At 58.1% G+C, this 57,671-nt stretch carries 54 protein-coding genes (1 of these 54 running past the window's edge); 21 read left to right on the top strand and 33 right to left on the bottom strand.

The features are described from left to right. The 6 genes from CQ018_RS11660 to hpaD form a co-directional block, all read left to right on the top strand. On the top strand, positions 1-225 hold the 3' end of the coding sequence (locus CQ018_RS11660; protein ID WP_105550187.1) for a M64 family metallopeptidase. The gene continues 1,686 nt to the left of window position 1, outside the view; the window shows 225 of its 1,911 coding nt (coding positions 1,687-1,911); its start codon lies off the left edge, out of view; it ends in the stop codon at positions 223-225. 86 nt (positions 226-311) lie between these two features. Further along, positions 312-1,124, top strand: coding sequence for an alpha/beta fold hydrolase (locus CQ018_RS11655; RefSeq protein ID WP_105550186.1), 813 nt, complete (start codon positions 312-314; stop codon positions 1,122-1,124). Positions 1,125-1,623: 499 nt separating this feature from the next. Continuing rightward, positions 1,624-3,129 (top strand): fumarylacetoacetate hydrolase family protein, encoded by a 1,506-nt coding sequence (locus CQ018_RS11650; protein WP_258142572.1) that lies wholly within the window; start codon positions 1,624-1,626, stop codon positions 3,127-3,129. A gap of 6 nt (positions 3,130-3,135) precedes the next feature. After that, the gene (locus CQ018_RS11645; protein ID WP_105550185.1) at positions 3,136-3,795 is read left to right on the top strand and encodes a GntR family transcriptional regulator; all 660 of its coding nucleotides are present in this window, start codon (positions 3,136-3,138) and stop codon (positions 3,793-3,795) included. Between the two features lie 58 nt (positions 3,796-3,853). Next, positions 3,854-5,359 carry a 5-carboxymethyl-2-hydroxymuconate semialdehyde dehydrogenase gene (gene hpaE / locus CQ018_RS11640; RefSeq protein ID WP_105550184.1) on the top strand — a complete coding sequence of 502 codons (1,506 nt, stop codon included), beginning with the start codon at positions 3,854-3,856 and terminating at the stop codon, positions 5,357-5,359. A gap of 49 nt (positions 5,360-5,408) precedes the next feature. Beyond that, complete coding sequence (gene hpaD, locus CQ018_RS11635) at positions 5,409-6,503, top strand: 3,4-dihydroxyphenylacetate 2,3-dioxygenase (RefSeq protein ID WP_105550183.1); 1,095 nt, start codon at positions 5,409-5,411, stop codon at positions 6,501-6,503. A gap of 110 nt (positions 6,504-6,613) precedes the next feature. Here the strand turns inward: hpaD and CQ018_RS11630 are convergent, their stop codons facing one another. Next, positions 6,614-7,150: a hypothetical protein gene (locus tag CQ018_RS11630; protein ID WP_146111883.1), complete on the bottom strand. Its 537-nt coding sequence runs from the start codon at positions 7,148-7,150 to the stop codon at positions 6,614-6,616. 283 nt (positions 7,151-7,433) lie between these two features. Continuing rightward, positions 7,434-8,966, bottom strand: a complete 1,533-nt coding sequence (locus CQ018_RS11625; protein WP_105550181.1) for an MFS transporter — start codon at positions 8,964-8,966, stop codon at positions 7,434-7,436. Between the two features lie 468 nt (positions 8,967-9,434). On the opposite strand from CQ018_RS11625, the gene CQ018_RS11620 reads away from it, so the two are divergent. Continuing rightward, a complete protein-coding gene (locus CQ018_RS11620; RefSeq protein WP_105550180.1) occupies positions 9,435-10,115 on the top strand; it encodes a hypothetical protein in 681 nt (226 codons plus the stop codon). A 188-nt stretch (positions 10,116-10,303) separates the two neighbouring features. Here the strand turns inward: CQ018_RS11620 and CQ018_RS11615 are convergent, their stop codons facing one another. The 6 genes from CQ018_RS11615 to CQ018_RS11590 form a co-directional block, all read right to left on the bottom strand. Beyond that, positions 10,304-11,068: an isocitrate lyase/phosphoenolpyruvate mutase family protein gene (locus CQ018_RS11615; protein WP_105550179.1), complete on the bottom strand. Its 765-nt coding sequence runs from the start codon at positions 11,066-11,068 to the stop codon at positions 10,304-10,306. A gap of 439 nt (positions 11,069-11,507) precedes the next feature. After that, complete coding sequence (locus tag CQ018_RS11610) at positions 11,508-11,894, bottom strand: SHOCT domain-containing protein (protein WP_105550178.1); 387 nt, start codon at positions 11,892-11,894, stop codon at positions 11,508-11,510. 181 nt (positions 11,895-12,075) lie between these two features. Continuing rightward, complete coding sequence (locus CQ018_RS11605) at positions 12,076-13,335, bottom strand: arginine deiminase (RefSeq protein WP_105550177.1); 1,260 nt, start codon at positions 13,333-13,335, stop codon at positions 12,076-12,078. A gap of 49 nt (positions 13,336-13,384) precedes the next feature. Continuing rightward, complete coding sequence (locus CQ018_RS11600; RefSeq protein ID WP_105550176.1) at positions 13,385-14,827, bottom strand: basic amino acid/polyamine antiporter; 1,443 nt, start codon at positions 14,825-14,827, stop codon at positions 13,385-13,387. Positions 14,828-14,861: 34 nt separating this feature from the next. Next, complete coding sequence (nhaC, locus tag CQ018_RS11595; RefSeq protein WP_219844052.1) at positions 14,862-16,334, bottom strand: Na+/H+ antiporter NhaC; 1,473 nt, start codon at positions 16,332-16,334, stop codon at positions 14,862-14,864. Positions 16,335-16,787: 453 nt separating this feature from the next. After that, positions 16,788-17,657, bottom strand: coding sequence for a helix-turn-helix domain-containing protein (locus tag CQ018_RS11590; RefSeq protein WP_181149855.1), 870 nt, complete (start codon positions 17,655-17,657; stop codon positions 16,788-16,790). A gap of 332 nt (positions 17,658-17,989) precedes the next feature. Between CQ018_RS11590 and CQ018_RS11585 the strand changes: the two genes are divergently transcribed. Continuing rightward, the gene (locus tag CQ018_RS11585; RefSeq protein ID WP_105550173.1) at positions 17,990-18,658 is read left to right on the top strand and encodes a phosphoribosyltransferase; all 669 of its coding nucleotides are present in this window, start codon (positions 17,990-17,992) and stop codon (positions 18,656-18,658) included. Between the two features lie 171 nt (positions 18,659-18,829). Beyond that, a complete protein-coding gene (locus CQ018_RS11580; RefSeq protein ID WP_105550172.1) occupies positions 18,830-19,102 on the top strand; it encodes a GlsB/YeaQ/YmgE family stress response membrane protein in 273 nt (90 codons plus the stop codon). Positions 19,103-19,220: 118 nt separating this feature from the next. On the opposite strand, the gene CQ018_RS11575 is transcribed toward CQ018_RS11580, so the two are convergent. Next, entirely contained in the window at positions 19,221-19,598 is a 378-nt protein-coding gene (locus CQ018_RS11575; RefSeq protein ID WP_146111882.1) for an META domain-containing protein, read from the bottom strand. Positions 19,599-19,643: 45 nt separating this feature from the next. Then, the gene (locus CQ018_RS11570) at positions 19,644-20,006 is read right to left on the bottom strand and encodes a hypothetical protein (protein ID WP_105550170.1); all 363 of its coding nucleotides are present in this window, start codon (positions 20,004-20,006) and stop codon (positions 19,644-19,646) included. 144 nt (positions 20,007-20,150) lie between these two features. Here CQ018_RS11570 and CQ018_RS11565 point away from each other — a divergent pair, with 144 nt between their 5' ends. Continuing rightward, a complete protein-coding gene (locus tag CQ018_RS11565; protein WP_105550169.1) occupies positions 20,151-20,819 on the top strand; it encodes a phosphoribosyltransferase in 669 nt (222 codons plus the stop codon). Between the two features lie 168 nt (positions 20,820-20,987). Here the strand turns inward: CQ018_RS11565 and CQ018_RS11560 are convergent, their stop codons facing one another. Next, on the bottom strand, positions 20,988-22,358 hold the full coding sequence (locus CQ018_RS11560; protein WP_105550168.1) for an MFS transporter: 1,371 nt from the start codon (positions 22,356-22,358) through the stop codon (positions 20,988-20,990). Positions 22,359-22,691: 333 nt separating this feature from the next. On the opposite strand from CQ018_RS11560, the gene CQ018_RS11555 reads away from it, so the two are divergent. Next, positions 22,692-23,411: an IclR family transcriptional regulator gene (locus CQ018_RS11555; protein ID WP_105550167.1), complete on the top strand. Its 720-nt coding sequence runs from the start codon at positions 22,692-22,694 to the stop codon at positions 23,409-23,411. Positions 23,412-23,438: 27 nt separating this feature from the next. Here the strand turns inward: CQ018_RS11555 and CQ018_RS11550 are convergent, their stop codons facing one another. From CQ018_RS11550 to CQ018_RS11530, 5 genes are all read right to left on the bottom strand, one after another. Beyond that, a complete protein-coding gene (locus tag CQ018_RS11550) occupies positions 23,439-23,822 on the bottom strand; it encodes an Ltp family lipoprotein (RefSeq protein WP_105550166.1) in 384 nt (127 codons plus the stop codon). Further along, on the bottom strand, positions 23,819-24,211 hold the full coding sequence (locus CQ018_RS11545; protein ID WP_105550165.1) for a hypothetical protein: 393 nt from the start codon (positions 24,209-24,211) through the stop codon (positions 23,819-23,821). Before CQ018_RS11545 ends, CQ018_RS11550 begins: the two co-directional genes overlap by 4 nt. A 424-nt stretch (positions 24,212-24,635) precedes the next feature. Further along, complete coding sequence (locus tag CQ018_RS11540) at positions 24,636-25,895, bottom strand: MFS transporter (RefSeq protein ID WP_105550164.1); 1,260 nt, start codon at positions 25,893-25,895, stop codon at positions 24,636-24,638. A 100-nt stretch (positions 25,896-25,995) separates the two neighbouring features. Further along, positions 25,996-29,100, bottom strand: coding sequence for an AAA family ATPase (locus CQ018_RS11535; RefSeq protein ID WP_105550163.1), 3,105 nt, complete (start codon positions 29,098-29,100; stop codon positions 25,996-25,998). After that, the gene (locus CQ018_RS11530) at positions 29,097-30,263 is read right to left on the bottom strand and encodes an exonuclease SbcCD subunit D (protein ID WP_105550162.1); all 1,167 of its coding nucleotides are present in this window, start codon (positions 30,261-30,263) and stop codon (positions 29,097-29,099) included. The genes CQ018_RS11535 and CQ018_RS11530 overlap by 4 nt, the downstream gene beginning before the upstream one ends. Positions 30,264-30,341: 78 nt before the next feature. Here CQ018_RS11530 and CQ018_RS11525 point away from each other — a divergent pair, with 78 nt between their 5' ends. Together CQ018_RS11525 and CQ018_RS11520 are read left to right on the top strand one after the other, a co-directional pair. Continuing rightward, the gene (locus tag CQ018_RS11525; protein ID WP_105550161.1) at positions 30,342-31,244 is read left to right on the top strand and encodes an ADP-ribosylglycohydrolase family protein; all 903 of its coding nucleotides are present in this window, start codon (positions 30,342-30,344) and stop codon (positions 31,242-31,244) included. Positions 31,245-31,446: 202 nt separating this feature from the next. Then, on the top strand, positions 31,447-33,618 hold the full coding sequence (locus tag CQ018_RS11520) for a bifunctional lysylphosphatidylglycerol flippase/synthetase MprF (RefSeq protein WP_105550160.1): 2,172 nt from the start codon (positions 31,447-31,449) through the stop codon (positions 33,616-33,618). A 45-nt stretch (positions 33,619-33,663) separates the two neighbouring features. On the opposite strand, the gene CQ018_RS11515 is transcribed toward CQ018_RS11520, so the two are convergent. From CQ018_RS11515 to CQ018_RS11500, 4 genes are all read right to left on the bottom strand, one after another. Then, positions 33,664-34,662, bottom strand: coding sequence for an exonuclease domain-containing protein (locus CQ018_RS11515; protein WP_105550393.1), 999 nt, complete (start codon positions 34,660-34,662; stop codon positions 33,664-33,666). A gap of 159 nt (positions 34,663-34,821) precedes the next feature. Next, complete coding sequence (locus CQ018_RS11510; protein WP_181149854.1) at positions 34,822-35,517, bottom strand: hypothetical protein; 696 nt, start codon at positions 35,515-35,517, stop codon at positions 34,822-34,824. Then, positions 35,514-36,437, bottom strand: coding sequence for an ABC transporter ATP-binding protein (locus tag CQ018_RS11505; RefSeq protein ID WP_105550159.1), 924 nt, complete (start codon positions 36,435-36,437; stop codon positions 35,514-35,516). The genes CQ018_RS11510 and CQ018_RS11505 overlap by 4 nt, the downstream gene beginning before the upstream one ends. Further along, positions 36,434-36,826, bottom strand: a complete 393-nt coding sequence (locus tag CQ018_RS11500; RefSeq protein WP_105550158.1) for a GntR family transcriptional regulator — start codon at positions 36,824-36,826, stop codon at positions 36,434-36,436. The genes CQ018_RS11505 and CQ018_RS11500 overlap by 4 nt, the downstream gene beginning before the upstream one ends. A gap of 197 nt (positions 36,827-37,023) precedes the next feature. On the opposite strand from CQ018_RS11500, the gene CQ018_RS11495 reads away from it, so the two are divergent. Continuing rightward, a complete protein-coding gene (locus CQ018_RS11495; protein ID WP_105550157.1) occupies positions 37,024-37,341 on the top strand; it encodes a YrhK family protein in 318 nt (105 codons plus the stop codon). Between the two features lie 155 nt (positions 37,342-37,496). Here the strand turns inward: CQ018_RS11495 and CQ018_RS11490 are convergent, their stop codons facing one another. The 3 genes from CQ018_RS11490 to CQ018_RS11480 form a co-directional block, all read right to left on the bottom strand. After that, positions 37,497-38,795 carry a glutathionylspermidine synthase family protein gene (locus tag CQ018_RS11490; protein ID WP_105550156.1) on the bottom strand — a complete coding sequence of 433 codons (1,299 nt, stop codon included), beginning with the start codon at positions 38,793-38,795 and terminating at the stop codon, positions 37,497-37,499. Positions 38,796-38,800: 5 nt separating this feature from the next. Next, positions 38,801-39,271 (bottom strand): hypothetical protein, encoded by a 471-nt coding sequence (locus tag CQ018_RS11485; protein WP_105550155.1) that lies wholly within the window; start codon positions 39,269-39,271, stop codon positions 38,801-38,803. A gap of 273 nt (positions 39,272-39,544) precedes the next feature. After that, complete coding sequence (locus CQ018_RS11480) at positions 39,545-40,249, bottom strand: DedA family protein (protein WP_105550391.1); 705 nt, start codon at positions 40,247-40,249, stop codon at positions 39,545-39,547. Between the two features lie 103 nt (positions 40,250-40,352). Between CQ018_RS11480 and CQ018_RS11475 the strand changes: the two genes are divergently transcribed. Continuing rightward, a complete protein-coding gene (locus tag CQ018_RS11475) occupies positions 40,353-40,913 on the top strand; it encodes a hypothetical protein (protein WP_105550154.1) in 561 nt (186 codons plus the stop codon). Between the two features lie 51 nt (positions 40,914-40,964). Here the strand turns inward: CQ018_RS11475 and CQ018_RS11470 are convergent, their stop codons facing one another. Then, positions 40,965-41,321 (bottom strand): cupin domain-containing protein, encoded by a 357-nt coding sequence (locus CQ018_RS11470; RefSeq protein WP_105550153.1) that lies wholly within the window; start codon positions 41,319-41,321, stop codon positions 40,965-40,967. A 403-nt stretch (positions 41,322-41,724) separates the two neighbouring features. Between CQ018_RS11470 and CQ018_RS11465 the strand changes: the two genes are divergently transcribed. The 4 genes from CQ018_RS11465 (at position 41,725) to CQ018_RS11450 (ending at position 48,333) form a co-directional block, all read left to right on the top strand. Further along, positions 41,725-44,550 (top strand): aconitate hydratase, encoded by a 2,826-nt coding sequence (locus tag CQ018_RS11465; protein WP_105550152.1) that lies wholly within the window; start codon positions 41,725-41,727, stop codon positions 44,548-44,550. A 216-nt stretch (positions 44,551-44,766) separates the two neighbouring features. Next, positions 44,767-45,258, top strand: coding sequence for a DUF6176 family protein (locus CQ018_RS11460; RefSeq protein ID WP_105550151.1), 492 nt, complete (start codon positions 44,767-44,769; stop codon positions 45,256-45,258). Continuing rightward, a complete protein-coding gene (locus CQ018_RS11455; RefSeq protein ID WP_105550150.1) occupies positions 45,255-46,319 on the top strand; it encodes an NAD-dependent epimerase/dehydratase family protein in 1,065 nt (354 codons plus the stop codon). The genes CQ018_RS11460 and CQ018_RS11455 overlap by 4 nt, the downstream gene beginning before the upstream one ends. Positions 46,320-46,452: 133 nt before the next feature. Further along, positions 46,453-48,333 (top strand): HNH endonuclease signature motif containing protein, encoded by a 1,881-nt coding sequence (locus CQ018_RS11450; protein ID WP_181149853.1) that lies wholly within the window; start codon positions 46,453-46,455, stop codon positions 48,331-48,333. Positions 48,334-48,504: 171 nt separating this feature from the next. Here CQ018_RS11450 and CQ018_RS11445 read toward each other — a convergent pair whose 3' ends face one another. The 7 genes from CQ018_RS11445 to clpS all read right to left on the bottom strand — a co-directional run bounded on the left by CQ018_RS11445 (position 48,505) and on the right by clpS (position 53,609). Next, positions 48,505-49,062: a hypothetical protein gene (locus CQ018_RS11445; protein WP_105550149.1), complete on the bottom strand. Its 558-nt coding sequence runs from the start codon at positions 49,060-49,062 to the stop codon at positions 48,505-48,507. 164 nt (positions 49,063-49,226) lie between these two features. Beyond that, the gene (gene rdgB / locus CQ018_RS11440; RefSeq protein ID WP_105550148.1) at positions 49,227-49,853 is read right to left on the bottom strand and encodes an RdgB/HAM1 family non-canonical purine NTP pyrophosphatase; all 627 of its coding nucleotides are present in this window, start codon (positions 49,851-49,853) and stop codon (positions 49,227-49,229) included. A gap of 2 nt (positions 49,854-49,855) precedes the next feature. Beyond that, positions 49,856-50,602 carry a ribonuclease PH gene (gene rph / locus CQ018_RS11435; RefSeq protein ID WP_105550147.1) on the bottom strand — a complete coding sequence of 249 codons (747 nt, stop codon included), beginning with the start codon at positions 50,600-50,602 and terminating at the stop codon, positions 49,856-49,858. A gap of 229 nt (positions 50,603-50,831) precedes the next feature. Continuing rightward, complete coding sequence (locus CQ018_RS11430; protein ID WP_105550146.1) at positions 50,832-51,749, bottom strand: MBL fold metallo-hydrolase; 918 nt, start codon at positions 51,747-51,749, stop codon at positions 50,832-50,834. Further along, positions 51,746-52,675, bottom strand: coding sequence for a glutamate racemase (murI, locus tag CQ018_RS11425; RefSeq protein ID WP_374954197.1), 930 nt, complete (start codon positions 52,673-52,675; stop codon positions 51,746-51,748). Before murI ends, CQ018_RS11430 begins: the two co-directional genes overlap by 4 nt. A 65-nt stretch (positions 52,676-52,740) precedes the next feature. Further along, complete coding sequence (locus CQ018_RS11420; RefSeq protein ID WP_105550144.1) at positions 52,741-53,310, bottom strand: DUF2017 domain-containing protein; 570 nt, start codon at positions 53,308-53,310, stop codon at positions 52,741-52,743. Between the two features lie 2 nt (positions 53,311-53,312). Continuing rightward, positions 53,313-53,609 carry an ATP-dependent Clp protease adapter ClpS gene (clpS, locus tag CQ018_RS11415; RefSeq protein ID WP_105550390.1) on the bottom strand — a complete coding sequence of 99 codons (297 nt, stop codon included), beginning with the start codon at positions 53,607-53,609 and terminating at the stop codon, positions 53,313-53,315. A 463-nt stretch (positions 53,610-54,072) separates the two neighbouring features. Between clpS and CQ018_RS11410 the strand changes: the two genes are divergently transcribed. Next, the gene (locus tag CQ018_RS11410) at positions 54,073-55,380 is read left to right on the top strand and encodes a nicotinate phosphoribosyltransferase (protein ID WP_105550143.1); all 1,308 of its coding nucleotides are present in this window, start codon (positions 54,073-54,075) and stop codon (positions 55,378-55,380) included. A gap of 41 nt (positions 55,381-55,421) precedes the next feature. Beyond that, on the top strand, positions 55,422-56,102 hold the full coding sequence (locus CQ018_RS11405) for an isochorismatase family protein (RefSeq protein ID WP_105550142.1): 681 nt from the start codon (positions 55,422-55,424) through the stop codon (positions 56,100-56,102). Positions 56,103-56,270: 168 nt separating this feature from the next. On the opposite strand, the gene CQ018_RS11400 is transcribed toward CQ018_RS11405, so the two are convergent. Both CQ018_RS11400 and CQ018_RS11395 read right to left on the bottom strand, forming a co-directional pair. Then, positions 56,271-57,386: a hypothetical protein gene (locus CQ018_RS11400; RefSeq protein ID WP_105550141.1), complete on the bottom strand. Its 1,116-nt coding sequence runs from the start codon at positions 57,384-57,386 to the stop codon at positions 56,271-56,273. A 175-nt stretch (positions 57,387-57,561) separates the two neighbouring features. Next, a partial coding sequence (locus CQ018_RS11395; RefSeq protein WP_146111881.1) for an IS3 family transposase occupies positions 57,562-57,671 on the bottom strand: 110 nt, incomplete at its 5' end.

Genomic DNA, 57,671 nt, shown 5'->3' with positions numbered 1-57,671 from the left:
ACCGATAATCGGATCTATTCAACCTGGTGGCATGATCCCGGTGGCTGGGCCGGCTGGTTCAACATCTCCGGCGGCATAGCGGCTCCGGGTAGCACCGTGATCGCAATTTCAAGGATCACCGAGCACCTGGATGTCTTTGCCGTAGGTTCGGATTCCAAGACGTATAGCACGTGGTGGGACGGGCGTACCGGTTGGGCAGGCTGGTTCCAACTCTCGGTGAGCTAATCCCCCCTTTCCCCGTTTGGGCCCCGATCCATCATGGCTCGGGGCCCAAACTCGTAAAATCCATACCGATCTGCAAGGATTTGCCCATGGGAAGATCACATGAGCACCTCGTCGAAGGCACTGCCAACGCTTTAAGCCTGAGCATTTATGAGCCCGAAGGCGCAACAAGACTGCGCCCGGTAGTTCTGTTACATGGCTTTGCCTCTTCGAGCGACCTGAACTGGGTGAAGTCTGGCTGGATTCGCGCACTGACCGAAGCCGGACGAAAAGTACTTGCTGTTGACCTTCCAGGACATGGCACCTCGCCAGCCCCGGAAGATCTCGACGCCTACACCCCCAGCCGAATGCGCGCAGATTTATTGCAGCTGCTCATGGATCAGGGCATTACTCCCTGCAAGGATGGCGATCCAAACTCCGGCGTAGACGTGGTTGGTTACTCGCTCGGTGCCCGTTTGGCCTGGGAATTCGGTGGCACCCAACCTCAGTTGGTGAACCGCCTGGTCCTTGGCGGTCCAGCCAGCATCGATCCGCTTGCCGCCTTCGATCTCGAAGCGGCCCAACAGTTTTTGGCAGACGGCAGCTCAGTCGCCGATGAGTCAACGGCAGATCTATTGCGCATGGCCCAAACCGTTGAATCAAATGACATGTTTTCACTCATGAGCATGATTCAGGCAATCAAGACCGAGCCATTCGCTCCGGAACAAATGATCCCCACCATGCCGGCTCTATTGGTAGCCGGGGACGGGGATTCGCTGGCTACCACCATGCCGCGACTCACCGAACTACTCGATACCCGGAACACCAAACGCGCAATCCTCTGGCTTCCCGGGCGCGATCATGCGAACGCAGTAACTAGCCGCGAGTTCAAGAATGCGGCAGTGGAGTTTCTCGCCAGCTAGGCCCATGCCGAGCAACCAGCACTAATTTGTCTTAGACGGGCCGAAGAGCCGGGATCCCCCAAGGATCCCGGCTCTTCGCTATTCCCTAAATGCCCCTTATCGGGTCGTACGGCAAAACCATAGGTATGTTTCGAACTCCCCCAGCGAGCTCGAAACAAGGCCGTGTTACGTTCCCCAGCAACACATCACCACGGCATTCATCACCCTTACGAATCCCCCAAGGAGTCATATGGATAACTGCGTACTTTCAGGGCCAGCCAAATCAATAACTGCCCTTCATTGAGCTAAGAGTTGCACCCGACGGAATCGTGACGCGGAAAATACGAGAAACTTTGAAAAAGTTTCTTGGCGTCTAATTTCCGTCGTCCGAACCACAATTCCGATAGCCCAGCGGGCCTCAATGACGCCCGTATTACAAGCACCTGCCGAAGGTCTTGACAAACCCGGAGACGCCCATCACACTGGATCGTATACGATTTCATACACAACAGGAGGAACAGTGGGCAGCGACGCCACCGTCACCGATTTGATCACAGCCGATCAGACAATCTTCGATGCAGCCGGCAAGGTTCTTGCGGTACACCTTGCATACTCCTCACGAGCAGCCCAGCGTGGCCGCACCCCCGCGTTCCCTTCCTACTTCATGAAGGCCTCTTCTTCGCTTGCCGCAACCGGTTCAACCGTTGAGCGGCCGGCCAGCACCGAACTACTGGCCTTCGAGGGTGAAATTGCCCTGATCATTGGCACCGACGCCCGCCGTGTTTCGGTAGAGGACGCCTGGAGCCACGTAGGCTTCGTCACCGCTTCGAACGATCTTGGCGTGTACGACATGAAGTACGCGGACAAGGGCTCCAACATCCGCTCCAAGTCCGGAGACGGTTACACCCCACTGGGCCCGGTCCTGCTTCCTGCTGCCTCGCTGAACCCGGCAGCCCTGCGCATTCGCACCTGGGTCAACGGTGAAATCGCCCAGGACGCCACCACCGAAGAGCTCATCTTCTCCTTCGCACAGATCGTTGCCGATCTTTCCCAGCAGATGACGCTGAAGACCGGAGACATCATTCTCACCGGCACCCCGGCCGGTTCCTCGGTCATCGTCCCGGGCGATGTCGTTGAAGTTCAGGTCGATGACGAAGCAGCCGGTCTGTCCACCGGACGCCTTGCCACCACGGTTATCGAAGGCAACCAAGACTTTGCGACCTTCGGCAACCAGCCCAAGATCACCGATGCAGATCGCATCGATGCCTTTGGCACAGCGGCAGAGGCCGGCATCGAATTGCCCATCACCGGCAAGGCCGCCCTGACCGATGAGGTCAAGGAAAAGCTCATGTCGGTAGCCACCGCCACCATCTCCGGAGCATTGCGCAGCCGCGGACTAAACAATGTTTCGGTCGATGGCCTACAGGCCACCAAGGGCATGACAAAGGTCATCGGCACAGCCCGCACGCTGCGCTACGTACCTAACCGTGAAGATCTGTTCAAGACTCACGGCGGCGGCTACAACGCACAGAAGCGCGTCATCGATGACATTGGCCCGGGCGAAATCCTCGTCATGGAAGCCCGCGGCGAAAAGGGCTCCGGAACCTTGGGCGACATTCTTGCCATGCGCACCCAGGTCCGCGGCGCCGAAGCCATCATCACTGATGGCGGAGTCCGCGACCTCGATGCAGTTGCGGCACTGGATATCCCCACCTTCCACAATGGTGCACACCCGGCGGTGCTCGGGCGCAAGCACGTGCCGTGGGACACCGACGTAGCAGTTGGTTGCGGTGGCACCACCATCGTGCCCGGTGACATCGTGATCGCCGATGCCGACGGCATTCTGGTCATCCCGCCGCACCTGGCAGCAGAAATCGCCGACGAGGTCGTGGAGAACGAACGCCAGGATACCTTTGTGTTCCTCAACGTAAAAAACGGCAACAAGATTCAGGGCCTGTTCCCGATGAACGCCGAGTGGAAAGCCAAGTACAACCAGTGGGTCGCCAACGGCGAACCCGAGTTCTAGGCACACATGAAAACGAGTAAATCCGAGGCCGCCTACACGCTGCTGCACCAGCGCATTACCGAGGGCACCTTTACCCCCGGCTATCGCCTGGTGCTTGGCACCATCGCTACCGAGCTTGGCTGTTCGGTGGTGCCGGTGCGCGAGGCAATCCGCCGACTTGAGGCCGAAGGACTTGTCACCTTTGAACGCAATGTTGGCGCAACGGTCACCGCTGCCGATAGTGCACTGTATCTTCACACCATGCAGACACTTGCCATTATCGAGGGAGCGGCAACCGCGTTGAGCGCACCGTTCGTAGATGCGGACCAGCTCGCGGCGGCCCGGGCCATCAACCAGACCATGACGGATTTACTCACCGACTTTGACCCGCCACGCTTCACCCAACTCAACAACGAGTTCCACCAGGTGCTCTACCGCAACTGCCCCAACCCACACATTCTGGAATTGGTGCAGCGCGGCTGGAACCGACTGGCGGTCATGCGTTCTTCCTCCTTCACCCACATTCCGGGCCGCGCCCGCGAATCGGTCAAGGAACACGGGCACCTGCTCGATCTCATCGAGGCCAACGCCTCGGCCGCCGAGATCGAACAGGTGGCCCGGGCACACCGCACCAACACGCTCAACGCCTACCTCGCGGCGGCCAACCTCCCGGCCTCACCGCTCTAGACCACAGCCTTTCCCATTGCTTTGAAAACCTTCCTCACCTCCAAGGAGATATGCCCTCATGAGTAAGCACTTTGTCCCAGAAAATCTGCCCAGCAGCATCCAGCACTACATTGGCGGCAAGTTCGTCGACTCCATCGGTGGAGAAACCTTTGAGGTCCTGGACCCGGTAACCAACACCACCTATGCCACCGCCGCAGCCGGCCAAAAGGCAGACATCGACGCAGCAGTAGCAGCGGCAACCGAGGCCTTCAAGAACGGTCCATGGCCGACCATGAGCCCACGCGCCCGTGCCAAGGTGCTGTACAAGATCGCCGACGCCGTGGTCGCCCAGGAAGATCGCCTGGCGGAAATGGAAACCTTTGACACCGGGCTGCCGATCACCCAGGCCCGTGGCCAGGCACAGCGTGCCGCAGAGAACTTCCGTTTCTTCGCCGATCTGATCGTTGCCCAGCACGATACCGCGCTGAAGGTTCCGGGTTCACAGCTGAACTACGTCAACCGCAAGCCAATCGGCGTTGCCGGGCTCATCACCCCGTGGAATACCCCGTTCATGCTCGAATCCTGGAAGCTGGCCCCGGCCATCGCCTCGGGTTGTACAGTGGTGCTCAAGCCGGCGGAGTTCACTCCGCTTTCGGCTTCACTCTGGGCCACCATCTTCGAAGAAGCCGGCCTGCCGGTAGGCGTCTTCAACCTGGTCAACGGCATCGGTGAGGAAGCCGGTGACGCACTGGTCAAGCACCCGAAGGTTCCGTTGATCTCCTTCACCGGTGAATCTTCAACCGGCCAGCTGATCTTCCGCAACTGCGCGGAAAACCTCAAGGGCATGTCAATGGAGCTCGGTGGCAAGTCCCCGGCCATCGTGTTCGCTGATGCAGACTTCGACGCCGCGATCGATTCGACCCTCTTCGGAGTCTTCTCACTGAACGGCGAGCGTTGCACCGCCGGTTCGCGCATCCTCGTTGAGCGCCCCATCTACGAGAAGTTCGTCGAAGCCTACGCGGCGCGCGCCAAGACCATCAAGGTTGGCGACCCGCACGATCCAGCCACCGAGGTCGGCGCGCTGGTTCACCCTGAGCACTATGACAAGGTCATGAGCTACGTGGAACTTGGCAAGTCCGAGGGCCGTCTGGTTGCCGGTGGCGGACGCCCGGAAAACCTGCCCGAAGGTCAGGAAAACGGTTCCTACGTCGCCCCGACCGTCTTTGTTGATGTGGCACCCGATGCCCGCATCTTCCAGGAAGAAATCTTCGGCCCCGTCGTGGCCATCACCCCCTTCGATACCGATGCCGAAGCACTCGAGCTGGCGAATAACACCCGTTACGGGCTTGCGGCCTACGTGTGGACCAATGATCTGAAGCGTGCGCATAACTTCGCTCAGGATGTCGAGGCCGGCATGGTGTGGCTCAATTCCCACAACGTGCGCGATCTGCGTTCACCCTTCGGTGGCGTGAAGGCCTCCGGCCTGGGACATGAGGGCGGCTACCGCTCGATCGATTTCTACACCGATCAGCAGGCAGTGCACATCACCCTCGGTGAAGTCCACACCCCCAAGTTCGGTGCCTAATTCCTTTCCCCCCTCCCCCACAATTTTTTCGCGAAGGAGCGAAGTAATCATGACTAAAGCCCCAGCAAATCCAGTCCCCACCCCATCGGTTCCGGCCCCGGATATCCTGCGCTGCGCCTATGCCGAGCTGGTAGTTACCGACCTTGCGGCCTCCCGCAAGTTCTACGTTGACGTACTTGGCCTGCATGTTTCCTACGAAGATGACACGCAGATCTACCTGCGTTCCTTCGAAGAATTCATCCACCACAACCTGGTGCTCACCCTTGGCCCGGTGGCGGCGCTGAAGGCCATGGCCTTCCGCGTGCGTTCCACCGAGGAAGTAGATAAGGCCGAGGCCTACTACAAGGAACTCGGTTGCCGCACCGAACGCCGCAAGGACGGCTTCGTCAAGGGCATTGGCGATGCGGTACGTGTCGAAGATCCGCTGGGCTTCCCCTACGAATTCTTCTTCGAAACCGAGCACGTCGAGCGCCTACACATGCGTTATGACATTTACTCGGCCGGCGAGCTGGTCCGCCTTGACCACTTCAACCAGGTCACCCCGGATGTTCCGCGTGGACGCGCCTACCTCGAAGATCTTGGCTTCCGCGTCACCGAGGACATTCAGGATGAGGAAGGCACCACCTACGCCGCCTGGATGCACCGCAAGGGCACCGTCCATGACACCGCACTGACCGGTGGCAACGGCCCACGCCTGCACCACGTCGCTTTCTCCACCCACGAGAAGCACAACATCATCCAGATCTGCGACAAAATGGGCGCACTGCGCATGAGTGATCGCATCGAGCGCGGCCCTGGCCGCCACGGCGTCTCCAACGCGTTCTACCTCTACATCCTGGATCCGGATGATCACCGCATCGAGATTTACACCCAGGACTACTACACCGGCGACCCGGATAACCCGGTCATCACCTGGGATGTGCACGATAACCAGCGCCGCGACTGGTGGGGCAACCCGGTAGTTCCGTCCTGGTACACCGAGGCCTCCTACGTGCTTGACCTTGATGGCAATGTGCAGGAAGTCATCGAGCGCACCGATTCTTCGGAAATGGCCGTCACCATTGGTGCCGATGGATTCTCCTACACCCGCCCCGAAGAGACAGGTTCCGAGGCTAAGGGCTTCAAGCTGGGTAACCAGGTCTAGAAACTCACCCTAGAGTTTCAAAGCAATAAGGGCCCAAAGCCCGGTGTGATGGTGAAAGAAGTTTCACCATCACACCGGGCTTTGTCCTTCTGGCCATCGATTTTCGTATATCAGCAGCTCACGTTCAGCGTGGCAACCGGAAGCTTGGTTCCGTCTTGCTCCCATGCGCCACCCATAACAATGAGGCTGGTGTCGCTGGAATCGGTGATCACAATGTCGCTTCGTACATCCCCCATCGCAACGAATTTATCGGTGCTCTGCATGTTCTTCGTTGCCCCAAAGTTAATGCGCGCTTCGCCGGAGGCGCTATCTCCTAGCCCGGTGAAATCCCCACTGAGGTAACCCACCACGGCACCTGTTGCGTCGAAAGCCGGGCCATGAAAAAGGGCATCTTCGGCTTCAACCAGTGCGCAAGATTGAAGTTTTGCCGTGTACGCCACTTCCCCATAGCTGAATTTAACTTCCCCCTGTTCCTCGGATGCTCCGGAAGCAGGTTCTTTGGCCTGCGTGGTCGCGGCGGCAGCGTTCTCGCCTGACGGTGCCGAAGCTTCCTTGCCTTGATCCGAGGAGCCACACCCCGCTAGAGATAATGCTGCCAACCCGGCAATCGCGAGCGAGGTCAGGATCGTAAACGGTTTGTGCTTCATGCTGCTTTCAAAGCCAATCTTAAAATCAACCGCCGCTGTCAGCGGTTCACTGGGAACTAGACAGATCATCAATAGCAGCTCAGCCTAGCAGGGGCTCACCAAACCTGACTTGGGACGTTCAGAAAGTAGAAATGCGAGTAAAGGGGCTGTGCTGCCTTCCCTGTTATGGAATGAGAGACGACGTAGTCGGAACACTCAGAACACTCCGCCAGCAATGCCTCGACGAGGTACTAGCTCTACAATCTTGCCAATTTCAAGGAGCACTCATGGGGTAAAGCCATGCTCAAACTAGCTCTGGTTGCTCCACTTTACGGTGACCGTGGCGCCAATCCACCACGGCAACCCATAGGGTCGCAAGAACCAGAATGCTGATCGCAATAAACGAAAGCGTCATGGCGGTTGGGTACCCGGCACTCTGGTTTACCCCATAGAACACCGCGGTAATGACGGCGATGCCCACCGCGGTTCCCACGCGCTGGGAGGTCTGCATCAGCCCACCGGCACTACCGGAATTTTGTACCGGAACTTCCATCAGGGTCAATGCCTGGTTCGGAGAAATAATGAACCCCTGCGCCAACCCAATAAAGGATAGCGAAAGAAGCAACCACCAGATGCTCAAGATGCCACGTGCTTCTAATTCGATGATGGCGATCGTGCACAACAGGCCAAAGAACGCACTTAAGGTTCCGCCAATGACCAGCCGGCGGCCGGCGGTCATCACATAGCGACCAGCAACGTGGGCGCTGAGCGCGGAAAAGAGCGCTGCAGGTAACGCGATTAGACCGGCTTCCAAGGCACTAAAGCCGCGGGCCTGCTGCACGTAGATGGCAACTAGCACCCACACGCTGGAGACACCCATGAAGTAGAGCCCGGCAATCACCGTGCCATTGCTGAAGCTACGAATTTTAAACAGTGAGAGCTCCACCATGGGTTGCGCACCGCGGAGTTTGTATCGTCTTTCCCACCAGATCCACAGAGCGAGCAGGATCAGTGCCACGGCAAGCAGCGACCATAGCATCGGGTTCTCGCGAGCCTGCACAAACGGGAAGAGGAAGGCAAAAATTCCTGCCGCAAGTAACAGCGTGCCCACCGGATCTAGGTCGACCTTACTGGTCGGCCGGGTAAAGAGTGGCTTCGGGAGCCAGATGAACGCGATGAGTACCGCAATCATGCCGATGGGAACATTGATCAAGAATGTTGAACGCCACCCGGCATCGGGCCCTAGCCAGTTGATTAACACTCCACCAAGCACCGGGCCGATGGCGACCGAGAATCCGACGATGGTACCCAAGAAACCGTAGGCTCTGCCACGCGCGGCACCCTGGAAATGCTGTTGGATCATGCCCATGACCTGCGGGTTGAGCAGTCCCGATCCGATGCCCATGATGAACCGAGCAATATTTAGCTGCATCGGATCTGCGGCAAATCCGGCAAGAATCGAGGCAAGCGTAAAAATCACCACGCCGATAATGAACATCATGCCGCGGCCCAGCAAGTCACCGGCTCGTCCGGCGGCCACCAAGACCACACCGAAGGTCAGCGCATACCCCGCCAGTACCCATTGCAAATCGGATTCGCTGGCCCCCATCGTGGATTCAATGGAAGGTAAAACTACGTTGACGATGCTTACCGACACCAGCGACATGAACATCACGGCGAGTAAGACGCTGAGCAGTTTCCATCGGCCCGCCGGGGAGAGCTCCGGGGTTGCCGTGTTTTCTGCAGCTTGCGGCTGTGCTACATCTGGTGCATCAGCGACCAGCTCGGCCGACTCATCGGCGAGCGTTGAGTCGTGTGGGGGCTGGTTGGCAGGCATTGACCACTTTCAAAGAACGAATGAGCGTGTGTTGGATCCGGCTCGCTAAAGCACGGAGCGCGGCACCGGGGCTAGGCAGGTAAACGACTGCCAGCCGATTTATGGCACACATTATGTACAGCAACGGGACGTGTAGGGATATTCCCCTCGAACTTCGATGCGGTTCAGATCAGGGCGGATATCCGGAGCCAATACCGTTTGATGGGCGAGTGCGAGCGGATGTTTGTGCGGCTTTATCCATCATGACGGACCTAGGTCCACTCCTTGCGGCACATACCGGAAAACGGCTTCCTCGGACTCAAGCACAGGTACTGGCGTGGGGGTGTCAGTGATACCAAAGAATGAGTCCACACAACGCTGATGTCGTCCTGTGGAGGGCGCCTTCTGTTTCGGAGACCGCCTAGGATTATCTGTGTGTCCTGAGTGGTTTGGGCGCGTCAACGTCAAACACCAAAAGGAAAAAGCTTCATGGCATCCGTCTCCAAGGTCCGTATTCGCACCGGCATCCTACTCACCTTGGTGTTGCTCTGCACGGGGCTCGGGGTTGGTGCGGGCTTCGTCGTGGGTCCGGTCTCTGACTGGTTGAATTCCCTGTTTGGCGGCACCCCTGCCGTGTTGCGGTTGGTCCTGGAGCTGCCCTCCTGGGCGGCCATCGGTATCCTGGGCATCGTGGGGCTGCTTTTTGGACTGTGGCTAGCCGACGAAACCCAAAAAGAAACCCTGGAGGTCGAGGTATCCCTCGATGGAGTGGTCCTTAAGCAATACGAGGCAAAACAATTCGTGGCTCGCCGCGATATTGCCGTCATGTTTCTTGATGGCAAGGAGCTGGTGGCTCTCGATGTTCGCGGGCACCAATTGAGCCGGCACAAGGCCAATGATCTCTCACGCACGGCTTTGGAACGGGCATTGCTCGGCGCCGGGTACCCGTATGAAGTCTCCGGCGACCGCCGGGCCACGGACTTCATCGAGTGGGTCGATGGTCATCCGAAGCTAACGGCCGAGGAGCATGCGCTCATGCGGAGCCGTGTTGCGGCGCTGCGGGACAAGGATTCACTGGCTGCCTTTGAGGCCACCCAGGAGCTGACCTCACGTGGTGTATTGGTTAGGGAGCAACGGAAGATTCAGCAAATCCGCAGGGCACGCCCGTAGCAGTCGGTTTGGGTCATCGGCTGGCATTCGGCCTTAAGAGCCGATGTAGCGCACTTCGCCATGCGAAAACTAAAGTCGACTAGTTCCGAGAACCAAATGTCATGCTGCTTCCCCGCCTGGCTCCACCAGGGTCGTGCCGGGTGGGGAAGCAACATGGGCTGGCTACGTCATTAGATTGAGTTGCGTTACTACAACCAGCTACGCAGCGGTGCCAAGGATTGCTCGGCCAGCCACATTTGCCACAATGGCCCAAAGCTAACCCGGCGCACGCCCAGCTCACGTAGCTCGGTAACCTTCCCCGCCCCATGACCCTTGACGGGATGTGCCGTCACGTTCAGCGGCACCGACACCGCGCCGACCAAGCGTGAGACTTGTTCGGGGGTGGATAGCCCCACGGGATATACGGCCCGGGCACCTGCCTGTTCCATGAGCTTGATCCGGGTCTCGGCCTCGGCCAGCGGATCGGCAAAGACCGCAGCGCCTAGCTTCATGGCATCGGTGCGACCATTGATCACAAACTCAACTCCGGCGGCGTCCGTATGGGCACGGGCAGTTGCAATGTAATCTGCGTGCTCCTGAGCCTCACGCACTCGTTTGCCCTGCGAATGCACAACGTCTTCGATGTTCGCACCCACGGCACCGGATTCCAGCACTCGTGCCATCAATTCCGCTGGTTCCAAGCCGTAACCCGATTCCACATCGACGCTCACCGGGACATCAACGGAATCAACGATCCGCTTCACCACGGCCAGATAATCGCTCAAATCCATGGCTTCACCATCGGCGCTTCCCATGGCGTCGGCCACCGGGTGGCTTCCCACGGTGAGTCCGGCAAAACCCGCCTCGACGGCTAGGTTGGCACTGAAGGTATCCCATACGGTGGGCAAGACCAGCAGCTGCCCGGAGGCATGTAGTTCGGCAAGTTTTCTTGCGTATTCTTCGACGTTGGACATAAAGTCCCTCCTCAGTCTCGGGTCTTTCAGTCTACGTCGCCAACTACACCCACGTGTTCGACATCACTAATTCCGGTATCTCAAGGATTTTGAGCGCTCTGCCCCGACGCGCTCGATGGCACCGATAGAAAACCAAAACCGGGCACACTAGGTTCTTGTCCTGCAAAACACTATTTCTTGGACCGTGAGTGTACCGCTGCAATATAGAGATAATACTTTGACCGCCTCGTGCGGGTACGGGCACTTCATAACGATCGCTGCGCGGTGGCGAGGCCATACGCCGCTATCTCAAATTCACTGGCATGCTCCGCCCCCCGAGGGGGGACAGCGAGGTTCTGTGCTCCAGAACAAAGCAAGCGGGCACCGATCTCCAAGGCGTAATGCCTTGGTGATCGGTGCCCGCGCATGCGTTCCCTTAGCTGGATCGCGCGGCACTTAGTTAGACAAGAACACGCTTCTTCAAGGCTGCATATTCTTCGGCGGTAATTGCGCCGGAATCCAAAAGGTTCTTGGCTTTTTCAATTTCTTCGACAACGCCAACACCTGCGGCCTTGCGAATATATTGTTCGGTGGATTCACGCACTGCTCGCTGCTGGGCAATGGTTCGTTCGCCCATCCCCTTGCCACGAACTATCAAATACACGATGGCGGTGAGGAATGGCAGGAAGATCAGGAAGATCAGCCATACTGCCTTGAGCCAGCCCTTGATCTTCGGGTCACGGAACAGGTCCGAAATGATCGAGAACAGGGCCATCAGGTAGGCGATGAACACGAATGCCGTGATAAACCACCAGATGAGATCCCAAAATGAAGAGAGCAAGGACACGCTTTTCTACTTTCTATTTGAAGGTGCTCTCCGGCTACCGATACGTTGTATCGATACTAGGAGAGTCACAGCAGGCAATGCCAGCTGCAGGGTTTAGCGATAACTCGTACTGAGCCACCACCAAAATTCTTTGCATGTGGCAGCTTCCCAAGGGTTAGGGAAGCTGCCTTCACCTGTGGTTCTAGAAATCTACTGCATCACGGATGATCGGATTTGTCATGCAATGTCCGCCACCTCGTCCACGGCCTAATTCGGCACCAACGATCTCAATGACCTCAATTCCTGCCTTACGCAACAGCGAGTTGGTATGGGTATTGCGGTCGTAGGCGTAAACGACACCTGGTTCGGCACAGACAAGGTTGTTGCCGCTGTCCCATTGCTGGCGTTCATTGGCATAAATGTCTCCGCCGGTTTCCACGATGCGCAGCTTATTCAGCCCTAAGGATTCGGCCACCACGTCGGTGAATGATGCACGTTCTTCGGTCACTTCGATGCCCGAGCCCGTATCGCTGGGGCGCAGCGAGAACGTTGCAATTTGGTTGACAATATCCGGGAAAATCGTCACCAGATCTCGGTCGGCGAAGGTCATCACGGTGTCAAGATGCATGGCAGCGCGCAGCTTGGGCATACCTGCAACTATCACCCGCTGCGCGCCTTCCTGCTCGAAGAGGGCCTTGGCCAGCTGGGTGATGCCCTGGCGAGAGGTGCGCTCGGACATCCCGATCAACACATTGCCATTGCCAATTGGCATCACGTCCCCACCCTCGATGGTGGCCTGTCCCCATTCTTCTTCGGGATCACCCCACCAGATCTTGGAGCCCACAAATTCGGGGTGGAAGAGATAGATGGCCTTCATCAGCAATGTCTCGTCGTGTCGAGCCGGCCAGTACAACGGATTCAGCGTCACCCCACCATAGATCCATGCTGTGGTGTCGCGCGTATATAGGGTGTTGGGCAACGGCGGGAGCAGGTATTCACGTACTCCTGCCTGTTCGCGAGCCAGGGCCAAGTACCCGGTGCGATATTCATCGGGTAAATCCGTGGTGGCAAGCCCACCAATGAAGTGATTTGCTAGTGTGCGGTGATCAAGAGATTCAAGGTAGGCCCGGGTCTCAGCCACAAGCCCCAATCCCACCTCGTTGACTACCACGGTGCGATCCAGCAACCATTCCTTGGCACCCGGGATCGCCAACGTTTGGGCCAACACGTTATGCATTTCCAGCACCTCGGTGCCGCGATCACGCAGCTTGGCCACAAAATCGAAGTGGTCCCGTTTAGCATTCTGAACCCACAGTACGTCATCGAAGAGCAAGTCATCGCAGTTTCCTGGGGTCAGCCGCTCGTGGGCCATCCCGGGGGCGCACACAAGCACCTTACGCAGCTTGCCCACTTCTGAATGGACCCCGTGCTCGGAGACTGCGTGTTGCGGTTCATGGTTCATCGTTTATTCCTCCCGTTGCGTGTCAAAATTGGTGGCTAAATGCGGTTTTCTAGATGGTGATGGCCCCGGTGGCCAGGGCCACGATCCCGGCGACGGCGCCGACCACCACGATCATGAAGACCACCCAGCCGGGCGCGGTGAACAGCCGGACGCCTTGTTCCCGCCGCGCGAATATATAGAACAGCGTGCCGGGCGCCAGCAGGATACAGGCAAAGAGCAAGAACTCCGGGCCCGCAGCAAAGATCAGGAAGAGCGTATAGGCCACCGCCAACGCGCCGACCAGCAGCTCACGGCCACGGATCCCCGAGGAGATCTCGGCGTACCCATCCCGCTTGATCGCGATCTTCAGTGCGTACGCGGAAGCGAGCGCAAAGGGCATGAGGGCCAGAGATGCGGTGAGATCGAGCATGAAGTCTAGGGCGCCATCGGCAAACATCACCACCACAAGCAGCACCTGGACAAAAATCGTCGACAGCAACAGTGCGTTTCCGGGGACCTCCTTGGGCGTCATCTTGGCAAGGAACTTCGGTAGGTCCCGGTCCTTTGCCGCCGCGTACAGGACCTCCGCGGCCATCAGACTCCAGGCCAGGTAGGCGCCGAGAACCGCAATGATTAATCCGGCACTGATGAACCACGCGCCCCACGGCCCGACTGCGGCCTCTAAAACGCTGCCGATTGAGGGCTGACGCAATTCCGCGATCTCTTCCTGGGGCAGGATGCCGTAGGAGATGATCGACACCGTGGCGAAGAGGGCGAGGACCGAGAGGAAGCCCAGCACCGTGGCCCGGCCGACGTCCTCGCGCTTCTTGGCAAATCGCGAGTATACGCTTGCGCCCTCGATGCCGAGGAAGACGAAGACAGTCACCAGCATCGTGCCGCGCACCTGGGTGAAGAGGCTGTCCCCGCCCAGGTCGTAGCCGCCGGTAAGGTTGCCCATAAACACGTCGGGTTTGAACGCGACGATGATGACCACCACAAATAGGATCAATGGGACAATTTTCGCCACAGTGACAATCGCGTTAATGGCCGCTGCTTCCTTGACCCCACGCATGATCAGCAGGAAGAAAGCCCAGACGAAGACCGACGAGACGAGAACCGCAGGCAAGGTTCCACCGTCACCAAACGCGGGAATCAGCGGCTGCAACGTAGAGGTGATCAACACCCAGTAGAACGTGTTGCCCGCACAGGCACTGGCCCAGAACCCGAACGCTGACAGGAAGCCAGGGTAAACGCCGAACCCGGTGCGCGCATACACATACACACCGTTGTCGAGATTTGGCTTTCGAATAGCTAGGCTCTGAAACACGAAGGCAAGCATCAGCATCCCCGCCCCGGCGATCGCCCACGCGATAAGGGCCCCGTAGACACCGGTCTGGGTGGCAAAACGTTGCGGGAGCGTGAATACCCCGGCCCCGACCATCGAGCCCACCACCATCGCCGTCAGTGCCGGCACACCAAGCTTGGCCGAGGTCGTCTTCTCTTGGACGCTCATGCTGTTTCCTCCATAATTCTTGGGCATGACTGCCTCAGTGGTCGGTCGAGTCTTCCAAAACTGGCTCGACCTTCTCGATCTTGAACCCGGTGAATCCGTATAGCACGCTCAACAGCGGACTGAAAATGTTAAACAGGGCGAAGGGTAGATACACAAGTGTGGAGACACCCAGCGCCGCACTCATGAAGGCGCCACAGGAGTTCCACGGCACTAGGGCCGAAGTGACGGTTCCGCTGTCGGCAGTAAGTCGCGAAAGGTTTGTGGGCGCCAGCCCTCGCTTGGCGAATTCCGCCTTGTAAATCCGTGTTGGAAGGACTAGTGCAATGTATTGGTCACCGGCCACGATGTTGAGGCCGAATGCGGAAATAAATACCGCAATGTAGAGCTTTCCGGTGGATTGCGCCCACGCAAGTAACGGCATGATCAGCCGAGAAATCAGCCCATACTTCTCCAGTAGTGTCCCGAAGGTCACGGCTGCCATGATCAGCCACAGGGTAGGGAGCATCGATTCCATGCCTCCTCGAGAGAGCAACCTATCAATATCGCCAATCCCCGATGACTTGGAGAACCCATTGGACATCGCCATCCAGGTGCCCTTGAGTCCGGCCATAAATGCGTTTGATTCTCCGGTAAATGTTGCAACGACCCCCGGCTGCAGGAAGCTACCTAGCACACCTGCGAAAAGTGCCGAGGCCATCAGCGCCATCGAGGCAGGAACCTTGCGTGCCGAGAGCACACCGAGCAAAAGTAAGGGAAGCAAGTTCCACGGATTGATGTTGTACAGGTTGCTTAGTTCGGCCAGCTCGCTTGTGGTTTCCACATTGTCGGTAACCTGCGTGGTAAATCCCAGGATCAAAAACACCACGAAGGCCAGTCCAAAAGCGGGCAGCGAGGTCCAGGCCTGGCGTTTAATGTGTTCGCTTGGTTCAACGCCGACCATTTGGGCGGTCAATATCGTCGTTTCGGACAGTGGAGAGAGCTTATCCCCCAAGTAGGCTCCGGAGATTACGGCACCTGCGGTAATCGCCGGGCTCACCCCCAGCATCGTGCCAATGCCTACCAGGCCAACACCGATGGTTGCTGCGGTGGTCCACGAGCTTCCAATGCTCAGTGCGACAATGCCGCAAATCAATGCCGTTGCGGCGTAATACCAGCTCGGTGCCAGCACCTGCATGCCGTAATAGACAAGTGTTGGAATGGTCCCTGACATGTTCCACACGCCAATCAGCGCACCGACGGCCAACAAGATGAAAATCGCGCTGGTAACCGATGAGAGTGCTTGTTGACCAGCTTCTTGAATCGATTTCCAGCTATGCCCATTTTTCAGGATGATCAAGGCCACCACCAGGGCGCACAGCACCATTGCAGCCTGGATCGGTCCATCCAAGGCATCAAGCCCAAAGAGCGCAATGGCTCCGCCAATAAGTACTGCCAATAAAGCCAACGGGATAATCGCATCGGCCATCGTTGGTGTCTTAATACGCCGGATTTCTAAATCATTGTCCATCGTGCTTTCCCCATCACTTTTGGAAATTCAGTTGGTTTCTGCAGTCGGAACAGCATTGGAGCCCGCTCCCGAATAGGCCTGGAATCAGCACCATGTACTGGCAGCGTTATCCAGCTGCCGTCAACACAACCGATCTTCGCCTCAAAGGATTTTCGTGTTTCCCCAAAAACATCTAGGTGAAGCTTTTGCCCAGCTAAGCACGAACGGTGAGCCACAGTGCGCTTCCCCCACTCAGAGATTCTGCTTTGTCGTGAGATAGACAGTAGATGTCGCCTTAGTGCACTAGTTCGTAGCGTTGCGGCGACATAAAAGTCTTTTAAGACAACACCGGCGTCATAAAAATTCGCGGGTTGTGGCCACTACCGGGTTAGGGAATGGCCAGCTGGCCAAAGGGCGGGTGAGGATAGGCTCCGTTGCACGGCGTTTTATGCGATGCCCAAGCCACTCTTTGAATTAGCTCTCTTCGTTCCGTGCATCGAGCCATTCGGTACGGATCTGCTGCGGACATTGTCCAAAGATCTGCAAGGTTGCTCGCCGCAGAGTGCGTGAATTACTAAACCCGCTTTTTTGAGCTATCCAAGTCAGCGACATGGTGGCGGTCTGGGGTTGAGTCAACAGCTTCTGCGCATGAACCGCCCGGTGGCGCATTAACACCAGAGATAGGGGAAGATCGAGAACGAATGCACGTTGTAATTGCCGTACCGAAACGTGTAGTAGTTCGGCTATGGCCGTGACGGTAAGTTCCGGGTCAAGCCCGCGCTCCAATACCAGCTCGAGGGCGCGCTGGTTAGTGGTGAATGCCTTGTTCTCCGGAAGTTCCAGGAGATTTGCCCTCAGCACGGCCTTGAGCAAGCTTTTCGCGACCTCGGCAATTGGGCTCGGAGCCGTTGCGTTGGTACTTGCGTGGTTTGCCACAAGTTCTGCCAAGAAGCGTCCGGCAGTGTTGTTCAGCAAGGAAATACTCAACTGCAGGTTGGTGATCTGGTAGAGCGGCAAGCCCCACCGTGCAAGCGTGGTGCCGAGTCCGTCCGGGAACTTGCACAATACCAACACGGCATGACTCATCAGCAAAGTTCCACCGCGGCCGTGGCCCTTACCCACAAAGAACAGCTGGTTGGAGTCTTCGCTAAGTTTTAGCTCAAAGTCTATTTGGCTGATTGTTGCTGTGCCTTCGGCTAGGAGCAACAGATACTCCCCGTACTCGGCGGCCGGTACGTATACCGATAGATCGTGCGCTTTCAATACCGAAACTGTGAAATCTGTGCAGTTCAGTTCCACGAGTTCAACACTCGGGTACTGTGCCAGACGCTGCCTGAGGCTCACTTCGGATTCGTTTCGCGTCCCCATGTCGCGCCCCAATTCCTGCCCAGCTGGAAGGAGGGTGGCCCAAACCACCGCATGGATCCCCTGTGCCAAGCACCTTGAGTGTAAGTGGAAGGACGATGGTTTCTCGGTTCCACTGCCCGCTAGGTTTTCGTGCCCAGTGCACTAAGAAAAATGCGCAACCGAGTATACTGGCCGTCTCTCAAGGTGAATCATTCGGGCTCTTGGGCTCCTACGTGACCTCGCGGCCTCTAGTACCAGCGTGATCTTCTCTGTTCTCCGTTGGACGGGGAACACTTCCCTAGCGATGGGTGAGCTAGGAGACTTATTCCATGAGGTACTACTTTGCCAACAGGCAAGAAGCCGGAGCACGGTTAGCAGATTTACTTGCCGCTCAGGGGCTACTGCACCGCAATGCGGTAGTACTGGGCCTACTGCGTGGCGGTGTTCCGGTTGCGGCACCGCTGGCGATGGCCGCGCGCTGCCAGCTCGGTGCGCTTGCCGTACGCAAGCTCGGTTTTCCCAGCGAACCCGAACTAGCCTTTGGTGCCGTCGCTACCTATTCTCTACAATCGGCCAGATATCTCAATGAGAAACTTCATGCCTCAGCGTTGCAGCAAGCTGGCGAGCAGGCCCTGGCGCTAACCACCGCACGGGCACAGCAACAGCTTTCGACTCTTAGTGAAACCTTTGCCGAGCACATGCCATCGATTACCGGACGCACCGTCATTGTGTGTGATGACGGCCTTGCCACGGGGGCGACCATGCATGCGGCCCTACGGGTGTTGGCCCTGCAGTATCCACAAGAACTCATCATTGCGGTACCGGTGTCTCCGCAATATTTGGTTAACGAATTCCTGAGCATGGCCAATGTTGTTTTAAGTCTTTACACACCGAGTGAGTTCACAGCCGTTGGGGCCTATTATCAAGAATTTGACCAGGTTTCCGAATCCGCTGTTCTGCACATTCTTCATGCCAATGATCAACTGCACGAACAGTAGTTTTCCAGCGATTCCCGACCCACCGGGCGCAGCAACACATAGCAATATCATCCGCAAGGATGATTGCCATGCAACGCTTCCTAGCGTAAATTTTTCTGCCCGGGGACACCTAGGCTCCTCCGAAACAGAGCCGCCCACAGGCGGCCTTCACGACAGCTAAGGAAACATACCATGTGGTTACTCAGTTGGATTATCTTGGGACTCATCGTCGGCGCCCTGATCAAGAACTTCATGCCGGGCAAGGTCGAAGGTGGCTGGTTCACCTCCCTCATATTGGGAGTTGCCGGTGCCATCGTTGGCGGGTGGCTTGGATCCCTCATCTTCAATACCGGGCTTGGAGGGTTCTTTAATTTGAAAACCTGGATACTTGCCCTGATCGGTGGTGCCATAGTTGCCGGTGTCTATGGGGCAATCCGAGGACGCGGTAAGTCGGTTTCTCGCTAAACGCCCACCCATAAGCATCTACTACCTAATGGCACGGCAAGCCGGTGCGTCGGGGGCTCACTTTCACAAGTTTTCCCCGGCTCACCGGCTTGTGGTGTAGCGCTAGACAAACGAGTAGCTATTTAGCGCCCTCGCCACGGTTCAACACACCAATTTCTTGCCCCTGAGCATTATTGATCTTCAGGGTATCCCCGGTCATTTCAACGGTGTGCGCCATCGAAAGCCAGGTGTCAACACCTTGGCAGGCCATCAAGGTCATTGCTGTATTTTCGAGGGTTATCACGTGGTCACTTTTGTTCCACGTGCCAAGCAAAGAATTGCACCCATCATTGCCGGTGAACGATTTATCGGCGGCGAAATCGAGCATGGTGGTGGTATCGGTCTTTTGAATCCATTGGCCAACGATGCTCTCGTTTGCAGGTTCTTGTTGCTGGGCGCAGCCACTGGCTCCCAGTATGATAATTCCGGCCACCATCAGCGTTCCAAGAGCTCTCATACCCCACAGGCTAGCGTGCGCCACCAGGAACCCGCGATTCCTCAGCTAGCGGGTAAATTCCCCCAAAATCATTCCCTGCGAATCAAAAGCAGTAAAGCCGCTGCCGTCAAACTCAATCAGTTCGGTGTTGTAGGCCCAGGCACCTTCACCGTTGAGGCATCCTTGGGCCCCCACGACTTTTACCTCAATCTGGAAACTATTCTGTGTTTCGGGGATCGCGTGAAGCTTGCCGGCAAAGGAATTGCATCCATCAAACCCATCGAAGGATCCATCGGGTTTAACCACTAGCGAAGCCCCATCAAGTTGCTCCGAGCGCCATTCGCCAAGCAGGGGCTCGCTGACCGAGGTGCAACCAACGAGCACCATCAGCAATCCGAGTCCCGCAATCACCTTCAAAGATCCGCGCATGTAGCTCAGGATAGCGCGCCATCCTGAGATGTTCCTTGCAACATTTCCCAACGATGTACGGCTTCATGTTGAAAGGGAATCGCATAGGGTGGGCAGCGGTGTCATGGCGAGGTTCCGTGGCGGTTCTGGTGCAGACTTGGTCTTATGACATCTGCTCGTACAACTCCCATCCGCTTTTCTGACAGGGTCGAGGCCGGAGAGTTCTTGGCCGCGGCGCTGACAACCTATTCCCAAGATCCCAATGTGCTGGTTTTGGGGCTATTGCGCGGAGGAGTTCCCGTGGCTGCGGAGACCGCCCGCATTCTAGGGGTTGAGGTCGATGCGCTTGCCGTGCGCAGGCTCGTGGTGCCCGAGCGCAGTGATGTTTCTTTCGCGGCGCTTGCCTCCTATGGGCAAAACACCTCGTTGCAATACGTCAAGCGCATCTGGGGCCCGACTCAGGAGAAATTCAGTGCCGAAATTCTTGCCGCTGTTGAAGCTCAGGCCCGCGAGGAACTTGCCGAGCTCCAGGAACGGCTCATCGGAGAGATTGTGCTTCCGGTGTCCGGGCGCACCGTGATCTTGGTTGACGATGGCGCGGCCTCCGGGGCCAGCATGCTCGCGGCCATTGATGCCGTGCGTGCCGCGGGGCCCAAGCGCGTCATTGTCGCACTACCCGTGGCGCCAACCTCCGCTCGTGCCGATCTGAGCGACAGTGCCGATGAGTTCATCAGCATCATCTCCCCCAAGGTTTTCAACACCGTGAGTGCGTTCTATTCGCGTTTTGATTCGGTCAGCGACAAAGAAATCATCGCGTTGATTCCTCATCTCTGACTCACACATCTTCGGCTTCACTGCGTCCGTGATACTCACCAGAGATCATCGGCGTTGCATGGCACACAAAAGACCGGCCCGCTTCGTTTTCTCTCCCGCCTTTCGGAGGGGAAACGAATGACGAACCGGACCGGTCTTTGGGTTTTATCTCGCTAGTGAGATGCCGTTTTAGGCCTGAGCCGCCTTGTCAGCCTTCTCAGCCAGAGCAACAAGCTCCGGGTCTGCATCTTCAACGTGCAGGTTGTTGCCCTTGGTTTCGCCAACCCAGAGCACACCGGCTACGGAGATGATGGTCATGACCATGATGTAGATGGCAATCGAGATGGACTTGCCGGTCTCTTCAAGTAATACCTGAGCAATCGTCGCTGCGAACGCGCCACCAAGGATTGCACCCAGGGCGTAGCCAATCGAAATGCCGGAGTAGCGAATGTGGGCAGGGAACATTTCTGCGTACATTGCCGACTGCGGCCCGTAGGACAGGCCCAGACCAATGGTCAGGATGAAGACCGAGAGTCCATAAAGGTAGATCGATCCGGTGTCAATGAGCATGAACATCGGGATCATCCAGACAAAGATGATCGCGTAACCAATAACAAAGGTGGTGCGGCGACCGATGATATCCGAAAGCCAGCCTCCGACGAGGGTGAAGATCAGCCAACCGACCGAACCAATGGTGGTAGCCAGCAGCACCGGTGCCATTTCCATGCCCAACACCTTGGTGGTGTAGGAGATGAAGAACGCGATGACCAGGTAGCCTGCGGCGTTATTCGAGATGAAGATCAGTGCAGCCTGGATAACTTCCTTGGTGTTGGACTGGAAGAGCTGCTTGAGCGGGGTGTGCTCGGATGCCTTGCGCGTAGCCAACTGCTTGAAGACCGGTGATTCTTCAACTGCCTTACGGATGAGGTGGCCTACTACGATCAGTACCACCGAGAGGAGGAACGGAATACGCCAGCCCCAAGCCATGAACTGTTCCGGAGTCATTGCTACACGCAGGATGTAAAGCATGCCGGTTGCCAGGATCATACCGATCGGGACACCGATCTGCGGGTAGGCACCGAAGTAGCCACGCTTGTTCTCGGGTGCGTGCTCTACGGCCATCAGGGCAGCGCCGCCCCATTCGCCACCGGCTGAGAAGCCCTGGACGATGCGTAGGAAGACCAGCATGAGCGGGGCCCAGAAACCGATCTGTGCGTAGGTTGGCAGCAGACCGATGAGCGCGGTTGCCGCACCCATGAGGATCAGGGTTGCAACAAGAATCTTCTTGCGGCCGTACTTATCGCCCAAGTGGCCGGCGACGATGGCGCCCAGCGGACGGAAGAGGAAGGAAATACCGATCATCGCGAACGATAGGATCTGGGCTAGTCCCGGGCTGGATTCACCCAGCGGCTTGAGGAAGAGCGGGGTCAGCAGCGTTGCTGTGAGCTGAGCGAAGATGAAGAAGTCGTACCACTCGATGGTGGTGCCAACCAATGTGCCTGCAAGAACGCGGCGTTCCTCGGAACGCTTTGAGCTTGCCGCCAAAGATGCAGAGGCCATGGAAACTCCAAGTCTGGTGTGCGCGGTGCACTAGCGAAATGTTTGTGATTCACGTTACCGACCGTTCGGACGGTATTGTGACACGCATCATGATACCCCACTTCCGTGACCATCATCACGCGCAGTCCAGACTCTGAGACAACCCCTTTCGCATCAGACCAGCTCACCTCGCCTTTCCGGGGACTCCATTGCGCCATTCGCTTCCGGCAGCGGCAAAGCGAGTATTCTAATATCGAACTCTCGGTTCTTCTTTCGAACCAAATCCCCCGACTCGCCAGATCACCCCCGATCCTCTTCAACAGCTCGCCTAGCACGTTCCACGAAAGGTACCAGTTGCCACAGTTATCCACACCCAAGGCCCCGGCATCCCAGACCCTTTCGCGCGGCATTCGGATGCTCGAACTTTTGGCCGATGCCACAGGACCACGCACCATTGCACAGCTTGCCGAAGACCTTGGGGTGCACCGCTCCATCGCCTACCGCATTTTGCGCACTCTGGAAGATCACCGGTTGGTCAGCCGTGATGAAACCGGGCTCGTGCAAAGCGCACCCGGCCTTGCCGTGCTGGCACGCAGCGTGCAAAGAGATCTACAAAGCGCCGCGCTTCCGGAGTTAACCACACTGGCCAACGAACTGAAAATGTGTGCGTTTGTTGTGCTCTGGGACCAGGATGAATGCACAACATTGGTGACCGTTGAACCGCGCCACGTGCACGCCGCGGTCATTCAACGCCCTGGCACCCGACACCCCTTTGACCATGGGGCCCCGGGTATCGCCATGCAATCTTCACTTTCCGAGGCCCAATGGGCGGGGCTGAAGACCGGCCACCCCTACCGTGCGGAAGCCCGCGCAGCAGCACAACTTGGCTATGCGACAAGCATCGACGAGGTGATCGCAGGGCTTTCCTCTGTTGCCGTGCCCATCGAGGTCCCGGGCCAGCTTCCAGCAGCAGTTGCGGTTGTCTACAGCAGCGGCTCCGCACAACTCAGTAACGCCGCCATTGGCGAACGCATTGCCCTAGCCGCCCGGGCTATCGAGGCAGAACTGGGCTAGCTTGCTGACCAATAGCTGGCTTCATCCCTAGAGGCCGGTTTTGCTCACTCCATATGTGGCTTGCTTTGGAGTAAAGCCCTCATAAATCAACTGTTCGGTCAAGCTCTTTTGAGAGAAGGCAGTATATTCAAGATAATTTTTGGCCGAGGCGGCCGCTTGCGCGTTCCGGTCAACGCTCATGTGATCAAGCGCCCAGGTCGCGTCCTTGACCGAAAAACCTTCGTATTTCAACTGACTGATCAGGCTTTTGCGTGGAAAGGCAGAATATTCAAGGTAGTTTTCCGCAAGTCGACGTGCGTTTTGCTGGCTCGTTGTGCCGGACTCTAACTCTTCCTTGGCCTCAGCTTCGGCTGCTAACTTTTCTTCGGCTTCTGCTTTCTCCTTAGCTTCGGCCTCGACTGCCGCCTTCACTTCAGCTTCCTCCTTGGCCTGAGCTTTTCCTGAGCTTCAACTTCGGCTGCCGCGTCATCGTCAGCGCTGGAAGCAACCGATGACGATGACGATGAACTTTGGGAGGGACTCGGAGCATGAAGTGCCGGTGAGGTAATTAGCGTTCCGCAGACTTCCAGGACTTCGCTTGATGAAGCCTTGAACCTTTCGGCAACAAATTCAAACGTCACTCTCTTGTCATAGGATTCAACAAAATCGTCGAAGGATTCTTTCATCGTCCCGAGCAACTGTCCGAACCGTTCAGAAGCCGTGCTCGCAGCACCATCCAGTGCGTTTCCAATGACTTTCGCTTTGGCAACTGTCGATTCATTAATTTCCGTCATATCAGTCAGGAAGTTTGCGGCTTCCACAACTATTCCACCGTCGTCGTCAATGATCGCGTGACACGTTGCGGTTTCAGAGACTTGAACAGAGTTTCGTGCAGATCACTCGGTATTTGGGCTCGGCACCGGCGGTTGACTGCTAAAAGAGTCGCTGGTATCTGACTGGGCTCCAGCACACCCCGTCAACCAAAGCACGCTTGCAAGTACAGCAATGACTCTCATGGGATATTCCTTAGTTTGAGATCTTCAATCGCGCACTAAGGAATGGGGGGCAAGTGCTAGCGGTTGATTTCTTCTCCATTGTCCCCTGACAAGGTATTTCATTCGTCATTGCCACGGCTATCAGTAACAATCAGGACGATCTATTTAGCCGCCGCCGAGAGTTAAGAACGAAACGAGTCAGTTTCCACCGATTACCCTGATGGAAACTGACTCGTGCACAAAGAAACTTCTAGCTGGCAAGCATCCGGCGCTGCTGTCGTGCCCGCAGCACGACCATCGCAATACCGGAGAGCAAGAGCAAAAGCGCCGCCGAGGCAGCAACACCAAAGGCCCCGGAATATCCATGCGAGTCAGCAAGGAGCCCGGCAAAGCCGTTGCCGATTGAGGTTCCGACAACGATCCCCGATGATAAAAGCGTCATGACGGTCGAGAGCCGCTCCGGCGGAGCAATTTCTCCACCCAGGGTGAAGATTGTGACAAGAATCGGACCCACCGGGATCCCCACCAGTAGCAGCGCTGCAACCATCCAAGGAATGTTGCCGGGCAGCTGCAGCAGCAGTGCTGCCGGAACCATAAAGATGGCGCACGCTAACCAACGTGAGGCCTGCGGCCATCCACTGGGCCAAAAGGCAACGGAAAGTGCGGCAATGGAGCTCGTGGCTCCCACTGCCGCGTAAAGCAGTCCACCAATATTTGCGTTACCCATCGCCCCGGCGAAGGCAAGGGTGCCAGCGGCACTCGATCCGAAGAACGTTCCCATGCCGATCATGCCGATCACGGCAATGCTGATTCCGGCAATTTGGTTTGGCGAAAGTTTGATCTTGGCAATCGTCTTGACCTGCGGCAGCACAGCCTTTTCTGTGTGGTGCAAGGCAAAGAGCGGTACCAGGATCAGCGTCATGACCGCTGCAATTGCCAGCGGTAGCCACGGGGCGATCAATGCGGCAAAGAGCCCCACGGCGGCCGGGCCCAGCACAAAGCCGAGCTCGTCGACCATGCTTTCATAGCTCAGCGCCGCAGATAATTCTCGGCCACCGGTTTCACGTTTACGGGTAATTGCCATCCAACGCACACGTGCCAACGGACCCACCTGGGGACCGGCGGCGCCGGCCAAAAGCGAGAGCAACACAATCAGCCACACGGGCCCCCCGGCAGCGGGTCCACCAAACCAGGTCAGCGCGGCAATCATGATTGTTTGCAGCAGCGCAACTGGCAACAACACGCGGCGCTGGCCGATCCGATCGGATAGATACCCAATGGTCGGTCCGCCCACGGCGGAGCCTAGCCCCACCATGGCCGCGGCAAGCCCGCCCATGGCATAAGAGCCCGTGGAGTCAATGAGCAGCGTCATCGATCCAATGGTGAGCATTGCCAATGGCAGCCTGGCAAAAAAGCCAAGCGGGAAGAAAGCCCAACCCACCAGCGGCGGCAACGCCGCATAAGGCGAACCCGAGGTTACCTTCGAGGGGTCGGAAGAAGTTTTAGACATTGAAATTTGGGTACTCCACCTATGTGCGCGCACCGTCCCAGCCTCCCGATGCGCAAAACCCTGATCAAACGACTCCCAGTCTAGCCGAGCTAACCCTCAACTAGCCTGTGATGTCCATTGACACCGTGGAGCCATTGCGCCCCTTGTGCACATTCAATCGCGTGGCAATGCGCTGTTTCATATCCGCAACGTGCGAGACCACACCAATCACACGGCCACCGCTACGCAATGCTTCCAAGGCATCCATGACCTGTTCCAAGGTGTCGGCATCAAGGGAACCGAACCCCTCATCGACAAAGAGTGTTTCAATATCGATGCCGCCGCTTTGCTGTTGAATCACATCGGCTAACCCCAGTGCCAGGGCCAGTGAGGCCATAAATGATTCCCCACCCGATAACGTTTGAGTGTCTCGACGCACCCCGGTCCATGCATCAAGAATCTGTAATCCGAGTCCTGACTTATTGTTTCCGCGCGGGGTGTCATCATGCACCAACGCATAACGTTGCCCGCTCATCAGCATGAGTCGTTGGGTTGCTGCGAGGGCAACGGCCTCGAGCCGGGCCGCCAGGACGTAGGTACTTAGCGTCATTTTCAGCCGGTTCTCCCCCAGCCCGCGGGCCAGATCCGCCATGGATTTGAGAGTAGTGAACTTCTCGATGACCGGGCCTTGTTCGCGGGCCAGCTCGGTGAGCCGATTTCTGCCGGATTCTAGACGGCCCGCGTAGCTACTCAGCACCGCATCGGCTGCCAACACCTCATCGCGTGCGGCTAACGCCATGTTCACGGTATCCGCTGCGTCGCTTAGCTCTTCATCGCTTGGCGTACCGATGCCCAATTCTGCTTCCGTGCGTGCAAGTGCCGTTTCTGGCGCATCTGCAAGCGTGGAAATTCGTACGCTTTGTTGCTCATGAGCGTTGGTCCGGGTCTTTGCTGCTTCACGCCCGAGGGCAGGCAACAGCTGTGCTTCCCAGGCTTGGGTGTCGGCAATGTTAGCCTCGGCAAGTTTGCGATTCCATTGCTGTTGGGCCAGCATTGCGGCACGTTGCGCACCAAGTAGTGTCGTTGCCTCACGCACAAGTTTCTCAAGGATGCCGGCCCGCGCGCCCAGCTCGGTATGACGATTGCGTAGGTCCTGACCCGCGCCACCCAGAACAGCTAGGTTCTCGGCAAGTTTGATGATGCGCTCCTTGGCACCCTCACTCTTGGTCTGGGCAACCTCGATAGCGGTAGTTGCTCTTGCCGTTGCCTCAAGTAGTGTTTCGAGCTGCTTGTGTGCGGCGTCGAGCTCCAACGCGGCCCTGGTCGCCGTTGCAGATAATGCAGTCGCCTGGCCCAAGGCAAAGGTCGCTACATCGAGTTCGGCCTTAGCTTCACCCAATTCCAATTCCCCCACCTTGTCCCGCAGCACCGCCAAGGCCGTATTTGCGGCTTCTAGGCGCGCGGCCACCCTTTCCGTTTTCTTCTGGGAAAGTTCAACGGCGTGCTGTGCCTGCTCGAGATCCCCGGAGCTTACTAACTCGCCCTCGGGCACCGTTGCCGGGTTTGGGTGTTCCACCGAACCACATACCAGGCATTCTTCACCCGCATGCAATTGGGCCGCCAAGCTTGCTGCCGACTGCTCCAACCGTAAGGTGAAAAGCTCTTGGTGTCCCTCGCGCAGGGTCAAGGTATGCCCCTGTGCCTCATTGAATTCGCCATGAACCTTCAGCTGAGCTTGCAGTGCCTTATCGCGCGCAATCACGGATTCTCTGCGTTCGGTGGCACGATCCACTGCTTCGTTGAGCCCGGGCAGGGAGGCAAGCACCGCTTCGGCGCTGGTACTTGCTACCTCAAGTTCGGGAAGTTCTTCACGAATCTTCTGCGTCGCTTCAGCACGAATTCTTTGCTCCGCGTGTTGGGTTCTTAATCCATTCTCAAGTTTTGTAAGTTCTTTTTTGGTAGCTTCGAGTTCCGCTTCATCGGGAAGTGCCGCTTCAATGACAGCCGCTTGTTTGGTGGCCCGTTGTGCCGCGTCGGTGGCAAAGTTACTCAGCCCTTGGATATCCTCGGCCGTAGCTCCGCCGAGCTGTGCGCGTTCAAAGAGCGCGGCGTCCTGGCCGCCGAGTGCCTCGGATTCTTGGTTAGTCAGCGCGGACAAGCCGGCCTGAGCACTTTGCTTCAGTACAGTTTCGGCATCCCGATGGGTCTCTAGCGCATCAAGTACTTGCTGGTGGTAGGCACCGATCCCGGAGGCGACTCTGTCTAGTTCAAGGTCCGCTAGAAGTCTCAGGATTTCCGGCGCTTGCGCTTCATGGGTTTTGCGAAGCTCGGTCAGTTCGGCAAATTGTGCATGCCGTTTGACCCGAGCACTGAGCGTTTCTTGCACTGTGCGAGAAGAATCTAGCCGCTCATCGGCCTGCTCTCGTTGCCTTCCCAAGACTTCGCGCTTGGTCTCTAAAGCATTCTCAAAGGAGACCCCCAATTCATCGATCGCCCCATCCTGAAGTAATTGCGTATCAGCTTCCGAAAGCTCGCCTTCAGGGCTAAATAGCGTACCTATCGCATCGCTCATGAGTTGTTCGATGGCGGTGCGCTGCTGACGTTCGGCTTCTTCGGCTTCAAGCTTTGCCGCGGCAAAACGCTCACCCAAGATCCTTTCGGTCATCGCATAATCAGTCGTATCAAAAAGTTTGCGCAGTAACTCTTCGCGGTCCTTGTCCTTGGCGCGCAAGAACTCGGCAAAGGCACCCTGGGGCAACATGGCAACCTTGGTGAATTGTTCTCGATCCAACCCCAGCACATCACTAAGAGCCTGGCTCACCTCATCGTTACGCGTGGATTTTTCAACCCACACACCATCCACCAGTTCACGCAACCTGCTTTGGGCCTGGGCCAGTGTGGTGCCGTTCTTGCCACGTTTAGAAGGCCGATCCCAGGCCGGCGAGCGCGTGACCTCAAAGCGGCGTCCGGAGGTGGAGAAAACGCAGGTAACTTCCGGAACGATGTCGGCCCCGGCATGGTCGCTGCGCAGTGACTTGGTACCTAGGCGTACTCCGGGCAGGGAGCCGTAGAGCGCATAGCAAATTCCATCGAGCACACTTGTTTTACCAGCACCCGTTTCACCGTTGAGCAGGAAGATTCCGCCCTCGGAAAGCGCATCAAAGTCGATGATTGCACGCTTAGCAAAGGGCCCAAAGGCCTGCATTTCGAGGCTATGAACCCTCATTTTTCAACCTTTTCGCTTGCCACCTGTGCCAAGACCGAGACCATCAAGGCGTCTTCGGCATCATTCAGCGGCCGTAAGCGCACGTGCTCCACGAACCCCGAGCACACTTCCCTGGGCGAGGCCGCCGCCGCTAGGCGATCAGCATAGCTATGTTCGGTCTTTTCTGATTTTTCATCGGGATCAAAATTCAATACCAGCGTGTCTGGGAAGCGGCCGCGCAGCCGCTCCATGGCACCGGCCGGATGATATTTATCGCTCAGCGTGATCTGGCACCAGGCATCTTCGGCCGATGCGTAGTGTGCCTCGGTGAGCAGATCATCGATTTTTCCGCGCAAAATCCGCAGCTGTTTGCTCGCGGGCCAATCAACGCTTTTCACCTCGCCTAACCCTGCTGCTCCGAATTCAAGAATCCACGCGCCCTTTGAATGTCCGGCCTCGGAGAATGAGTAGGGAATCGGAGATCCGGAATAGCGGATCGATGAGCTAAGTTTTTGCCGCCCGTGTAGGTGTCCCAGCGCGGCATAGGAAAAGTCGTTGAAATAGTTGGTGGGGACGATGTCCAACCCGCCGATGCTTAGTTCGCGTTCCGAATCGCTTCCCGCTCCCCCTGCGGCAAATACGTGGGCAAGGACCACCGAGTGCACCGGGTTATGGCTCGCTTCCTTGCGCACGGCAAGATCTTCGCGCACCCGGCCCAATGCTGCAGCCACCACCGGCGCATGCCCGGGCTCGGTAACCCCGAGCTTTTCGGCGACCATGCGGGGCTCTAGGTAGGGCAGCCCGTAGAAAGCCACCTCAAAGCCATCCCCGGAAATCATGATCGGCCTATCCATATCCTCAACACGTGTACGTAGGTGAAGTCCTGCATGCTCTAGCAGGGCAGAGCCAAAACCCAACCGCAAGGACGAGTCATGGTTTCCGCTGGTGATCACCATCTGCACCCCGGTTTCGCGCAGCCGCACCAAGGATCTATCGAAAAGCGCTACAGCATCGACAGATGGCAGCGCACGGTCATAAACATCTCCGGCAACCAGCAATACATCGATATTCTCGGCGCTAATGGTGGCAATGAGCCGGTCAATGAATTCTTCTTGGGCGTTAAGCAGCGATGCCCCGTGGAAGGAACGGCCAAGGTGCCAGTCTGAGGTGTGCAGGATTCGCATGGGTTCAACACTAGTCACGCGGCGCGACGCTTTGGAAACCCGACGCGAGCGGCTGTGGAAAACCAATAGACTGGGTAGGTGACTGAAACTAGTGATCCGTACGCAATTCCTGCCGACTTTTCCGACCGTGTCTTTGGCGTGCTGCTTGCAGCTGTCGATGGCGCAACTCATGCCCGAGATGGTGAGGAGCCCGGCGAGTCCGAGATGCTCTCCTTGTTCCTGCTCGATGGTCTGCTCGAGGCCCTTGAATGGGCAAACGACGGGGTGGCTTCCGATGAAGCGGCCTGCATGTGGCTGGCCGCGTTGCGCTGGTACAAGGTCATCACCGGCGCCTACCCGGAAGGCGCCCCGGAACCCCAACCGCGCTGGATCGATGAATCGTTTGCGGGCGCAGATACCTTCGCCCCGGGAGACACCCAGCACCGGGTGGCTCTTGCCGAAAAAGATATGGCTTCGGTTGGCCGCCCAATCTTCCCGGAAGCCGATTCCACGGGTGTGCTTTCCCGCGCCGCATTTATGGCGCTGCTGCCCCGTGTCGATGAAGCAACCACCGCAAAGCTTGCCACCGATGCCGCGGCACTGACTCATGGATCCCCACTGGCACACAAGACTGCCGGGGCCGCCGCGCTGGTCGTGCGCAGCGCGCTTGAGCGTGGTTCGATGGCGGCCCCACAGTGGGCGCAACTGATCGAGGGGCTCGAGGGTGTGGCCGCCGATGGACTACGCACCGCGGTGCAGGTAGCTACCGAGGCGCTGAAAAACCCGGATGCGCACGGTGCCTACGATGGCATCTTCGAGCTGCTGGGCCCCGATGAGGAGGATACCGAGCACACTATCGATATTGAGGTTGCTTCCTTCGCTTGTGCCCTCATCGGTGCGGTATTGGGTACCGATGCCATCGCGCATCGCCCGGCCTCCGCGCTGGATCCAATCCTCGATCAAATGCACGATCGCTGGATCAAGCTCACCGTCGGAGAATAATTTCGTTGGGCTCCGGAAACCCAAGCCGAGCAGCTAGGCACCCGCCTTCCGGAGCCCCGCGTGACCCGTTGGTTCTCACTGAACACTTCTTGTTGATCATGTTCCAACTAAGCACCACCAGTCACGCTACGATGAGGCTAAAGCTCGTTCCCCGGGTGTGCTAGCAACCCGGCACCTCGAGGCGAATATTTCAGGAGAGCCGATGAACGAACGGCCGCATGCACAGCAAGGCAACCAGCCCAGCACACCGGATACTTCCCCGCCGTTGGAACCCCCCAGCCGAGCAACAGCCTGGGTTTCGGCGGCCCTCACCATTGCCAAGCGGGTCCCGTTCACCATCGGCCTAGCTGTGCTGATCCTTGCCGCAGGGATGTTCAGCGGATCGCTCTTCCACACCGTGAATAATGACAAATGGTTCACAAATTTAGCCTTCGGAGTACCGGCCTATAGCAACGGTGATTGGCTCACGGCGATTACCGGAACCTTCATCCTGAGCGAACCAGCCTCATTTCTTGCAACACTGATATTGCTTCCGCTGGGTGTTGGTTGGCTGGAAACCATTCGAGGTACCCGCACCGCGGGAATCACTTTCGCTCTTGGCCAACTCACGGCCATCATGGTCACCGCGGGAATCCTTGTACTTTTTCGCGGGCTCGGTTCAAGCTGGATCGATTCCCTGGCCAGTGATCTGGATACCGGTCCCACCGGTGGCATCTTCGCTTGTCTCACACTTGCCGTATGTACACTGCGGCAGCCGTGGAAATTGCGTTGGCAGGTAATGCTGGTTGCCTTTGCCGTGGTCAGTGTGACGCTCTTTGGGGAAGTTTCGGACCTAGGGCATGCAACTGCCATTACCGCGGTGCTGCTCTATCAAATCCGTAGCCTCTCCAAACCCGAGCTGCGCGAACAACGCTTCATGGCGGCGGTGGCCTTACTGGCACTTGTCGGCATCCAAATTCTAACAATTATCATTCCGACCAATGGTCCCTTTGGTCCCACCCATGCCGGCGGTGGCCGCCTAGCGGTACTCATTGACGCTATTCTGGCTCTGATATTGGCCCGCGGGCTACGTTCGGGCCGGCGCATCGCCTGGATCGGTGCGCTCATCCTCGCGGTACTCAACGTCCTGCGTGGGGTGCTGGGCATCACCCTGATTGTTACAATTGGTCCGCAAATTCATGATCCGCAATTTCACCGAGGTGCCGGCATCGCCTCACTCGCCGCGGCAGTGGCCGGACTCTGGCTGCTGATGCTCATCTACCTGCTGGTGTGCTGGCGTGCCTTTCGTGTACGACGCACCAGACATTTGCCCTCAAACACCGGGACCCCGGCACTCCCGGCGGCCCGCGTACTGACCCAACTACAGACTTATGGTGGCGGCACCCTCTCCTGGATGAGCACCTGGAGCGGAAATCAGCACTTTGCTACCTCCGGAGGTTCGCTGCAGACCTACCAGGTGCATGCCGGGTGCGCCATCGGGCTCTCGGACCCCATCGGGCCGGCGGCAGACCGCACCCCGGCCATGCATCAATTCGCCCTAACCGCCGAACATGCCGGGCTGATCCCCTGTTTCTTCTCCACCGCGGCCCCGCTGAATGACACCAGCGGGCATTGGCGTGCCATGCAAATTGCCGAAGACACCATCGTGGATTTACCTGGCCTAGAGTTCACCGGCAAAAAATGGCAGGATATCCGCACCGCAGTAAACCGTGCCAAACGTGAAGACATCGAATTTCGCATGAGTCTGCTCGTTGACGAGCCGGTAGAGATCCGCCGCCAGCTCAACGACATCTCGGCCCAGTGGGTGGGAGATAAATCGCTGCCACAAATTGGTTTCACGCTCGGCACCTTGGACGAGGCCGCCGATCCGCAGGTGAAGCTGGCCCTAGCCCTCAATAACGTCGGTGAGGTGCAAGGTTTTCTCTCGTGGCTACCGGTCTATGCACCGGGCGGTGCGATTATCGGGTGGACGCTGGATCTGATGCGGCGAGCCGAAGGAAGTTTTGGCCCCGTCATGGAATTCTTGCTCGGCTCATCGCTGAAGTATTTTTCGGCTCTCGGCGCGGACTTTGCCTCATTATCCGGTGCCCCGTTGGCCCGTTCCACCCCGACTGCGGCCCAACAACCGGTAGATCGGGTGCTCGGAACGATGGCCCATATTTTGGAACCACTCTACGGTTTTGGGTCTTTGCACGCATTCAAGGCTAAGTTCAATCCACGCATCACACCGATGTATTTGGTGTACCTCGATGAGGCCGATCTTCCACGCCTTGCCGCCGGGTTGACCCGAGCCTTCTTGCCCGATGCCACCATGGGGCAGTTGGCCCGCGAAGGATTTAGTGCCATACGGGATGTGCGAGCAGCCAAGAAATAACGATGCCTCCCACCCGCCGGCGTGGAAGGCATCAAATCATGTGTTCTAGGCGGCGTTGAAACCGTCGATGAGTTGCAAGAACTCACCCTCGGCCATGATCGATACGCGTTGCCCGGCCTCCTGCATACGCAACACGCGCTTGGCTTTACCCGTTAGTCGACCGGAGGTCAGGTCCTCGGGAATGAACCCGTCCCCCACCACCAGCACCGTGGTGGCCTTGGTAACCCGGCTTGCGGTGGCGGCCCCTCGTTCGGCTGCCTTATCCTTGGCCACCTGACGGCTAATGCCCAGGTTTCCGGTGAAAACTACCGTCTCCCCGAAAAGCGGGTGCGCCGGGTCTGCCTCAAGGTTGGGTTCGGGGTTCTCCCCCTCCTGCGGCCAGGCCGCCCATTCGGGTTGCACGGGAACTGGGTTTCCGCGTGCGGCCCAGCCCTGTGCATCGCGGGTTGCCTTGGATAGTTCATCACCGGGTGCGTAGGCCCGGGCAAATCCCATCTTCACTTCCAAGATTGCTGCCGCAGCGGCCACCGAGTTGGCTTCCTTGCGTTTGGCAATATCCACCATGATCGCGGCACAGGCATGCGCATCGGCGAGCGCATCGTGGTGATTGACCATCGGTGAGCCAGCTTCTTCGGCAACAAAGGGCAACGAATAGGAGGAAAGCTCATAGGTTTTGCGCGACATCTTCACCGTGCACGCGTAATCGTAGGCCGGTCCGGCGAGTTCTGAGACCTCCAGCGCGGAGCGGATCACGCCTAAATCAAATGCAGCATTGTGAGCCACCAGGGTATCGCTACCGATAAAGTTCGCCATGGGAATGAACAGCTCACCGAAGCGCGGGGCATCAGCAACCATGTCTGAGGTGATGTGGTGGATCATTGTATTGCGCGGATCAAAGTGGTCGAATCCGGCCGGGGGTCGCATGAGCCAGGAGACTTCTTCAACGATTTTGCCGTTGCGAACCTTGCTCAACCCCACGCTGCAGGCTGAGCCGCGGAATCCGTTTGCCGTTTCAAAGTCGATCGAAGTAAAGTCCAAAGCCACGTCTGCCACGATACCGCGACACACCGACATTCCGGGAACCGGGCTCTGGGTTTGTGGCGCGAATGACAGGGACCGGGGTATGCATTTTCCCCGGTAACTCATAGAGGGACCGGGGAAAACGAGCCATCCGCGCAACGACGGCGCTCCGGGGGCGTGCGCCTAGGTGGTGGCCCGGCGCAGAGTCAGGTACGAACCAGCGGCCAGCAGCACGCACAGCCCACCAAGACCTAGGAGCAATCCGGGAACCGTAAAGCCACCCACCCATCCCCAGAAGTCCATCCACATCTTGTTCAGGCTCAGGAATCCGATGAAGGCGATGAGCAGCAGTCCCAGTCCAATCCAGGTGACAAGCATCCCGGTGGTCTTCCAGCGCAGGTAGATTGTCGCAAACCAGAACCCGATCATGAAGAGCAGCACCATCAGCACGAAGTAGAACAGCACCTGAATCGCCGCGTTATTTTCGGCGATCCAGCCCAGGGCAAATAATTGTCCGCCCATGCCCCACCCGTTGGTTGCCGTTTCAACGAGTCCCAGCACGTAATACAGAATTGCAAACCCCAGTGCGATTGCCGCAAAAAGGCCTAGCGTGCCCAGATAAAAAGTTCTACGCGAAACGCTCATGGCCTGCGAGAAGGGGAAAGTATAGGTCAGGGACTGAATTCCCAAGGCCAAAAAATACCACATGACCGCCTGACCGGAGCCAGAAACCAGCGTCGTGACACCATCTTGCTTAGGAATCATGGCCCAGATGGCAATCGTCAGCCCGGTGGAGGACACCAGGATAATCATGGGGATTCCCAAGAACGTCCACTTGTTGATCAGTTGCATGCGTGCAACATTGACGATGTTACTCACTTGAGGGCCTCCAGGGAATCTGGTGTTGTTTCCTTTGTTGCTTCGGCCAGTGTGGTTCGCACCACCAGTTGTTGTAGTGGCACCGCGGACAGTTCTAGACCTAGCTCCGCGGCCATCTGCCGTTGAGTTTCGGTGAGCCGTGCCTTGATGGTCACCGCGGCCAGTGAGCCCAGAGCATCACGGTGCAGCACCTCGTAGCCATCGATGAAATCGGCTACCTTTTGCGCGTTACCCATTACGGCAACCGCCGAGCCACGCAGTGTTTCGGCATCCTCGTCGAGCATGATTTTGCCCTTGTCGATGACCACCACGTGTTCTAGCAGGTTAGCGATCTCGTCAATCAGGTGTGAGGAGAGCACGATGGTGCGTGGGTGCTGGGCATAATCTTCGATCAGTCGGTCGTAGAAGATTTGCCGGGCCACGGCATCGAGCCCCAGGTAGGGTTCGTCAAAGAAGGTGATCTCGGCGCGTGAGGCCATCCCGATGACGACGCCAACGGCCGAGAGCTGACCGCGCGAGAGCTTCTTGATGCGACGCTTGAGCGGCAGCGCGAATTCGGTGCATAGTCGTTGCGCAAGCTCGTGATCCCAGTTTTTGAAGAACATCGCCGCTGCTTTGAATGCTTGGGTTGCAGTGAAATCGTCAGGATACCGCTGTGACTCACGGATGAAGCAAATTCTTGAAAGTGTCTCATCGTGTTCGTAGGGGTTTGTCCCGAAGATCAGTGCCTGCCCGCTGGTGGCGTAGCCCTGTCCGGTGAGAATCGACATCAGCGTCGTTTTACCGGCCCCGTTGCGTCCCAAGAGTCCGTAAATGCGGTTGGCGGCAAGGCTTAACGTGATGTCGTCCAACGCTTCGACGTCTTTGTAGGATTTCACCAGATTTCGCACCTCGATGGCGGGTGTCATGTTTTCATTCATCGAATACCACGTCCTTCTGGTTCCTCGGTGCTCAGGGATTGGGTGATCATTACGGTAAGTTCGGCCCCGGTGATCCCGAGCTTTCGTGCCTCGCGGGCCAGCGGGGCGATGTATTGGTGTTGAAATTCCTTGCGGCGCGTGGCGAGCAGTTGTGCCCGGGCACCCGTTGAAACGAACATGCCGATTCCGCGTTTCTTGTAGAGGATTCCGCTTTCTACCAAGAGATTCACGCCCTTGGCTGCGGTGGCCGGGTTGATGCGATGGTACGCAGCAAATTCATTGGTCGAGGGGACTTGTGATTCTTCACGAATCTCGCCCGAGACAATGTCATTTTCGATCAACTCCGCTATCTGCAGGAAGATCGGTCGAGAATCATCGATAACGCTCATTCACCGCCGCCTTTCGACAATTTCTCCACCCAACAGCTTGATTGGTTAGGTGGTTCATTACTCATGTAACTAACCATAGTCGTTCGAGGGTGAGTGTCAAGGGGTATCCCAGGAGAAATTCCGGCGTCCCGGTGGGCCCAAACGGCCATCGAAAGATCTTCCGAGACTCGCCCGGGCCAGACGGTATAGTCCCTGACATGAGCGCATCTTCGCCACAGGACGGCACCAATCAACCAGACCCGCCCCTGATTTTGCATCTCGGACGCGAAGAATTGGTGATCCGCCAACGCTACGAGACTGCCAGCCTCGTGAACGATCTACTCATCGGACTTTGGTTCCTGGTCGGGAGTTTCCTGTTTTTCTCGCCTTCCACGGCCTATGCCGCGACGTGGCTTTTCGTGATCGGCAGTGTCGAAATGCTGATTCGCCCGGCCATCCGTTTTGCCCGCAGAGTCCATCTGCAGCGTTACCACCCGACAGTCCCAGGGATCGGCGATGGCGGGCAGGACTTCTAGAAGGCACGGACGGCGGCGGCACGAATGCAGAAAATCGTTCAACTGACCAACGCGCGGTCGCCGCACGGCGGCTAATGGATAGCCGGTGGTGGGGACTTCGAATACTAAGGCCTGAATCGGGCCTAGCGAGATAGTAAAGCGGCGATTGTGTGTAGCTAGTACCCGATAACGTGAGGAATGAAGTTCGCAAAGTTATCGGTGATGGGACCTGCGCTTTCCCTGATGGCTAATCCCGAGGGTTCGCCATCGACCATCCAGATGCCCAGCACCGTGCTGACGAAAGTGTTCTCATCATCGCGGCGGAAGGTCGGCGGCAGGGCAAGGCCCTGAACAATGAACCCCTCTTCGCCGTAGCCCTGAAACTCCCCGTGGGTCATCTCTCCATTGGGCATGGTGACGGTGATATCGGCACCCTCGCGGCTGAGCAGAGGTTTACGGACATAACCGTGAGGTAAATCCAGGTACGGGGCCCGATCCTCGAACCATGCCGGGATCAGGTACTGCGCCCGGGCCGGATCGTTGCCAAAGAGCTTCCAGAGCACCGGCAGAATCGCCTTGTTACTCCACAGCATCTTGTAGGGCGGTTCGATCCAGATGGTGCCCCCAGCATAGGGTGCACCGTTGAAGCCGCAGCGTTGCAGATCATCGAAGAGTGCCTGGGCCTGAGGCTCGTGCACCATATGCTCCCAGGGATAGAGCTTAAAGATGACCTCAATGCGCTCACCTGATTCGCCGGCGCAGTAGTGGCCGTCGGCATCGAGCCACAGGTTTTCGATGTAGATGGTCTCGGTCCGGTAGCCGGCGGCCACACAGGTGTCGCGTAGCACGAGTGTGTTCATTTCGTCCTCGTGGCTGGGGTCCTGGTTGCTGCAGGCAAAATAGACCACGGGTTCATGGCCGATCTTGGCGCTCACCAGGTCGATGTTCCGGCGCCAGGCCGCCACAAGGTCTTCGTACATGTTGGTGAACTGTGTCTGGCCCAGGTGCGCGTTGTCTTCGAACCACTGCCATTGAGTCAGCGATTCAACCAGTGACGTCGGGGTGTCGGCATTGAATTCGTAGAGCACCGGTACCCGCATCTGCGGATCCGCGTGATCGAGCCCGCCAAAACGGAAGTCAAAGCGGCCATAAACGCTCCCGCAGGCCGGTTCCTCGTTCCAGCTTTCGACGACCGAGCGCATCATCGGTGCGGGGATGCCGAACCGGGACAGGTCCACAGCACCTTCCGGGGAGAGCAGCCAATCACCAGCTTCCTCAAGCATCGCAAAGACTGTCTTGGACGCCTCTTCAAGGAGCTGAATCTCGGCCAACGAGAACTTGTAGTAGGCGTCATCGCGCCAGTAGCGGTAGAGCTCCGGGTGGGGGCTGGACGGATTCTCGTGGGTGTAGACCAGGCCCGTGGCGTGGACCTTTTCGAGATAGTTTGTGCGTGCCGTGGTCATTATGCGTTTCATGGGTCTTAGCCTCCCGTTCCGGAACTGCCGCCAAAGCCGCCGGGTTTGCCGGACTTTCCAGGGGTCGGTCCTTGTTTGCTGGTGCCGGATTTTCCGAAGCCCGCGCTCTGCCCGTTCCTCACGGGTCCCGTCGGGCTCAGTCCTGCTGCACTCCGCCCGACGGGGTCGGTGGTTTGGACGCGGTGGTTGGACATGGCCGGGTCGAGTTTGGCGCCCGGGCGCAGACCCGAGGTAAAGCGACCAACCATGTACCACAGAAACAGGGAGCTTCCCACGGAATTGTGCGTGTTGCTGCCGGTCGCGTTGGTTTCGGCCTCGCACTGTGCCTCGTCGACGACCACGTTGTTCTCATCGACGCAGTAGACGGTGTCCTCGGGCTGGGCTGCTGATTCAAAACCCGAGCTGCCACAGCCGGTGAGGACCAGGGCTGCAGCGGTGGCGACCGCAGGGAGGGTGAATCTGCTAAATGTTGGCATCGTGTTCTTTCGTTGCTCTATGAGAATAGAGCTGGTGTGTTTGGCTGCCCGAAAAAACAATACCTAGTTTTTTAGGGCCGGGGCTTGCGCCATGCCTCTTTTTCGTACAACTATTGGTCACATTGTGAGAGATATAGTCGCGTTTACCCGGCATGCTGTGAAGCCTTGTACCGGGCCGCTCCACCTAGTTTGCGGATACAAAAAACCCGGTCATTACCGGTTCCACTAGAGGAAACTGAGCAATGACCGGGTATTTGGAGCACCGAAGAAGGTTTACTTCTCGGTGCTGTCGTTCTCTAGCGCCGGGCTTGCAACGCGGTTTTTACGCTTACGAACCTTGAACACCACCCACACAGCAATGAGCACGATAACCGCAACGATGACGATCTTCTGGAACACATCGGCATAGGTTTCAACGATGTGCCAGTTTTCACCCAAGTAGTAGCCGGAAAGTACAAAGATCGAGTTCCAGATCAACGAGCCGGCAAGCGTCAGCCCCAGGAACTTGCCCTGATTCATCTTGGTCACGCCGGCCGGAATGGAAATCAGCGAACGGAAAATCGGGATCATCCGACCAAAGAACACGGCCTTGGAACCATTACGGTCAAACCAGCCCTCAACCTTGTCAACATCTTCGAGGTCCACCAGCGGCAACCAACCAAAGATTGCCCGGGTACGTTCACGACCCAGCGCACGACCCACCCAGTACAGCGCATAGGCACCAACGATCGATCCGATGGTTGTCCAGAGCAACGCCTCAAAGAGGCTAAAGGAGCCACGACTCGCGGTAAAGCCCGCCAACGGCAGAATCACTTCGGATGGCAGCGGAGGGAAAAGATTCTCCAAGGCAATGGCCAAAGCGGCACCGGGTGCCCCAATGATTTCCATTAGGTTCACCGCCCAGTCGGCAAAACGGGTAATCAGGCTATCGCCATTGGTAGTGGCGGCCGCGGCCTGTAGCGCAATCAAAGTCGTCATCACCATTTAGTCTCCCCTACCAACCCGAAGAAATACTGTGACTTCGTATGTGTTGTGGCGAACACCTCACCAACTGCCGCACACAAGAGATTAGGATCGCTTCATGACTTCCGATGCGCAGCAACCCACGGTTTGGCACCCGAATGCCCACCGGCCTCACGTTCTGCGCATGTTTCCCGACTATGCCGATACGGTGCTGTGGATCAGTGAACCCATCAACTATTCACAAACCGGCCTCAGTGCATCGCTGATCGAAGAACTCATGGCCTGGGAGCAGTTGTTTTACGATTCGCTGAATCGTGACCACGAATTTGCCTCCCGCGGACTAGAGGATCGCTTCACGCGCGCCGGCATCACGCTGGCCAAAAAGATTGCCAGCGAGATCGGATCGGACTTTATCGTGCAATACGATGCGGCAGCGTCACTCAATGAGCCAATTCATTACCAATGTCCGGGCACTGCCTCAAACAAGCAAGCAGCCGCCAGCTTCCAAGATCTTTTCACGGAAGTTCGACGCGAAGAAAAACGCATGGCCAAGCTCATCAAACACGGTTCGCTCTACGCCCTTGCCCCGCTCTCTGGGCAGGTATTCGATCCGAGCGGGGTCCTCAAGGGCCGGAACCAGCTGCTGGCGGGCAAAAATCGTCGCTCAAAAAAGCGTTAGAAGTAATCCGCCGCAGACTTCACCCGCCCAAGGTCGCAGCAGGGCATACTCCTATGCGGTCGCCGCGGCTACCGCACGATCGGTCTTGGCAACACTGAGCAGCATGGCAGATTCCTCCAACGCGGTAATCTGCGAGTACCCCGAGGGCATGATCAACATGTCACCATCGCGGCCCTCCCACTGATGCTCACCACTTGTCAGCCGAATCCGCCCGGAAAGCACCAACACCGTGGCTTCTCCCGGATTCACATGCTCTTTGAGCGCCGTTCCGGCCGCCAGGGCAATCACCGTCTGACGCAGCGTATGCTCGTGACCGCCGAATACCGTGCTAGCGGCCCGGCCGCTGGAAACCGTGGCCGCGGTGCGCCTCTGTGTGCGTGCAATGGCGGTAAGTGAAAACTTTTTCATGCTCCCCCGATTCCGGCGTTCTCCGATGCCCATATCTCTACCCGCTCACGCACCTAAACGTCAAGCATTCATCGCCCACATGACTTGGCACCCAAGACCCAGATGACGTGCCAAAAGACCCTGGGGGTCAACATCCAGTACGAGTCTTTGCCGCGGCTGATGCCCATGTTCAAATCCCTCGCCCACCGGTAGGTTGAAAGTAGTGGTGTGCGCCACGAGTACACCACTACCCACTATTGAGCCGCTTGAGCTGACCAATAGATCGCTATCTGGGGTTTCGGGAGGAGGTTGCCGCAATCTGCTAAATGTTTGTCCCTCGTGTGAAATCTTGTTCAGTCCTTCCGGGGCCCCTCGGGCTTGCCCAGGCCACCCGGAATAGTGCAGAAAGAGCCGGAACCTCCTTATGTCAAGCAATAGCTCAACACTTTCCAACACCTTCAACGCCAAATCCACGCTCACTGTCGATGACAAATCCTACGAAATCCACCGGCTCGATGCCATCAAAAACTCCGCACGACTCCCCTATAGCCTCAAGGTGCTGCTGGAAAACCTCTTGCGTAACGAAGACGGGCGGCTAGTGACCACCGAACAAATCAACGCGCTAGCCGCCTGGGACCCGACCTCCGAGGCCAGCTCGGAAATTCAATACACACCCGCCCGCGTGCTCATGCAAGACTTCACCGGGGTCCCCTGCGTCGTGGACCTTGTGGCAATGCGCGATGCCATGACCGAGCTGGGCGGAGACCCCAAAAAGGTTAACCCGCTGATCCCCGCCGAACTGGTCATTGACCACTCGGTAATTGCCGATGTCTTTGCCCGCAACGATGCCTTCAGCATTAACTCGGATTTGGAATTCGCCCGCAACCAGGAACGCTACCAACTTCTGCGCTGGGCCCAACACTCATTCGACGACTTTCTGGTCGTCCCACCAGATACCGGGATCTGTCACCAGGTCAACCTCGAATATCTCTCCCGCGTGGTCTTCACCCGCGACAATCCCGATGGCAGCACCGCCGCCTACCCGGACACCCTGGTCGGCACGGACTCTCACACCCCGATGGTCAATGGACTAGGCGTGTTGGGCTGGGGCGTGGGCGGCATCGAGGCAGAGGCAGCAATGCTCGGCCAACCCATGAGCTTGCTGATCCCCCAAGTTCTCGGACTCAAGCTCACCGGCGAACTCCCCGAGGGCACCACCGCCACCGACCTGGTCCTCACGGTTGCCGAACTTTTGCGTAAGATCCGCGTGGTGGGCAAATTCGTCGACTTCTTCGGCCCCGGCGTGGCAAACGTCCCATTGGCAACCCGCGCCACGCTGGGGAACATGTCCCCCGAATACGGTTCCACCGGCGCGCTGTTCCCCATCGACGAAGAAACCCTCGACTATCTGCGGCTCACCGGGCGCGACCCACACCAGATCAAACTCGTCGAGGCCTACGCCAAGGAACAGGGCCTGTGGCACGATCCAACCCACATCCCGGACTTCAGCCAGGTCGTTGAGCTGGATCTTGGCACGGTCGTCCCCTCGCTGGCCGGCCCCAAACGCCCACAGGACCGCATCCCGCTTTCGGCAACGCAAACCGCGGTGCGCAGGCTACTCGCGGGCGAAACACATGAGGAAGCAATTGCCGGAGGGTTGGACGATGCCGCGGCAGATTCCTTCCCGGCCAGCGACCCGGTCGCCATTTCCACCCGCATCGAACGCGACGAACCACCCCATGGCACCCCGGAAGGAACCGCCGCTTCAACCCCTATTACCGAGTGGCCCAGCGACCCCACACAAATTCTGCTCGATGGGTCCACCGAAACCCTTGATCACGGCTCGGTCGTCATTGCCGCCATCACCTCCTGCACCAACACCTCGAACCCCTCGGTCATGCTCGGGGCGGCACTGTTGGCCAAAAAGGCCGTCGAAAAGGGCCTACGCTCCAAACCGTGGGTCAAAACCACACTGGCACCGGGCTCGCGCGTAGTCACCGACTACTTCGAACGTGCCGGGCTGACCCCATACCTGGAGACCTTGGGATTCAACTTGGTCGGCTATGGCTGCACCACCTGCATTGGCAACTCCGGCCCGCTGATTCCGGCGGTCTCCAACGCGGTAAACACCCACGATCTCTCGGTAGCCTCGGTCCTCTCGGGCAACCGCAACTTTGAGGGCCGCATCCACGGCGAGGTCAAGATGAACTTCTTGGCCTCCCCACCCTTGGTCATCGCCTACGCGCTTGCCGGGTCCATGCACGTGGATCTGCTGACCGAACCCCTGGGCGAAGATACCGATGGTGCCCCGGTCTTCCTGAAAGACATTTGGCCGACCGGTGCGGAAATCAAGGAAGTTGTCGACGCAAATGTGGAGGCGGCAATGTTCACCCGCGGCTACGCGGATGTTTACCACGGGGACGAGAACTGGCGCTCGATGATCATCCCGGAGGGCGACCAATTCGCCTGGGACGAGTCCTCAAGCTACGTCCAACGCCCACCCTACTTTGACGGTGTGGGTCGCGACCCGGAAGACATTACAGATATCACCGGAGCCCGAGTGCTGGCCTACCTGGGAGATTCGGTCACCACGGATCATATCTCCCCGGCCGGTGCCATCCGGAAGGATTCCCCGGCAGGGGCCTACCTCATGGAACGCGGTGTGGAGCCGGCAAACTTCAACTCCTATGGATCACGACGCGGCAACCACCACGTGATGATCCGCGGCACCTTCGCCAACGTGCGGCTGCGCAATAAACTGGTTCCGGAGATCGAGGGCGGCTTCACCCGCCACCTACCGACGAAGACCAACATGAGCATTTTCGATGCCTCACTTGCCTACGCCAAGGGCTCAACTCCACTGGTCATCCTCGCCGGCTCGGACTACGGCTCGGGTTCCTCGCGCGACTGGGCTGCCAAGGGCACCTTGCTCCTGGGTGTCAAGGCTGTGCTTGCCACATCGTTTGAACGCATCCACCGTTCAAACCTGATCGGCATGGGCGTACTTCCGCTGCAATTCCGCGACGGTGAAACCGCAGAGTCCCTGGGGCTCACCGGTAAGGAAACCTTCTCCATCGGCGGGCTGCAACACACCAATCAGTTGCCCGACGAGGTCACGGTGACCATCGGACGCAAGGGAGTCAAACGCGAAATCCAGATGCGTGTACGCATCGATACCCCCGCGGAGGAGGCCTACTACCGCCACGGCGGCATCCTGCAGTACGTGCTGCGTCAACTCTTGGACGCATAACGCCCCACCATGAATCTCATACCCAGGGTGAGCCCGACCATTCCCACAACGGGATTGGTCGGGCTCACCGCTTTTCGTCAAGCCCCTCTTTTCTTCAAGCGCTAGCTGTTTTCTTGACTCCACCCCAAATTCATTTTCCCCCATCTCATTTCTCCATCACCCTCTCTCCGCATGCCACGGATCACACATTGACCCACGTCATGGCAGGATAAAACCATGGATCAACCAACACCGCACACCCCTTTTCGTCCCGAGCCACGCGATTTTCCCGGCCACCCGATGCCTCCCTCGGTCCCCGAGGGCCTGCGTCTTGAACTCTCACGATCCCGCATCCGCGTAGGACAGGAAGAAGGTTTTGACACCTGGATGGACACCCTCAATGAGCGTTACGACGAATGTGTTGACTCGATCCCGGCCGAACGCGCGGTCTTCGAGGCAACCTTCAAACACGTTGAGGCCGATGGCTCCACGTGGATCTACCATCTGAGCCTGATGGGTCAGGGTGATGGGCTAAATGAAGAACTACCCATCGGCACCACCCACGCAAACTTTTCACGCGCCGTCAAGGAACCGGGCTGGGAAGAACTTGAACCCAAGTTCATGCTCACCCCGGATCACCTTCGCTCGGCAATGATGGCTTTCGGCGCCACCGGACAACTCCCGGAGCAAACCCCATTAGCCGACCAATTCTCACCGTCCCAGGCATGAAGCGCGCCCTGATCCTCGGTGGCACGGGCGTGCTGGGCATTGCCGCGGCCGAGCGGCTGCTGGCCGCCGGCTGGCAAGTTGATCTCACGGGACGCAATCCCACCAAGATGCCAGCATCGCTCCTCAGCGCCGGGGGACGATTCATCGCCTCGGACCGCACCAACCACACCGAACTGGCCCACGCCATCGGTCACGGAGCAAACCTAGTGCTCGACGCTGCCTGTTACACCCCTGCCGACGCACAATTGCTGCTCCCTCATCTTTCTAGCATCGATTCAACGGTGATGCTCTCCAGCAAAGCCGTCTACATCGATGCGTTTGGCAACCACGTCAATTCCGAAACCCCACCACGCTTCGAAACCCCCATAACCGAATCCGCGCCCACCTTGGCCCCTGCCCACGATGACTACCGCTCGGCGACGGGCTATGGCACCAACAAGATCGCCGCCGAACATGTGTTGCTCGATGCCGGGGCCAACGTCACCATCATCCGCCCTTCCAAGGTTCACGGTGCCCACGCGGCCAACCCGCGCGAATGGGTTTTCGTCAAACGCATTCTCGATCGCCGCCCGGCCATCTTCTTGGCCAATTCAGGCCGCGGTGCCGACCACACCACGGCTGCCACCAACACCGCTGCCCTGATCGAAACGGTTGCCGCGCAGCCCGGAACCCGGATTCTGAATTCGGCTGACCCTGATGCTCCCAATGCCCGCACCATCGCACTCACCATCGCCACGTATTTGGGGCACCAGTGGCAGGAAATCTTGCTTGACGACGCCAGCTGTGCCAATCACCTGCCCATCGATGACGACGACGTAGCACCGCTTGGCGATCATCCTTGGAATTACACTCCGCCCATTGTGCTGGACACCTCCGCATCCTTGGCCCTGGGCTATCACCCCGTGGGCACCTACGCACAAACCATCGGCGCCCAAATCGACTGGCTTCTTCAATCACCCGCCCACCAGCCGGCGAGCCCAGACCCCTACTACGAGTACTTCACCAACTACTCCCGAGAAGACAGCTACCTGCAAAACCACCAGCTACCTATGCTCGGCTAACTTGGGGTAGCACTTCTCCGGCACCGCACCACTGTTCCGCACTGTTTCGGGTGCTTCCCGGGGACAAAAATACTTATCCACAGATTTTCGTCTCCTTGCCCACGGACTCTTGTGTGGGGTCATGCTGGTGGGTATGCAAACCGATCAGTTCATCAATCTCACCACCACTGGTGGTACTCCGGGACACCAGGTGTCACCGGATGATGAACTACGCGCCCTGATCACCGCCCAACAAATGGTCAAGGAATTAACTCGTCGGGTCGCCGCACACACCAACTCTCCGGTCCGGGCCATCCTCTTCGCCCACACCGTGGAAGATCTTCATCGCACCATCGCCCACGGACAACTCTTGGCCGCACGTACCGCCGAACGCACCCTTGCTCACGAACTACCCCAAGCAACGTTCACGACGTTGCGACAGGTGCACGACGACCCCACCGAGTATCTAGCCGGAAATGTTGAACTTCCGCAGGATCCACGCACCGTCCCCACCGGCAGACCAGTCTTCAAGGACACCACCTCGTTGCTCACCGGGATCCTGCACATAAACTTTTTCGCCGCTCGTGACCGGGTGGAAGCCACCCACCGGTTCTTACCCGGCACCGATGCCAGCGGAGCCCAAACCCCGCCGATGTTTCCACGCTTGGCCAAGGATCTGGCCGAAGGCAATGCGGACCCGGGGGATTTGAAGACAGGAGCTAAAAAGCTGGAAGATTTAGCCCCGCACATCAACACCACCACTGATCCGGCCGGGTTGGCTCAAGACCTTGAAACCCAGGTCGCCGAGTCGGTGGTGCATGAGGATTCACGGAGTACCAACAAACTTTTTGCCGGCATCAAAAACTCGCTCACCGACGGAAAAACCGAACTTCCTCCAGAAATCATGCGTTCCAGGCTTGGCATGCATCATCGCGGATGTATTGATGGGCTCGAAGAATTCATCCTGCGCGTCATGCCTAAGGATGCCGAAGAACTCTTGGCCATGTGTGCCAGCATCGATAACGCCCGCACCAAGGCCGGAGACCGCAGCGCACTCGCCGCCCAAGCCCTGGCCACCAACCCCGCAGCCCCTGGGCCAGAAGAATCTACTGTTTCAGACACCAGCAGCCCATCAAACGCTGTTCCCAACAGCGCCGACTGCCCACCGACCACCATTCCTGACTCCGCTGCCTCCGAAGTCTCGCTGAGCTTCCCCGATTTTCTGGTCGATCCGGCCACCGGAGACCCACTGACCGATCCGCACCGCATCCACGAACTCACCCTCGACCCACCCACCCCCAGCAATGGGTTCTCCACCCCAATTCAAGGCACCAACAGCGGAGCCACTACTGGAATCCCGGACGTGACCACTTTTGATGATGGGCTCACGGTGCCTCAACGCCACCTCCAAGGACTATTGAATTTGATCCGGGCGGCAGGAAAACCTACCGGCAGCACCAAAATCACCGGCCTCCCCAGTCCCAAACTTTTTGTCGTAGCCACCTTGAAAGAACTTCAAGAACTAGCGAGCACGCATGGGATTACCGGGCACGGCAAACACCTCACGGCCGCCGAACTCAGACACGCCCTATGTACCAGCGGGGTCATCCCGATGGTCTTGGATGGTAAATCTCAAATCCTGGACCTGGGTAGGGAGCAACGGTTCTTCCCCGACTACATGCGCGAAGCCATCCTCGCCCTTTACGGCGGGTGTATCTATCCGGGGTGCACCGTGCCGCCAGAACACTGCGAAATCGATCATGTCGAAGACTTCGCCCTCGGAGGCAGCACCAAAATTGAAGACGGTGGGCCCTTCTGCCGAGGCCACCACCTAGACCGACACGATGACCTCATCCAGATCGTCAGAGACACCGACGGACTCTATAGCGTCAGACTGCCCAAACATCTTGACCCGGAACAAAAACTACGACGTAACAATTTTTGGCGGAACTGGGCCCAAAACCCCTACCAACCACCCCCAAATCCGAAAACCCGACGTAGCGAATCGCCACCGGATTCACCATCACTTTTCTAAAACCGTTTTCGCTACCCCCAGGCGGAAATGACGACGGTCCTGCACGCAATACCCCTCAATAAGGGCGCGTGCAGGACCGTTCCTCCACGAAAGCTGCACCTCTATTTGTGCGCAAACTCCGGGGTCATGCATTATTGGCTCAAGCTAAAGCTCGTTCAACCCAGCGATCAACTAGCCATCGAATTCAACAAGCCCACGCTTTGTCGGAACCGGTGCCACGTGTGTACCTGCACCGGCGATCAGCTGCACTCCACCTAAGCGTGGTGCTGAACCATCCTGAGAGTTCAGGATCCAAGGCCCAACCATCAGATACTTGGCATCGTTCTCGGCTTCCGTCACCACACCGGTAATCACAAAATCACCGTAGGGCGACTGGTTGAACGAGGCTACAACCAAATCCCCATGACCCAGCTGGTCCGCGGAACTTGGCGTAGGAGCAAATTCGCCCTCGAACACCGCAGGGAAGGCACGCACCCCGGCATCTGGCTGTCGCAACATTTCCTTGCCGCCATCGGCGCTTTTGGCTTCCTTCGCGGCCGCTGCGGCATTGAGCCCGCCAACCATCAGATCATCGAGAACCGTTAGGTGCGCGGCACCGGTGATCAGGAAATTGCCGAAGCGCTTGTTCTTGAACAACACGGAAATAACATCAGACTCCGCAACCTGTGCGAAGGCAGCCTTCATCCCAGCAACATCGCGCTTGGATGGACCCTTGATAAATGTATCCACAACTTCTCCGTCTGTATTCAACGATTATTGACCTACCTTCAACCTTAGGCGAGATGATCCCTTGGGCACTGGCACAGCGCCACCTCACCAACGCAAAAGCGACCTGCGCCGGCAATCCCTCCAGAAGGAGTACCGGCAACAAGCCGCCTAGAAAGCGCACCCCCCTATGCGGCGGAGAGCGCCTTCACGATCTGCGGCAGCAACGCCCTAAAGGCCTTACCACGATGGCTGATCGCGTTTTTCTCTTCGCTGCTCAACTCGGCCACCGAGATCGAGTAGCCCTCGGGCTGCAGGATCGGGTCATAGCCAAATCCGCCATTACCGCGGCGTTCACGCAAAAGCGTGCCGGGCAGGCTCCCCAATTCAACTGCTTCGTGCCCCTCGGGAGTCACCAATGCTGCAGCGCACATAAATGCCGCACCGCGATGCTCCTGCGCCACATCACCCAACTGAGCGAGCAATAGGTCGATGTTCGCCTCATCATCGCCGTGGCGCCCGGCCCAGCGGGCGGAAAAGATTCCCGGCGCGCCACCCAGCACTTCAACGGCCAGCCCGGAGTCATCGGCAATCGCCACCAACCCGGTGGCAGCCGAAACGGCCCGAGCCTTTAGCAGCGCATTGCCGGCAAAGCTCACTTGGTCTTCAACGACATCCGGTGCACCCACGGCCCCGGCATCAACAACCTGCCTGTCAACGTCAAGGCCCGGGATCTGCCCGCGCAATAGTTCACGTAGTTCGCGCAGCTTGCCTTGGTTGTGAGTGGCAAGCACTAGGCGCGGGGTGGCGCCCATGCTTAGCGCCCCAGGGTTTCGGTCTGGATGCGGGTCAGCTCGGTGGTGCCAACCAGCGCCAGATCCAGCAGTGCGTCGAGTTCGGCACGCTTGAACGGCACTCCCTCGGCGGTTCCCTGCACCTCAACGAAGTCACCGGACCCGGTAACAACCACGTTCATGTCGGTTTCCGCATCGACATCCTCAACGTACGGAAGGTCAAGCATCGGAACCCCGTCGATGATGCCCACGGAAATCGCGGCCACCGAATCGGTGAGCACCGTGGCGTTCTTCTTGACGATGTTCTTGCTTCGTGCCCATTCGATGGCTTCGGCCAGCGCCACATAGGCGCCGGTGATCGCCGCGGTGCGGGTTCCACCGTCTGCCTGCAATACATCACAGTCAAGCACGATGGTGTTTTCGCCCAAGGCTTTGGTGTCGATGACGGCACGCAGTGAGCGGCCGATCAGGCGCGAAATCTCGTGGGTGCGGCCACCAATCTTGCCCTTAACCGACTCGCGGCCGTTGCGGGTGTTGGTCGCACGAGGCAGCATCGCATATTCGGCGGTAACCCAACCGGTGCCCTGGCCCTTGAGCCAGCGCGGCACACCCTCGGTGAAGGAAGCGGTGCACAAAACCTTGGTATTGCCGAATTCGATCAGTGCCGAACCCTCGGCCTGCTTGGACCAGCCACGGGTAATGGTTACCTGGCGGAGTTGATCTACTGCGCGGCCATCGGCGCGCACTACTGAAGTTGATGCTGAAGTCATGGCTTCAAGTCTAGTGCGCCTTGTTGCGTGCCTCCGCCTTGGACTCAGCACCTAGCCCCTTGACGCCCCTTCATGCGCATAACCCAGAGCAGCGCTTACCCTAGGTCCCCGCGCCGATTTCGTGGCAATAATACGTGCGCCACGCAGCGCTGCTCCCCAACGGTTAGAAGAAGAGGGAGCAACGCTCCGGGTTGCTGCATGCGCGGATAACTACCGGCCCAGCAACTGGTTATTTACGTTTCTTGCTTTTTCGTGACAACACGCCGGGCCATTCGCGGTTCGCACCCGAACGCACAATCGATACCGGAGCGGTGGGCATCGCCTTGGGTGTACCCAGCTGCGAACCAGACCAAACTCCATAGGTCACCCCGGAGACCGCAACGGCAATGCCACCGGAGTACACTTCCTTGGCCTCGTTAACCACGGTATTAATATCTGTCCAGACCGGGATGTGCGTCAGCAGCAGGCGTTCAACCCCGGCCTCGGTTGCGGCCTGACCCGCGCGGCGCCCGGTCAGGTGCACACCGGTGATCGCATCGTCACGGCCCTCTTCAAAGGCTGCCTCACACAGGAACATATCCGCACCTTGTGCAGCTTCGATGAGCCCCGGGCAGGAGTCGGTATCCCCCGAGTAGGTCAACACACTTGTCCGCATGGTGCCATCGGCCATCGGCTCGGTCGCTTCAACGCGCAACGCATATGACTCTTCGATGGGGTGCAGCACCGGGTACGGAGTGATGGAGAACGGGCCAATCTTCACCGGTTCATGTGCTTTCCAGTTCTGGAAGTCGTAATCCGGGTGCATGCCCTCTTCCAGAGGTAACCCATACGCGGTGGCCATGCGATCCGCGGTAGCTGCGGGGCCATGCACCAACATCCTGTCCCGGTTCCAACCATTAGGATCCCAACGAATTGCCACGTGCATGCCACAAAGGTCCATGCAGTGATCCGGGTGCAGGTGGGAAATGAAGATCCCGTCCAGATCTTTAATGTCGGTGTAGCGTTGCAGCACACCGAGCGCACCGGAGCCCAAATCCAGCAGAATCTTCCAGTCACGTTCGCCATCGAACGCACTGACAAGATAACAGGAGGCGGGCGATCCCGGACCGGGGAATGACCCGGTACAGCCAATGATCGTCAGCTTCATGAAACACTCGCTTTCGAAAGGGCTACCATCTGTTCGGTGATCATGGCGATGGAGCCGGTTGGATAGTGCGCGGCAACATGGTCAACCTGTTCAACCGCCAAAACTTCGGGACCCAGGAAACGACGGGCCAAAACCTCAAAACTTTGTGCATCCCCGGTAGCCAGGAATTGATGCGTCGGGGATTCGGCAGCTTCACGCGCCAAATCATGTCGCATCAGCTCCCGATAAACATCCTTGGCCGTTTCTTCGGCACTAGAAACTAGGGTGACTGACTCGCCCATGACATAGGAAATCACGCCGGTCAGCAGCGGATAGTGGGTGCACCCAAGCACCAGCGTATCGACGCCAGCAGCTTTCAGCGGGGCCAAGTATTCTTCCGCGGTAGCCAGCAATTCCTTGCCGGTAGTGATCCCGTTCTCCACGAATTCGACGAAGCGCGGGCAGGCCACCGAGGTAATCGATAATTGTGGTGCCGCGGCAAATGCGTCCTCATAGGCACGCGATCCAACAGTTGCCAGGGTGCCGATGACACCGATCTTCCCATTCTGGGTTGCCGCGACGGCGCGACGTACCGCCGGCTGGATGACCTCAACCACGGGGATCCCGTAGCGCGCGGTGTAGCGTTCACGGGCATCGCGCAGCACCGCCGACGATGCCGAGTTACACGCGATGACAAGTAGCTTCACTCCGGCATCGACAAGTTCATCCATAACGCCCAACGCATTGGCACGCACCTGCGCAATAGGCAGCGGGCCATAGGGCGAGTTCGCGGTATCCCCCACATACATGGTGGATTCACCGGGCAGTTGGTCGATGATGGCGCGCGAAACAGTCAGCCCGCCAACTCCCGAGTCAAAAATACCCAGGGGCGCATTCGCCCGGGGCTTACCGAGCGGGAACATTTCGCTAGTACTCACACTTGTCATGGTCTACGAAGACTACTAGCTAGAAGCTACTAACAACTAGCAAGCACGCCACAGTGTTGCCCAGCTCACAACGATTTGAGCATGGCTTGCATGAGCGATTCTTGCAGCCACGTCACAAAGTTATAGACCAGTGCAAGGTATTCATCCACGGATTCGGCCTTCGACCAATCATCGTGTGCGTGGATGCGCTCGGCATCTTCCTCGGTTTCCAGGCTCAGCCGCTCGGCAAGCACCAAGCGCACATCGTTGATAGCAGCGGCAAAACGTGGTGCCGTCTCATCGCTGAGCAAAATGGATGCAGAATCCATCAGCATCGCGGCCTCACGCAACGCACCGATCTTCCGCTCCCGGATGCCACGTTCGGAAAGCCGACGGAATTCAAGGGCCGCCAGCGGATCATCCGGATCTGCATCTGGCAACAGGCGTTTGGTCGCCGGGTCCGTGGGAGCCGCAAAGTGGTCCTTGTGCGCATTGGGATCAAGTCCCACCATCGCCCACAAGGGATCCTCGTCTGCCTCACGCTCGGGCTCTAGCAGCACGATGACATCCTCAAAGAGGCCGCGCATCAGCTTACGTTCGGCAGCTTCCAGCGACGCGGAATACCCGCGCATTGAACTTTTAAAGGCACGTGCCATGGTTATGCGGCGTCCGCCTTAGTCAGCGTCGCCCACAGGCCAAAGCCGTGCATTGCCGCAACATCGGACTCGATTTTTTCGCGGTTCCCGGAGGCTACCACGCTACGACCCTGCTGGTGCACCTGCATCATCAATTCTTCGGCGCGGGTTTCCGAGTATCCGAAGTAGGAACGGAAGACGTAGCTAACGTAGCTCATCAGGTTCACCGGATCGTTCCAGACAATCAGGACATAGGGTTGGTCAACTTGCAGAGCTTGTACCTGCTCTACGTGCTCAAGCACATCGGGCATCGCAGTCATCATAGGCATACCCCCATTCTACGACCGCTACACCCCTGGGCGAACCCGTCGGCACCTTTCACTCCCACTTCACCAACTTTTCGGGCACCTTACCGATTGCCACAAGCATGGGCTCCGGCAGACTGCTCATACTGTCGATGCATCCTGCCTGCTACAAGCTGCGCATAAACAACCCCGCGGTGCTAGGCACCTCGCTCGTTTTTAACTGAGGACGCAAGCCACGCGTTACGGCCCACGGCGCATAATCAATGCAAAACCGTTGCACAGGTTTAGAGTAGTCAATAACTAAATACCCACACGGCGGGCCGCTGACAAGAGCACTGACGATGGCCCTACGATTTCTGCCGGCAAAGATCCCCACCCACCAGCTCAATGCATACGTCATGATGCACGCTCGGTCTTTCCGTAAGCACCCGCCGTCGCTTTCACCCCCGAAACATTCCCCGCGCGAGGAGCCAAACGCATGTGGCAACAGCCAACATCCCTGTTCACCGACCACTATGAACTGACCATGCTGCAGGCCTCCCTGCATTCTGGGGCCGCCCACCGCCCCAGCGTGTTTGAGGCCTTTGCCCGCCGCCTGCCCGAGGGCCGCCGCTACGGGGTCGTCGCCGGAACCGGACGCATCCTCGAGGGGTTGAAAGATTTCCGTTTCGGCAGGGAACAGCTTGCCTTCCTGAAGGAAAGAAACGTCGTCGATGACACGACCATCGAGTACCTACGCACCTTCAAATTCACCGGCAATATCTATGGCTACGCGGAAGGGGAAATCTACTTTCCCAACTCCCCGGTGCTCATCGTCGAGTCCACCTTCGCCGAAGCCTGCGTGCTCGAAACCTATATCCTCTCGGCGCTCAACCACGATTGTGCCATCGCCTCGGCCGCCTCGCGCATGATCGCCTCGGCCGAGCACCGCCCCTGCATCGAGATGGGCTCGCGCCGCACCCATGAGGAAGCCGCGGTGGGAGCTGCCCGCGCCGCAATCATCGCCGGTTTCGATTCCACCTCAAACCTTGAGGCAGGGCACCGTTATGGGCTCAAAACCGTGGGCACCGCTGCGCACTCCTTCACGTTGCTACATGACTCTGAGCGTGCCGCCTTTGAGGCGCAGGTCGCCTCGATGGGCGCTAACACCACGTTGCTCGTTGATACGTACGATGTCGAAGCCGGGGTCCGCACCGCCGTAGAGGTGGCCGGCCCGGAGCTTGGCGCGGTCCGGCTTGATTCAGGGGATTTGGTGGAGCAGGCCCGCTGGGTCCGCACCCTGCTCGATGACCTAGGCAACGAAAACACCCACATCCTTGTCACCTCGGATCTTGACGAATACGCGATAGCTGCCCTGCAGTCGGCCCCCGTTGACGCCTACGGGGTTGGCACCTCACTTGTCACAGGTTCCGGACACCCCACGGCATCGATGGTTTATAAGCTGGTTTCTAGGCAGAACGATGAAGGTGAATTTGTTTCGGTGGCCAAGGCGGCAAAGAACAAGGCCTCGGTGGGCGGACGCAAATTTGCCCTGCGCCGCCTCAATGAGCGCGGACGTGCCACCGAAGAACTCATTGGCGTGGGAGAACTACCTGTGGCAGATGGCAATGACCGTGTACTGTTGCAAGAATTTGTGCTCAACGGCGAAGTACAGGAAGGCTGGACCGGTGCCGAGGGCGTTACGCGCGCCATCAACCGCCACAAGGATTCAATCACCGAAATGCCCGGTGCATCCCGGCGCTTGCAGCGCGGCGAACCGGTCATCCCCACCACCTACATCGACTAGTTAGCGCGGGGCTTTAGCCCCAATTTCGTAAGGACTTGAGCATGAGCCATCATTTATCGACTACTACCCAGTTGCCCGACGCTAGCAATTCTCCGGTGCCCGATGAGGTCAGTGGTGCACCAGCTCACCGCGCCCTGATCATCGTCGATGTGCAAAATGACTTCTGCGAGGGTGGTTCGCTGGCCGTCTCCGGTGGAGCCGCGGTGGCCACCGCCATTGCCGAGGATGTGGTCGCACGCAAGGGAAGCTACACGAAAATTGTGACGACCCAGGATTGGCACATCGATCCCGGCACACACTTCTCACCGACACCGGATTACCTTGATTCCTGGCCCGTGCACTGCGTTGCCGGATCCACCGGGGCAAAGCTGCATCCGCTCCTGACGCCAGCCCACCAAGAGATTGATGCAACCTTCCGCAAGGGACGCTTTGTGGCGGCATATTCGGGTTTCGAGGGGCACCTGGGGATTGAAGGTGCAGCCGATTCCGATGAGTCGGGCCCACTGTTGGGTGACTGGCTACGCGAAAACCTCATCACTAGCGTGGACATCGTGGGAATTGCCACCGATCACTGTGTACGGGCCACCGCACTCGATGCCGTGGCTCAGGGCTTTGCGGCAACCGTCATATCGCCGCTGACCGCCGCGGTAAACCCCGCAAACAATGCAGCGGTGTTCGATGAACTGCGCACCGCCGGAGTCACAGTGCTTTCGCTAGGCTAACCCCCCCGGCGCTCTCCGGGCTCTGGCGCAACCAGCGCTACACCCCGCGCGGACATACCCACAAGGTGTCTGGGGCATCATGCAGGCGAGATGACCCAGAGACCTTCTGCTGTCCATGGTGACACGGCCGCAGACCCTGAGCTGGGCTTAACCGAGCACGGTAATGGCTTAATCGGCCGCGTGGGCAGCCAAAATCTGAGCATGCAATTGCAGCAACGGGGCCGTGCGTTCGGCCGGTCCACGCCCAAACCCGCACTCGGTTCCAATTCCAAATCCAGATACCCCGGCCCGCTCAAGGGCCGGGCTGGCAGCGGCGATCCGACCCGAGGCACCCTCCAGCCCGTCCTCGTGGTGCACCAGCCCCAGGAATAGCACGGTTTCGGGGTGCAGCTTCAATTCCTCAAGCGGTGCAAAGTACGGCGCGTCATTTCGTTCAATTGGCACCGGCAGATGCAAGAACTCCACCTGTCGGCTCACTTTGGCACACAGCGCGTTGGCAACTGCCACAAGATTCGTTGTATCGACCGGCTCCACAAAGTGTTTTTCGGCAATATCTCCGTAGCAGAGGTGGAATCCCAGCTGGACTCCCGCGGGAATACTGTGCGCCAATTCGGCGGCAAGGCTGGTGCAGGCATCGATGATCTCGAAAGTAGGAACCTCTACGCCTTCCGCCGCGCCTGGCACGAACCATGCAAATGGTTTCTTTCCACGCAGGGTGACCTGTTCGATATAGGAGAATTCGGTGGCCAAATCGATCTGAATGGCTAGGTCCGCGGCAGGAATCCCGGCCATAATTTCGGTGATTTCGCGACGCATGGCCGCGGTATAGGCCGGGTAGATGGCGGATTGGTAGTCACCCAGCACGAAGGCCGAAAGCGGTGCCAGCGCGGTCGGCACGCTGACCTGAAAACGAGTTCCGAGTGCGATGGACCCGGCATCGCGCAGCGCCGCAAACTCGTTGTAGCTGGCCACGGCCGCCTGCGCATAACCCAGCGGGCCGAATTCCAGCTCGTCAGCGGCCACAGATCCATCGAGTCTTAGCGGACGAATATCAAAGCCGGCGGCAATGATCGGGTCAATCGGTAAGCGTTCCAAACCGGGAACGGCCTCAAATCGTGTGCCCTGGAATAAGATCCAGTGGAAGCGCTCCCCCACTTCGCCATCGGGAATCCGGGCAAGGTCCGCTCCGAGGTTTTCGGCGACGATGCGCAGCGTGTCACTGGCCTGGGGCTGATTGATCGATCCAACAAGGTGCGCACCGCGCACCGGCAAAGGTGAGTTCATCCTTCAACCTTATGGGGGTTCTATGATGATGCCGCACGCCAATATTTCACCCCTGCGTCATAGAAAAGCACTTACTCCACCCACGGCACTACCAAACTGCACACAGGACACAGAAGGGGGTTGGCGCCAAGGAAACTGAACTGGACCCCGAAAGTTGGACTCGGTAAGTAAGAGTCTATGCCGCGAGTGCCTGAGCCCGATATTCCATGGGGCTCAGGCACTGCAGCGTTAATGAGATTCGCTCATAGTTATACCAGTGGATGTAGTCATCTAGCTCGCTGGTGA

It is taken from the genome of Arthrobacter sp. MYb227 (assembly GCF_002975435.1).
In the GTDB taxonomy this organism is placed as follows: Bacteria; Actinomycetota; Actinomycetes; order Actinomycetales; family Micrococcaceae; genus Paeniglutamicibacter.
This window is presented reverse-complemented; position numbering and strand designations above follow the sequence as displayed.

Excerpts from the sequence above, each read along its gene's own strand:
- CQ018_RS11655 (WP_105550186.1), top strand. The coding sequence starts at position 312 with ATGGGAAGATCACATGAGCACCTCGTCGAAGGCACTGCCAACGCTTTA.
- CQ018_RS11645 (WP_105550185.1), top strand. The coding sequence starts at position 3,136 with ATGAAAACGAGTAAATCCGAGGCCGCCTACACGCTGCTGCACCAGCGC.
- hpaE (WP_105550184.1), top strand. The coding sequence starts at position 3,854 with ATGAGTAAGCACTTTGTCCCAGAAAATCTGCCCAGCAGCATCCAGCAC.
- hpaD (WP_105550183.1), top strand. The coding sequence starts at position 5,409 with ATGACTAAAGCCCCAGCAAATCCAGTCCCCACCCCATCGGTTCCGGCC.
- CQ018_RS11630 (WP_146111883.1), bottom strand. The coding sequence starts at position 7,150 with ATGAAGCACAAACCGTTTACGATCCTGACCTCGCTCGCGATTGCCGGG.
- CQ018_RS11625 (WP_105550181.1), bottom strand. The coding sequence starts at position 8,966 with ATGCCTGCCAACCAGCCCCCACACGACTCAACGCTCGCCGATGAGTCG.
- CQ018_RS11620 (WP_105550180.1), top strand. The coding sequence starts at position 9,435 with ATGGCATCCGTCTCCAAGGTCCGTATTCGCACCGGCATCCTACTCACC.
- CQ018_RS11615 (WP_105550179.1), bottom strand. The coding sequence starts at position 11,068 with ATGTCCAACGTCGAAGAATACGCAAGAAAACTTGCCGAACTACATGCC.
- CQ018_RS11605 (WP_105550177.1), bottom strand. The coding sequence starts at position 13,335 with ATGAACCATGAACCGCAACACGCAGTCTCCGAGCACGGGGTCCATTCA.
- CQ018_RS11600 (WP_105550176.1), bottom strand. The coding sequence starts at position 14,827 with ATGAGCGTCCAAGAGAAGACGACCTCGGCCAAGCTTGGTGTGCCGGCA.
- nhaC (WP_219844052.1), bottom strand. The coding sequence starts at position 16,334 with ATGGACAATGATTTAGAAATCCGGCGTATTAAGACACCAACGATGGCC.
- CQ018_RS11585 (WP_105550173.1), top strand. The coding sequence starts at position 17,990 with ATGAGGTACTACTTTGCCAACAGGCAAGAAGCCGGAGCACGGTTAGCA.
- CQ018_RS11580 (WP_105550172.1), top strand. The coding sequence starts at position 18,830 with ATGTGGTTACTCAGTTGGATTATCTTGGGACTCATCGTCGGCGCCCTG.
- CQ018_RS11575 (WP_146111882.1), bottom strand. The coding sequence starts at position 19,598 with ATGAGAGCTCTTGGAACGCTGATGGTGGCCGGAATTATCATACTGGGA.
- CQ018_RS11570 (WP_105550170.1), bottom strand. The coding sequence starts at position 20,006 with ATGCGCGGATCTTTGAAGGTGATTGCGGGACTCGGATTGCTGATGGTG.
- CQ018_RS11565 (WP_105550169.1), top strand. The coding sequence starts at position 20,151 with ATGACATCTGCTCGTACAACTCCCATCCGCTTTTCTGACAGGGTCGAG.
- CQ018_RS11560 (WP_105550168.1), bottom strand. The coding sequence starts at position 22,358 with ATGGCCTCTGCATCTTTGGCGGCAAGCTCAAAGCGTTCCGAGGAACGC.
- CQ018_RS11540 (WP_105550164.1), bottom strand. The coding sequence starts at position 25,895 with ATGTCTAAAACTTCTTCCGACCCCTCGAAGGTAACCTCGGGTTCGCCT.
- CQ018_RS11535 (WP_105550163.1), bottom strand. The coding sequence starts at position 29,100 with ATGAGGGTTCATAGCCTCGAAATGCAGGCCTTTGGGCCCTTTGCTAAG.
- CQ018_RS11530 (WP_105550162.1), bottom strand. The coding sequence starts at position 30,263 with ATGCGAATCCTGCACACCTCAGACTGGCACCTTGGCCGTTCCTTCCAC.
- CQ018_RS11520 (WP_105550160.1), top strand. The coding sequence starts at position 31,447 with ATGAACGAACGGCCGCATGCACAGCAAGGCAACCAGCCCAGCACACCG.
- CQ018_RS11505 (WP_105550159.1), bottom strand. The coding sequence starts at position 36,437 with ATGAATGAAAACATGACACCCGCCATCGAGGTGCGAAATCTGGTGAAA.
- CQ018_RS11500 (WP_105550158.1), bottom strand. The coding sequence starts at position 36,826 with ATGAGCGTTATCGATGATTCTCGACCGATCTTCCTGCAGATAGCGGAG.
- CQ018_RS11495 (WP_105550157.1), top strand. The coding sequence starts at position 37,024 with ATGAGCGCATCTTCGCCACAGGACGGCACCAATCAACCAGACCCGCCC.
- CQ018_RS11490 (WP_105550156.1), bottom strand. The coding sequence starts at position 38,795 with ATGAAACGCATAATGACCACGGCACGCACAAACTATCTCGAAAAGGTC.
- CQ018_RS11485 (WP_105550155.1), bottom strand. The coding sequence starts at position 39,271 with ATGCCAACATTTAGCAGATTCACCCTCCCTGCGGTCGCCACCGCTGCA.
- CQ018_RS11480 (WP_105550391.1), bottom strand. The coding sequence starts at position 40,249 with ATGACGACTTTGATTGCGCTACAGGCCGCGGCCGCCACTACCAATGGC.
- CQ018_RS11475 (WP_105550154.1), top strand. The coding sequence starts at position 40,353 with ATGACTTCCGATGCGCAGCAACCCACGGTTTGGCACCCGAATGCCCAC.
- CQ018_RS11470 (WP_105550153.1), bottom strand. The coding sequence starts at position 41,321 with ATGAAAAAGTTTTCACTTACCGCCATTGCACGCACACAGAGGCGCACC.
- CQ018_RS11465 (WP_105550152.1), top strand. The coding sequence starts at position 41,725 with ATGTCAAGCAATAGCTCAACACTTTCCAACACCTTCAACGCCAAATCC.
- CQ018_RS11460 (WP_105550151.1), top strand. The coding sequence starts at position 44,767 with ATGGATCAACCAACACCGCACACCCCTTTTCGTCCCGAGCCACGCGAT.
- CQ018_RS11455 (WP_105550150.1), top strand. The coding sequence starts at position 45,255 with ATGAAGCGCGCCCTGATCCTCGGTGGCACGGGCGTGCTGGGCATTGCC.
- CQ018_RS11450 (WP_181149853.1), top strand. The coding sequence starts at position 46,453 with ATGCAAACCGATCAGTTCATCAATCTCACCACCACTGGTGGTACTCCG.
- rdgB (WP_105550148.1), bottom strand. The coding sequence starts at position 49,853 with ATGGGCGCCACCCCGCGCCTAGTGCTTGCCACTCACAACCAAGGCAAG.
- rph (WP_105550147.1), bottom strand. The coding sequence starts at position 50,602 with ATGACTTCAGCATCAACTTCAGTAGTGCGCGCCGATGGCCGCGCAGTA.
- CQ018_RS11430 (WP_105550146.1), bottom strand. The coding sequence starts at position 51,749 with ATGAAGCTGACGATCATTGGCTGTACCGGGTCATTCCCCGGTCCGGGA.
- murI (WP_374954197.1), bottom strand. The coding sequence starts at position 52,675 with ATGACAAGTGTGAGTACTAGCGAAATGTTCCCGCTCGGTAAGCCCCGG.
- CQ018_RS11420 (WP_105550144.1), bottom strand. The coding sequence starts at position 53,310 with ATGGCACGTGCCTTTAAAAGTTCAATGCGCGGGTATTCCGCGTCGCTG.
- clpS (WP_105550390.1), bottom strand. The coding sequence starts at position 53,609 with ATGACTGCGATGCCCGATGTGCTTGAGCACGTAGAGCAGGTACAAGCT.
- CQ018_RS11410 (WP_105550143.1), top strand. The coding sequence starts at position 54,073 with ATGTGGCAACAGCCAACATCCCTGTTCACCGACCACTATGAACTGACC.
- CQ018_RS11405 (WP_105550142.1), top strand. The coding sequence starts at position 55,422 with ATGAGCCATCATTTATCGACTACTACCCAGTTGCCCGACGCTAGCAAT.
- CQ018_RS11400 (WP_105550141.1), bottom strand. The coding sequence starts at position 57,386 with ATGAACTCACCTTTGCCGGTGCGCGGTGCGCACCTTGTTGGATCGATC.